At 57.7% G+C, this 56,383-nt stretch carries 54 protein-coding genes and 5 tRNA genes; 26 read left to right on the plus strand and 33 right to left on the minus strand.

Going from position 1 to position 56,383, the window contains the following annotated elements; all coding sequences use genetic code 11:
* Positions 1–276 precede the first annotated feature (276 nt).
* From APU11_RS14525 to leuA, 5 genes are all read left to right on the plus strand, one after another.
* Positions 277–1,461, plus strand: a complete 1,185-nt coding sequence (locus APU11_RS14525; RefSeq protein ID WP_013098426.1) for an MFS transporter — start codon at positions 277–279, stop codon at positions 1,459–1,461.
* A gap of 314 nt (positions 1,462–1,775) precedes the next feature.
* Positions 1,776–2,306: a transcriptional repressor MprA gene (mprA, locus tag APU11_RS14530; protein WP_013098427.1), complete on the plus strand. Its 531-nt coding sequence runs from the start codon at positions 1,776–1,778 to the stop codon at positions 2,304–2,306.
* A gap of 129 nt (positions 2,307–2,435) precedes the next feature.
* Complete coding sequence (gene emrA, locus APU11_RS14535) at positions 2,436–3,608, plus strand: multidrug efflux MFS transporter periplasmic adaptor subunit EmrA (protein WP_013098428.1); 1,173 nt, start codon at positions 2,436–2,438, stop codon at positions 3,606–3,608.
* 16 nt (positions 3,609–3,624) lie between these two features.
* Complete coding sequence (gene emrB / locus APU11_RS14540; RefSeq protein WP_013098429.1) at positions 3,625–5,172, plus strand: multidrug efflux MFS transporter permease subunit EmrB; 1,548 nt, start codon at positions 3,625–3,627, stop codon at positions 5,170–5,172.
* A gap of 166 nt (positions 5,173–5,338) precedes the next feature.
* A complete protein-coding gene (leuA, locus tag APU11_RS14545; RefSeq protein ID WP_058650472.1) occupies positions 5,339–6,994 on the plus strand; it encodes a 2-isopropylmalate synthase in 1,656 nt (551 codons plus the stop codon).
* Here leuA and APU11_RS14550 read toward each other — a convergent pair.
* The 19 genes from APU11_RS14550 to mltB all read right to left on the minus strand — a co-directional run bounded on the left by APU11_RS14550 (position 6,972) and on the right by mltB (position 21,351).
* Positions 6,972–7,745: a helix-turn-helix transcriptional regulator gene (locus APU11_RS14550; protein WP_013098431.1), complete on the minus strand. Its 774-nt coding sequence runs from the start codon at positions 7,743–7,745 to the stop codon at positions 6,972–6,974. The two genes, leuA and APU11_RS14550, sit on opposite strands and share 23 nt — an antisense overlap.
* Positions 7,746–7,798: 53 nt before the next feature.
* Entirely contained in the window at positions 7,799–8,314 is a 516-nt protein-coding gene (gene luxS, locus APU11_RS14555; RefSeq protein ID WP_013098432.1) for an S-ribosylhomocysteine lyase, read from the minus strand.
* A gap of 153 nt (positions 8,315–8,467) precedes the next feature.
* Complete coding sequence (gene gshA / locus APU11_RS14560; protein WP_058650471.1) at positions 8,468–10,012, minus strand: glutamate--cysteine ligase; 1,545 nt, start codon at positions 10,010–10,012, stop codon at positions 8,468–8,470.
* A gap of 83 nt (positions 10,013–10,095) precedes the next feature.
* The gene (locus APU11_RS14565) at positions 10,096–10,524 is read right to left on the minus strand and encodes a YqaA family protein (protein ID WP_014833021.1); all 429 of its coding nucleotides are present in this window, start codon (positions 10,522–10,524) and stop codon (positions 10,096–10,098) included.
* Positions 10,521–11,087, minus strand: coding sequence for a fructose-1-phosphate/6-phosphogluconate phosphatase (gene yqaB, locus APU11_RS14570; protein ID WP_020686219.1), 567 nt, complete (start codon positions 11,085–11,087; stop codon positions 10,521–10,523). Before yqaB ends, APU11_RS14565 begins: the two co-directional genes overlap by 4 nt.
* Before the next feature lie 117 nt (positions 11,088–11,204).
* Positions 11,205–11,281: transfer RNA gene (locus APU11_RS14575), tRNA-Arg, on the minus strand.
* A 29-nt stretch (positions 11,282–11,310) separates the two neighbouring features.
* Positions 11,311–11,387: transfer RNA gene (locus APU11_RS14580), tRNA-Arg, on the minus strand.
* Between the two features lie 29 nt (positions 11,388–11,416).
* Positions 11,417–11,493 (minus strand) — tRNA-Arg (locus APU11_RS14585).
* Positions 11,494–11,557: 64 nt separating this feature from the next.
* Positions 11,558–11,634 (minus strand) — tRNA-Arg (locus APU11_RS14590).
* Positions 11,635–11,638: 4 nt separating this feature from the next.
* Positions 11,639–11,731, minus strand: a tRNA-Ser gene (locus APU11_RS14595).
* Positions 11,732–12,074: 343 nt separating this feature from the next.
* Complete coding sequence (csrA, locus tag APU11_RS14600; RefSeq protein ID WP_000906486.1) at positions 12,075–12,260, minus strand: carbon storage regulator CsrA; 186 nt, start codon at positions 12,258–12,260, stop codon at positions 12,075–12,077.
* A 241-nt stretch (positions 12,261–12,501) separates the two neighbouring features.
* The gene (gene alaS / locus APU11_RS14605) at positions 12,502–15,129 is read right to left on the minus strand and encodes an alanine--tRNA ligase (protein WP_058650470.1); all 2,628 of its coding nucleotides are present in this window, start codon (positions 15,127–15,129) and stop codon (positions 12,502–12,504) included.
* A 131-nt stretch (positions 15,130–15,260) separates the two neighbouring features.
* Entirely contained in the window at positions 15,261–15,761 is a 501-nt protein-coding gene (gene recX, locus APU11_RS14610; protein WP_013098437.1) for a recombination regulator RecX, read from the minus strand.
* 68 nt (positions 15,762–15,829) lie between these two features.
* Positions 15,830–16,888: a recombinase RecA gene (recA, locus tag APU11_RS14615; protein ID WP_013098438.1), complete on the minus strand. Its 1,059-nt coding sequence runs from the start codon at positions 16,886–16,888 to the stop codon at positions 15,830–15,832.
* An 89-nt stretch (positions 16,889–16,977) separates the two neighbouring features.
* The gene (gene pncC / locus APU11_RS14620) at positions 16,978–17,475 is read right to left on the minus strand and encodes a nicotinamide-nucleotide amidase (protein WP_013098439.1); all 498 of its coding nucleotides are present in this window, start codon (positions 17,473–17,475) and stop codon (positions 16,978–16,980) included.
* 129 nt (positions 17,476–17,604) lie between these two features.
* Entirely contained in the window at positions 17,605–18,483 is an 879-nt protein-coding gene (locus tag APU11_RS14625; RefSeq protein ID WP_058650469.1) for a metal ABC transporter substrate-binding protein, read from the minus strand.
* A 14-nt stretch (positions 18,484–18,497) separates the two neighbouring features.
* Positions 18,498–19,358 (minus strand): metal ABC transporter permease, encoded by an 861-nt coding sequence (locus APU11_RS14630; protein WP_013098441.1) that lies wholly within the window; start codon positions 19,356–19,358, stop codon positions 18,498–18,500.
* Positions 19,355–20,008, minus strand: coding sequence for an ATP-binding cassette domain-containing protein (locus APU11_RS14635; RefSeq protein WP_058650468.1), 654 nt, complete (start codon positions 20,006–20,008; stop codon positions 19,355–19,357). The genes APU11_RS14630 and APU11_RS14635 overlap by 4 nt, the downstream gene beginning before the upstream one ends.
* Before the next feature lie 242 nt (positions 20,009–20,250).
* Complete coding sequence (mltB, locus tag APU11_RS14640) at positions 20,251–21,351, minus strand: lytic murein transglycosylase B (protein WP_023620633.1); 1,101 nt, start codon at positions 21,349–21,351, stop codon at positions 20,251–20,253.
* Between the two features lie 274 nt (positions 21,352–21,625).
* On the opposite strand from mltB, the gene srlA reads away from it, so the two are divergent.
* The 7 genes from srlA (at position 21,626) to gutQ (ending at position 26,536) form a co-directional block, all read left to right on the plus strand.
* Positions 21,626–22,189 (plus strand): PTS glucitol/sorbitol transporter subunit IIC, encoded by a 564-nt coding sequence (srlA, locus tag APU11_RS14645; RefSeq protein WP_013098444.1) that lies wholly within the window; start codon positions 21,626–21,628, stop codon positions 22,187–22,189.
* Complete coding sequence (locus APU11_RS14650; RefSeq protein WP_020689263.1) at positions 22,186–23,145, plus strand: PTS glucitol/sorbitol transporter subunit IIB; 960 nt, start codon at positions 22,186–22,188, stop codon at positions 23,143–23,145. Before srlA ends, APU11_RS14650 begins: the two co-directional genes overlap by 4 nt.
* A gap of 12 nt (positions 23,146–23,157) precedes the next feature.
* Positions 23,158–23,520, plus strand: coding sequence for a PTS glucitol/sorbitol transporter subunit IIA (srlB, locus tag APU11_RS14655; RefSeq protein WP_013098446.1), 363 nt, complete (start codon positions 23,158–23,160; stop codon positions 23,518–23,520).
* A gap of 14 nt (positions 23,521–23,534) precedes the next feature.
* Positions 23,535–24,314: a sorbitol-6-phosphate dehydrogenase gene (gene srlD, locus APU11_RS14660; protein ID WP_013098447.1), complete on the plus strand. Its 780-nt coding sequence runs from the start codon at positions 23,535–23,537 to the stop codon at positions 24,312–24,314.
* A gap of 67 nt (positions 24,315–24,381) precedes the next feature.
* Entirely contained in the window at positions 24,382–24,741 is a 360-nt protein-coding gene (gene gutM / locus APU11_RS14665; RefSeq protein ID WP_013098448.1) for a transcriptional regulator GutM, read from the plus strand.
* A gap of 63 nt (positions 24,742–24,804) precedes the next feature.
* Positions 24,805–25,578, plus strand: coding sequence for a DNA-binding transcriptional repressor (locus APU11_RS14670; protein WP_013098449.1), 774 nt, complete (start codon positions 24,805–24,807; stop codon positions 25,576–25,578).
* Positions 25,571–26,536, plus strand: a complete 966-nt coding sequence (gutQ, locus tag APU11_RS14675; protein WP_058650467.1) for an arabinose-5-phosphate isomerase GutQ — start codon at positions 25,571–25,573, stop codon at positions 26,534–26,536. Before APU11_RS14670 ends, gutQ begins: the two co-directional genes overlap by 8 nt.
* Here the strand turns inward: gutQ and norR are convergent.
* A complete protein-coding gene (gene norR, locus APU11_RS14680) occupies positions 26,533–28,047 on the minus strand; it encodes a nitric oxide reductase transcriptional regulator NorR (RefSeq protein WP_058650466.1) in 1,515 nt (504 codons plus the stop codon). The genes gutQ and norR overlap by 4 nt on opposite strands.
* A 184-nt stretch (positions 28,048–28,231) precedes the next feature.
* Here norR and norV point away from each other — a divergent pair, with 184 nt between their 5' ends.
* Together norV and norW are read left to right on the plus strand one after the other, a co-directional pair.
* Positions 28,232–29,674: an anaerobic nitric oxide reductase flavorubredoxin gene (gene norV / locus APU11_RS14685; RefSeq protein ID WP_047024444.1), complete on the plus strand. Its 1,443-nt coding sequence runs from the start codon at positions 28,232–28,234 to the stop codon at positions 29,672–29,674.
* Positions 29,671–30,804, plus strand: coding sequence for an NADH:flavorubredoxin reductase NorW (gene norW, locus APU11_RS14690; RefSeq protein ID WP_029883945.1), 1,134 nt, complete (start codon positions 29,671–29,673; stop codon positions 30,802–30,804). The genes norV and norW overlap by 4 nt, the downstream gene beginning before the upstream one ends.
* Before the next feature lie 286 nt (positions 30,805–31,090).
* Here norW and APU11_RS14695 read toward each other — a convergent pair whose 3' ends face one another.
* The 4 genes from APU11_RS14695 to APU11_RS14710 form a co-directional block, all read right to left on the minus strand.
* Positions 31,091–32,113, minus strand: a complete 1,023-nt coding sequence (locus tag APU11_RS14695) for a HoxN/HupN/NixA family nickel/cobalt transporter (RefSeq protein WP_058650465.1) — start codon at positions 32,111–32,113, stop codon at positions 31,091–31,093.
* 1 nt (position 32,114) lies between these two features.
* Positions 32,115–34,331: a carbamoyltransferase HypF gene (hypF, locus tag APU11_RS14700; RefSeq protein WP_058650464.1), complete on the minus strand. Its 2,217-nt coding sequence runs from the start codon at positions 34,329–34,331 to the stop codon at positions 32,115–32,117.
* Positions 34,332–34,337: 6 nt separating this feature from the next.
* Positions 34,338–34,883 carry an electron transport protein HydN gene (hydN, locus tag APU11_RS14705; RefSeq protein ID WP_014833044.1) on the minus strand — a complete coding sequence of 182 codons (546 nt, stop codon included), beginning with the start codon at positions 34,881–34,883 and terminating at the stop codon, positions 34,338–34,340.
* Positions 34,884–35,017: 134 nt separating this feature from the next.
* Positions 35,018–36,031 (minus strand): LacI family DNA-binding transcriptional regulator, encoded by a 1,014-nt coding sequence (locus tag APU11_RS14710; protein WP_029883949.1) that lies wholly within the window; start codon positions 36,029–36,031, stop codon positions 35,018–35,020.
* A gap of 215 nt (positions 36,032–36,246) precedes the next feature.
* Between APU11_RS14710 and ascF the strand changes: the two genes are divergently transcribed.
* Both ascF and APU11_RS14720 read left to right on the plus strand, forming a co-directional pair.
* Entirely contained in the window at positions 36,247–37,698 is a 1,452-nt protein-coding gene (gene ascF, locus APU11_RS14715) for a PTS cellobiose/arbutin/salicin transporter subunit IIBC (RefSeq protein ID WP_058650463.1), read from the plus strand.
* Between the two features lie 18 nt (positions 37,699–37,716).
* The gene (locus tag APU11_RS14720; protein WP_058650462.1) at positions 37,717–39,141 is read left to right on the plus strand and encodes a 6-phospho-beta-glucosidase; all 1,425 of its coding nucleotides are present in this window, start codon (positions 37,717–37,719) and stop codon (positions 39,139–39,141) included.
* A 60-nt stretch (positions 39,142–39,201) separates the two neighbouring features.
* Here the strand turns inward: APU11_RS14720 and hycI are convergent, their stop codons facing one another.
* The 9 genes from hycI to hycA form a co-directional block, all read right to left on the minus strand.
* Positions 39,202–39,675, minus strand: coding sequence for a hydrogenase maturation peptidase HycI (gene hycI, locus APU11_RS14725; RefSeq protein ID WP_013098461.1), 474 nt, complete (start codon positions 39,673–39,675; stop codon positions 39,202–39,204).
* Positions 39,668–40,078 (minus strand): formate hydrogenlyase maturation HycH family protein, encoded by a 411-nt coding sequence (locus tag APU11_RS14730; protein ID WP_023620171.1) that lies wholly within the window; start codon positions 40,076–40,078, stop codon positions 39,668–39,670. Before APU11_RS14730 ends, hycI begins: the two co-directional genes overlap by 8 nt.
* On the minus strand, positions 40,075–40,842 hold the full coding sequence (locus tag APU11_RS14735) for an NADH-quinone oxidoreductase subunit B family protein (RefSeq protein ID WP_014833050.1): 768 nt from the start codon (positions 40,840–40,842) through the stop codon (positions 40,075–40,077). Before APU11_RS14735 ends, APU11_RS14730 begins: the two co-directional genes overlap by 4 nt.
* Positions 40,842–41,384 (minus strand): formate hydrogenlyase complex iron-sulfur subunit, encoded by a 543-nt coding sequence (locus APU11_RS14740; protein WP_013098464.1) that lies wholly within the window; start codon positions 41,382–41,384, stop codon positions 40,842–40,844. Before APU11_RS14740 ends, APU11_RS14735 begins: the two co-directional genes overlap by 1 nt.
* A gap of 9 nt (positions 41,385–41,393) precedes the next feature.
* Positions 41,394–43,103, minus strand: coding sequence for a formate hydrogenlyase subunit HycE (gene hycE, locus APU11_RS14745; protein WP_029883192.1), 1,710 nt, complete (start codon positions 43,101–43,103; stop codon positions 41,394–41,396).
* A 15-nt stretch (positions 43,104–43,118) separates the two neighbouring features.
* Positions 43,119–44,042 (minus strand): respiratory chain complex I subunit 1 family protein, encoded by a 924-nt coding sequence (locus APU11_RS14750; RefSeq protein ID WP_058650461.1) that lies wholly within the window; start codon positions 44,040–44,042, stop codon positions 43,119–43,121.
* 1 nt (position 44,043) lies between these two features.
* Entirely contained in the window at positions 44,044–45,858 is a 1,815-nt protein-coding gene (gene hycC / locus APU11_RS14755; RefSeq protein WP_058650460.1) for a formate hydrogenlyase subunit 3, read from the minus strand.
* Entirely contained in the window at positions 45,855–46,463 is a 609-nt protein-coding gene (locus APU11_RS14760) for a 4Fe-4S dicluster domain-containing protein (RefSeq protein WP_040023600.1), read from the minus strand. The genes hycC and APU11_RS14760 overlap by 4 nt, the downstream gene beginning before the upstream one ends.
* A gap of 70 nt (positions 46,464–46,533) precedes the next feature.
* Positions 46,534–46,998 carry a formate hydrogenlyase regulator HycA gene (gene hycA, locus APU11_RS14765; protein WP_013098469.1) on the minus strand — a complete coding sequence of 155 codons (465 nt, stop codon included), beginning with the start codon at positions 46,996–46,998 and terminating at the stop codon, positions 46,534–46,536.
* Between the two features lie 210 nt (positions 46,999–47,208).
* Here hycA and hypA point away from each other — a divergent pair, with 210 nt between their 5' ends.
* From hypA to APU11_RS14815, 10 genes are all read left to right on the plus strand, one after another.
* Complete coding sequence (gene hypA, locus APU11_RS14770; protein WP_058650459.1) at positions 47,209–47,559, plus strand: hydrogenase maturation nickel metallochaperone HypA; 351 nt, start codon at positions 47,209–47,211, stop codon at positions 47,557–47,559.
* Positions 47,560–47,562: 3 nt separating this feature from the next.
* Positions 47,563–48,426 carry a hydrogenase nickel incorporation protein HypB gene (gene hypB / locus APU11_RS14775; protein ID WP_020689279.1) on the plus strand — a complete coding sequence of 288 codons (864 nt, stop codon included), beginning with the start codon at positions 47,563–47,565 and terminating at the stop codon, positions 48,424–48,426.
* The gene (locus tag APU11_RS14780) at positions 48,417–48,689 is read left to right on the plus strand and encodes a HypC/HybG/HupF family hydrogenase formation chaperone (protein ID WP_020689280.1); all 273 of its coding nucleotides are present in this window, start codon (positions 48,417–48,419) and stop codon (positions 48,687–48,689) included. Before hypB ends, APU11_RS14780 begins: the two co-directional genes overlap by 10 nt.
* A gap of 2 nt (positions 48,690–48,691) precedes the next feature.
* Complete coding sequence (gene hypD / locus APU11_RS14785) at positions 48,692–49,813, plus strand: hydrogenase formation protein HypD (RefSeq protein WP_058650458.1); 1,122 nt, start codon at positions 48,692–48,694, stop codon at positions 49,811–49,813.
* The gene (gene hypE / locus APU11_RS14790) at positions 49,810–50,820 is read left to right on the plus strand and encodes a hydrogenase expression/formation protein HypE (RefSeq protein WP_058650457.1); all 1,011 of its coding nucleotides are present in this window, start codon (positions 49,810–49,812) and stop codon (positions 50,818–50,820) included. Before hypD ends, hypE begins: the two co-directional genes overlap by 4 nt.
* A 60-nt stretch (positions 50,821–50,880) precedes the next feature.
* Positions 50,881–52,953 carry a formate hydrogenlyase transcriptional activator FlhA gene (flhA, locus tag APU11_RS14795; RefSeq protein WP_058650456.1) on the plus strand — a complete coding sequence of 691 codons (2,073 nt, stop codon included), beginning with the start codon at positions 50,881–50,883 and terminating at the stop codon, positions 52,951–52,953.
* 151 nt (positions 52,954–53,104) lie between these two features.
* Complete coding sequence (locus APU11_RS14800; RefSeq protein WP_013098477.1) at positions 53,105–54,103, plus strand: ABC transporter substrate-binding protein; 999 nt, start codon at positions 53,105–53,107, stop codon at positions 54,101–54,103.
* A complete protein-coding gene (locus APU11_RS14805; protein WP_013098478.1) occupies positions 54,103–55,140 on the plus strand; it encodes an iron ABC transporter permease in 1,038 nt (345 codons plus the stop codon). Before APU11_RS14800 ends, APU11_RS14805 begins: the two co-directional genes overlap by 1 nt.
* The gene (locus tag APU11_RS14810) at positions 55,140–55,901 is read left to right on the plus strand and encodes an ABC transporter ATP-binding protein (protein ID WP_047352297.1); all 762 of its coding nucleotides are present in this window, start codon (positions 55,140–55,142) and stop codon (positions 55,899–55,901) included. The genes APU11_RS14805 and APU11_RS14810 overlap by 1 nt, the downstream gene beginning before the upstream one ends.
* Before the next feature lie 14 nt (positions 55,902–55,915).
* Positions 55,916–56,383, plus strand: a 468-nt coding sequence (locus APU11_RS14815; protein ID WP_114078539.1) for an MFS transporter, incomplete at its 3' end; no start/stop codon positions are given.

Raw genomic sequence — 56,383 nt, forward strand, 5'->3', positions numbered from 1 at the left:
GGTAAAGACGCGGCGAAAAATTTATGGACCACTGTCTGTAAAGGCACGATGAGGTCTCTTCTGATTTGTTAGCGCAACCAGTAGATCACACTTCATCGTGCTTTTCATTTTTCTGGGGAACCCTCAGCCCTGTGGGAGAGGGTTAGGGTGAGGGCACCAGACCGCACCATCCCCTAAACCGCACAATCCATCACCCAACAATCCCCCATCCTTCACAATCATTGGTTATTATTGTTTCCGGAAAAATAATCACTTAACTAATGATTTCTGAAACCCATGACAAAAACATCTCAGGGGCTTAGCCCCGCGCTTATTCTTTTAATGTCCGTGGCAACGGGTCTGGCGGTCGCCAGTAACTACTACGCTCAACCTCTGCTCGATACCATCGCCCGGGCGTTTAACCTTTCTGCCAGCTCGGCAGGCTTTATTGTCACCGCCGCGCAGCTCGGCTATGCCGCCGGGTTGCTGTTCCTGGTGCCGCTCGGCGACATGTTTGAGCGCCGGATGCTGATTGTCTCCATGACCCTGCTGGCCGCAGGCGGCATGCTGATCACCGCCAGCAGCCACTCTTTAACAATGATGATTATCGGCACCGCGCTGACGGGTCTGTTCTCCGTGGTGGCGCAAATTCTGGTTCCACTGGCCGCCACCCTCGCCGCACCGGAAAAGCGCGGCAAAGTGGTGGGCACTATCATGAGCGGCCTGCTGCTGGGGATACTGCTGGCACGTACCGTAGCAGGTCTGCTGGCCAGCCTTGGCGGCTGGCGTACCGTCTACTGGGTGGCAAGCGTGCTGATGGTGGTGATGGCGCTCGCGCTCTGGCGCGGCTTGCCGAAGGTGAAGCAGGAAAATCACCTGAACTATCCTCAGCTTCTGGCCTCCGTGTTCAGCCTCTTTACCCGGGATAAACTCCTGCGCACCCGCGCGCTGCTGGGATGTTTCACCTTCGCCAACTTCAGCATCCTATGGACGTCGATGGCCTTTCTGCTGGCCGCACCGCCATTTAACTATTCCGAAGGGGTGATTGGTCTGTTTGGTCTGGCCGGTGCGGCGGGGGCGCTCGGCGCGCGTCCGGCAGGCGGGCTGGCCGATAAGGGCAAATCTCACATGACCACCAGCGCGGGACTGGTGCTGCTTCTGCTCTCCTGGGCGGCCATCTGGTACGGTCATACCTCCGTGCTGGCGCTGATCGTCGGCATTCTGGTGCTCGACCTCACCGTACAGGGCGTGCATATCACTAACCAGACCGTGATTTACCGCGTGAAGCCAGACGCGCGAAACCGTCTTACTGCCGGGTACATGACCAGCTACTTCATCGGCGGTGCTGCAGGCTCGTTAATTTCCGCCTCGGCGTGGCAGCATGGCGGGTGGACAGGCGTGTGCGCGACAGGGGCCGTTGTCGCCGCGCTAAACCTGGTAGTATGGTGGCGTGGATACCATCGTCAGGAAGCCATTCACTAAGTTTTACATAGCTTTGGGCCTCTTAGGGTGTAAAGGGGCCCCTCACTCTGTTAATGTAAACGTAATCATTTATCCCAGAAATTTTAATGTGGGTGACATATTTTCAAACGGCATGAATAGTTCAGACCCCTGTCCTCACATCCTCTCTTCAGCGGGTTCATCCCTCTCTCTTTCTGTGCTCACCGGGTCACGGACTTACCCGGCGCTTTCTGATAGTGACATTAGTTTGGCGGATTTAACCGCACAAATAATTCATTTACATTATTTGTCACTGTCGTTACTATATCGGCTGTAATTAATGAGGTTATGCCCAAATGGATAGTTCGTTTACGCCCATTGAACAAATGCTTAAATTCCGCGCCAGTCGTCATGAGGACTTCCCGTATCAGGAAATCCTGCTGACCCGCCTGTGCATGCACATGCAGGGGAAACTGCTGGATAATCGTAATAAGATGCTGAAAGCTCAGGGGATTAACGAGACGTTATTTATGGCGTTGATTACGCTGGAGTCTCAGGAAAACCACAGTATTCAGCCGTCTGAGCTGAGCTGCGCGCTGGGTTCGTCCCGTACGAACGCCACCCGTATCGCTGATGAGCTGGAAAAGCGCGGCTGGATTGAACGCCGTGAAAGCGATAACGACCGCCGTTGCCTGCATCTGCAACTGACCGACAAAGGTCACCAATTCCTGCGTGAGGTCCTGCCACCTCAGCACAACTGCCTGCACAAACTCTGGTCTGTCCTCAGCACAAGCGAGCGCGACCAGCTTGAGCACATCACTCGCAAGCTGCTCACCCGTCTGGATCAGATGGATGAAGATGGCGCCATCCTTGAGGCGCTGCGCTAACGCGACGACACGCTCGAACATCCAGATTTAATAAAAGAAAACTGACAGGCCAGCACGTGACACTGCTGGCCTTTCTGACAACAGGTCGGCTCAGCCGATGTGAAAATAAGAAGATCGTGGAGAACAACAATGAGCGCAAATGCGGAGAACACAACCCCGCAGCAACCGGCCAACAAGAAAGGCAAACGTAAGAGCGCCCTTCTTCTGTTGACCTTGCTCTTTATCATTATTGCCGTGGCATATGGGATCTATTGGTTTTTAGTATTGCGTCATGCAGAAGAGACAGACGACGCATACGTGGCAGGGAATCAGGTACAAATTATGGCGCAGGTGTCGGGCAGCGTGACGAAAGTCTGGGCTGACAATACCGACTTTGTGCAAAAAGGGGATGTGCTGGTCACGCTGGATCCGACCGACGCTCAACAGGCGTTTGAAAAAGCACAGACCGCGCTGGCCTCCAGCGTGCGTCAGACCCGTCAGCTGATGATCAACAGTAAGCAGCTGCAGGCCAACATCGACGTGCAGAAAACCGCACTCGCCCAGGCACAGAGCGACCTGAACCGTCGCGTGCCGCTCGGTACCGCCAATCTGATTGGCCGTGAAGAGCTGCAGCACGCCCGCGATGCCGTTGCCAGCGCCCAGGCGCAGCTGGATGTGGCTATTCAGCAGTACAACGCTAACCAGGCGATGATTCTCGGTACCAGCCTTGAAAACCAGCCTGCGGTACAACAGGCGGCGACCGAAGTGCGTAACGCGTGGCTTGCCCTGCAGCGTACCAAAATCGTCAGCCCGATGACCGGCTACGTCTCCCGTCGTTCCGTACAGCCAGGCGCGCAGATCAGCCCAACCACGCCGCTGATGGCGGTCGTGCCGGCGGACAATCTGTGGGTTGATGCGAACTTCAAAGAGACGCAGCTTGCCCATATGCGTATCGGCCAGACCGCAACTGTTATCAGCGACATTTACGGCGACGACGTGAAGTACACCGGTAAAGTGGTGGGTCTGGATATGGGTACCGGCAGCGCCTTCTCGCTGCTGCCTGCGCAAAACGCCACCGGTAACTGGATCAAAGTGGTGCAGCGTCTGCCTGTGCGTATCGAGCTTGATCCTAAGCAGCTGGCAGACCATCCGCTGCGTATTGGCCTCTCCACGCTGGTGACGGTGGATACCGCTAACCGCGACGGCCAGATCCTGGCAAGCCAGGTACGCAGCACTCCGGCTTATGAAAGTAACGCCCGTGAAATTAGCCTCGATCCGGTCAACAAGCTGATCGATGACATCGTGAAGGCAAACGCCGGTTAATCCGAAGGTGAGCGTTATGCAACAGCAAAAGCCGCAAAAACCGCTGGAAGGCGCGCAGCTGGTCATAATGACCATTGCGTTGTCGCTGGCGACATTCATGCAGGTGCTGGACTCCACCATCGCAAACGTGGCGATCCCGACGATCGCCGGGAACCTTGGCTCATCATTGAGCCAGGGAACCTGGGTCATTACCTCGTTCGGGGTGGCAAACGCCATCTCCATTCCGATTACCGGCTGGCTGGCGAAGCGCGTCGGTGAGGTGAAGTTGTTCCTGTGGTCAACAGTGGCGTTTGTGCTGGCCTCCTGGGCGTGCGGGATGTCCAGCAGCCTGACGATGCTGATTTTCTTCCGCGTCATCCAGGGGATTGTCGCCGGGCCGCTGATCCCCCTTTCGCAAAGTTTGCTGCTGAGTAACTACCCGCCTGCAAAACGCTCCGTCGCGCTGGCGCTGTGGTCAATGACCGTGATCGTCGCGCCTATCTGCGGACCGATTCTCGGCGGGTACATCAGCGATAACTACCACTGGGGCTGGATCTTCTTCATCAACGTTCCGATTGGAGCGGTTGTGGTTCTGATGACGCTGCAATCCCTGCGCGGTCGTGAGACCCGTACCGAACAGCGGCGAATCGACAGCATTGGTCTGGCGCTGCTGATCCTCGGTATCGGCAGTCTGCAGATCATGCTCGACCGGGGTAAGGAGCTGGACTGGTTCAACTCGCAGGAGATCATCATCCTGACCATTGTCGCGGTGGTGTCGCTGAGCTTCCTGATTGTCTGGGAGCTGACGGACGACAACCCGATAGTCGATCTCTCGCTGTTTAAGTCGCGAAATTTCACCATCGGCTGTCTGTGTATCAGCCTCGCCTATATGCTCTACTTCGGCGCGATTGTTCTGCTGCCGCAGCTGCTGCAGGAGGTGTATGGCTATACCGCGACCTGGGCGGGTCTGGCCTCTGCGCCTGTTGGGGTGATCCCGGTGCTGCTATCGCCGATCATTGGCCGCTTTGCCCATAAGCTCGACATGCGTCGGCTGGTGACCTTCAGCTTCATTATGTATGCGGTGTGCTTCTACTGGCGTGCGTATACCTTTGAACCGGGGATGGACTTTGGCGCCTCTGCGTGGCCGCAGTTTATTCAGGGCTTCGCGGTAGCGTGCTTCTTTATGCCGCTGACCACCATCACGCTGTCTGGCTTACCGCCTGAGCGTCTGGCGGCCGCGTCGAGCCTGTCGAACTTTACCCGTACATTAGCGGGCTCCATCGGGACATCGATCACCACCACGCTGTGGACAAACCGGGAATCGATGCACCATGCGCAGCTGACCGAAGCGGTAAATCCGTACAACCCGAATGCGCAGCAGATGTATAGCCAGCTTCAGGGGATGGGCATGACGGAACAGCAGGCGTCCGGCTGGATTGCCCAGCAGATCACCAACCAGGGGCTGATTATCTCGGCTAACGAGATTTTCTGGATATCCGCGGGGATCTTCATCGTCCTGCTGGGGCTGGTGTGGTTTGCCAGACCGCCGTTTGGTGCCGGCGGTGGAGGGGGTGGCGCGCACTAGTCCTCTGCGTGAAATGCCCGGTGGCGCTTCGCTTATCGGGCCTACGATATGTGCACATCCGGCAAAACCCGCGCTGTTGTCCAAAACGCGACAGCAATTGTCACATCCGATAAAGCAGCGCTCCTGAAATCGATTCACGATAGTGAAAAGACAACAGGAGCGCATCATGCTGAACACACCCGCCGACAAGTACCAGCCTTATCCCGTTATTTCTCTTCCCGACCGTCGCTGGCCTGAGCAACGCATCACCCATGCCCCGCGCTGGCTCTCAACCGATTTACGCGATGGCAACCAGGCCCTGGCCGAACCCATGGACAGCACGCGCAAGCTGCAGTTCTGGGATCTGCTGTTAAGCTGCGGGTTTAAAGAGATTGAAGTTGCCTTTCCTTCTGCCTCGCAGACGGATTTCAACTTTGTTCGCCAGTTGATTGAAGAGAATCGCATCCCGGATGACGTCACAATTCAGGTGTTAACCCAGGCACGAGAAGACCTGATCGTCCGGACCTTTGAATCGTTACGTGGCGCGAAACAGGCCACCGTCCATCTGTATAACGCCACCGCCCCGCTGTTTCGCCGCCTGGTGTTCGGCCTGGAGAAAGCGCAAATCGTTGAGCTGGCAACACGCTCCACGCGGCTTATCCGCACGCTGTGCGAAGAGAACCCGGAGACGCGCTGGCAGTACGAATACTCCCCGGAGACCTTCTGCTTTACCGAGCCGGAGTTTGCGCTGGAGATTTGTGAAGCGGTGGCGGAGATCTGGCAGCCCTGCGCCGAACGGCCCATGGTGATCAACTTACCGGCCACCGTGGAGGTCAGCACGCCGAACGTGTATGCCGATCAGATTGAGTATTTCTGCCGCCACTTTAGCCGTCGCGCCGATGTTTGCATCAGCGTTCATCCGCATAATGACCGCGGTACCGGCGTGGCCAGCGCGGAGCTGGCGGTGATGGCGGGTGCGGACCGGGTGGAAGGCTGTCTGTTTGGCAACGGCGAACGCACGGGCAACGTCTGCCTGGTAACGCTGGCGATGAATCTCTACAGCCAGGGGATCAGCCCGAATCTCAACTTTAGCGATATGAACCGGGTGGTAGAAGTGGTGGAAGCCTGCAACCAGCTTCCGGTACACCCGCGCCATCCGTGGGCGGGACGGCTGGCCTATACCGCCTTCTCGGGCTCGCATCAGGACGCCATCAAAAAAGGCTTTGATGCCCGCAAACCGGGCGAGCGCTGGGAGATGCCGTACCTGCCCGTCGATCCGCAGGATATCGGCTGCACGTATGAAGCGGTGATCAGGGTTAACAGCCAGTCCGGGAAAAGCGGCAGCGCCTGGCTCATCGAGCAGAATCATGGTCTGAAGTTGCCCCGCGCGTTGCAGCAGGATTTTAGCCAGCATGTGCAGCAGGAGACCGATCGCCACGGTAAAGAGATGACACAGCACGCCCTGTGGCAGCTGTTTCGCAGCCGCTACGGGCTGGTCGCAGACCCACACTTTGCCCTGCAATCTTATCGCAGCGACAGTCAGCAGGACGGTCAGTTACGTTTGACGGCAAGCGTCGTGACGCAGGGCACAACGCGCCAGCTTGAAGGCCAGGGCAACGGGCTGTTATCCGCGGCAGCCAGTGGGTTAAGCCGCTGGCTCAACACCCCGTTTGTGATTAAAGACTACCACGAACATACGCTGGGGGAGCGCAGCGACAGCCGCTCGGTGGCTTACATCCGCTGCCTGTTCCAGGACGGCAGCAGCCGTTGGGGAGTGGGCATTGACAGTGACGTGGCGCGCGCCTCGCTCCAGGCGCTGTTTAATGCGGTGAGCTGTCTTTGAAGTAATCGCTGGGTGATGTCCCCATCACCCGGCGAAACATCGCGGTAAAGGCGCTGTGGCTACCGTAGCCCAGATCCAGCGCTACGCGTAGCACGGGCTGCCCCTGAGCCAGCCGTTGCAACGCCTCCAGCAGGCGCGCCCTTCTCAACCACTCCGCGTAGCGTAAACCGGTCTGCTGTTGAAAATGACGGTTCAGTGTGCGCTCACTCATGCCTGCGCAGCTCGCCGCCTCAGTACTGCTCCAGCTTTCACCGGGTGCCTGGCGGATCCGCTGGCAAAGCTGGCGTAACGGCTCGCTTTCTGGCTCCGGCAGATGAAACGGTAGCACTGGCATCAAACGGATCTCATCCAGAATCAGCTCATACACCCGCTCGTCGCGGCTCCCCGGCGAGTAAGATTCATCAAGCAGCAGGGAAGCGAGGATCAGTTCGCGTAACAGCGACGAGATCTGCACGATCTGGCAGGTTGCAGGGAGATCGGCCCGCGCCAGCGGATCGATAAACAGCGTACGCGCCGCCACGTTGCCGGTGATGCGAAGCGAGTGTTGCGTTCCTGCTGGCAACCAGACGCCACGGCCCGGCGGAACAACCCAACAGCCCGATGCGGTATCCACTCTTACCACCCCGCTCAGGGTGTGCAGCAGCTGGGCACAGTCGTGCTGGTGCCACGGCTCGCTGTCACCATGAACGTAATCATGGGCAAACGGAACGAGGGGACGATGGGTAAAAGAGAAGGTAGACGTTGTGGTCATGGGTTAAACAACCCTCACCCTACCCTCTCCCGGTGGGAGAGGGAAAAGGTGCACTAGATGTGCAGTTCCTGCAGTTTTTCTTTTGGCAGGGCCAGCTCTTCGTTGCTGTTGACGCGAACATCACGCTCGATGATGTGACGCGCGATCTCCTGGGCTTCTTCCAGAGAGTGCATCTGATATGTGCCGCACTGGTATACGTTCAGCTCAGGGATCTGGTTCTGCTCTTTTACCTTCAGCACGTCCTGCATGGCCGCTTTCCACGCATCAGCAACACGCTTCTCTTCAGGCTGGCCGATCAGGCTCATGTAAAAACCGGTACGGCAGCCCATCGGAGAAATATCGATAATCTCCACGCCGTTACCGTTCAGGTGGTCACGCATAAAACCAGCAAACAGGTGTTCCAGCGTATGAATGCCCTTTTCCGGCATCACTTCTTTATTCGGCACGCAGAAGCGCAGATCGAAAACGGTGATCGTGTCGCCGTGCGGGGTGTTCATGGTCTTCGCCACGCGGACTGCAGGTGCTTCCATACGGGTATGGTCGACAGTAAAGCTATCTAATAACGGCATACGTCACCTCCGATAGTGATTTTTTTTAAAATAAACTGAACTCTTCTACAGAATGCACGTCTGAGTATATGAAAGACGCGCATTTGTTATCATCATCCCTGAATTCAGAGATGTATATTTTGGCCACAGCGATGTGGCCTTTTTCTTTTCTGCTTAAGCCTGCTTCGCCAGGAACGCCTCAAACGACTCCGTATCCGCCGCTTCGACCTCTTTCTGACGTACGACAGACGCATCGCGCTCCGCCGCAAAATCCGCTTCGCTCAGGATCTCTAATGGCTCCTGCATCAGCATTTCACGGTACTCCGCGGAGAGGGCACGCCCTGTTCCGCCGATGCCCTGATCAATCATAGAACGCAGAATACGCGCCGAGAATGTCAGCTCCGGGTTATCAAAGCATTCCACTAACTGGTCGCAGACCTGTTGATACGCTTCGCCACCGTAAAGGCTGTCCATTGTCTGGGCAACGCGCTTCAGGTCGCGGAACAGATCTTTACCCACTTTCGGCAGCGGGAACTGCGCCGTTTCACAGCCGATACCCAACGTCAGGCCCGGTTTGCGTCCTTCCAGGATCACGCGGTTCCAGTTAGTGCGGGTACAGAGCAGTTCGTCTGAACTCATTTCCGGCGCATCGGCCAGCACACACCAGACCATAAACAGATCCAGGAAGCGAACCTGCTGCTCATCAACACCGACCGGTGAGAACGGGTTGATATCCAGTGAGCGCACTTCAATGTATTCGATCCCGCCGCGCTGCAGCGCATCCGACGGGGTTTCACCGCTGCGCGTCACGCGCTTCGGACGAATCGGTGCGTACAGTTCGTTTTCAATCTGCAGCACATTGCTGTTGATTTGCAGACGTTTGCCGTCTTTTTCGAGGCCGATTTTCTCGTACTCTTCCGACGGGGTTTTGATCGCCCGCTTCAATCCTGCCACATATTCGTGCAATTCGTTAAACGTAATACCGAGATTGCTTTGCGATTTATTGGTATAGCCAAGGTCGCTCAGACGCAGCGAGGTGGCATACGGCAGGTAGTACATTCCGCACGCGGTCTTCTCGAACGGTAGCGTCGTCGGTTTCCCCTGCAGGAACGAGGAGCATATAGCCGGAGACGCACCAAACAGGTAAGGAATAACCCAGCCAAAACGGTAATAGTTGCGGATCAGGCGGAAGTAACCCACGGAGATCGCGTCCTTATCCGTTTCACCGCATTTCGCCTGCCAGAAAGCCATCGGCAAAGAGAAGTTGTAATGTACGCCTGAGATCGTCTGCATCAACGCGCCGTAGCGGTTTTTCAGACCCTCGCGATACAGCGTTTTCAGTCGTCCGATATTCGACGTGCCGTATTGCGCCAGTTCAATCTCCTGCCCCTGCTCGATATAGCAGGGCATGCTGAGCGGCCACATACGCTCATCGCCCATATTTCGGGCGGTGTAGCGATGGATGTCGCGCAATATCGTCAGCATATGATCAATATCACCGTCCACCGGAGTGATAAATTCCAGCAGTGCTTCAGCGAAATCGGTAGTGATCCATTTATGTGTCAGCGCCGAGCCTAACGTCTTCGGGTGACCCGTCGTCGCTAAGCTGCCATCCGCGTTTACGCGCAGCGTTTCACGCTCAAGGCCACGCTGAATACCCTTCAGTGCCTGAGGGTGGTTTTCCAGCCAGGCCAGCGCCTGTGATACGTCCGGGATCAAATTGACCTCCCGCCTGTCAAAGTAATGTTACTCAGCATAATTGTAATGGTTGACGATTGAAGGTCGCGTATTCATTCCACCAATTAGTGCCACCACGTCATACCCTGTAGTGTTGCCCACGCCACAAGAACATAGCGCAACGCCTTGCCAAGGCACAAAAAAAAGAGCACCGGCCCCCAGGAGATGCGCATCCATCCCGCCAGCAGACACAGTAAATCGCCTATTACAGGCATCCAGCTTAATAACAGCGTGGCAGCGCCATAGCGTTTTAGCCAGCCGACTGCCTTTTCCTGCCAGCGCGATTTTTCACGCAGCGGAAAGAAACGCCCAAGAATAACGTTAGTCAGCCCTCCAAGGCTATTACCCATTGTTGCTATTAACACAAGCAACCAGGGCTGACTCACGCCAGACAACAGCATCGCCACCAGCACCACTTCCGAATTACCCGGTAAAAGCGTAGCACTTAAAAAACTGCTGGCGAATAATGATAAAAGTGACAGCGCGTCACTCACAGTAAGCGAACATCCACCGCATCCATTCCGGCAGCACGCGCGGCCTGAATGCCAAAGTCGGCATCTTCAAAGACAACGCATTTTGCCGCCGGCACACCCATTCGTTCTGCGCAAAGCAGGAAGGTGTCCGGTGCGGGTTTGTGATTTTTAACATGGTCGGCGGCAACCACCGCAGAAAAATAGTGGCGCAGGCCAAGATGGTTGAGCAGCGCTTCGGCGATAGCGCTTTCGCTGCCCGTGCCGACCGACATCGGGCGACGTCCGTGCCACTCTTTTACCACGTCAATAAGCGGCAGAGGACGCACGGTATCCAGCAGGATAGCTTTGACTGCATCGGTTTTTTCACGCGCGAGCTGGTGCGGATCAAGATCGGCCTGATTAAGTTCAATCACGGCCTGTGCGATACGCCAGGTAGGTGATCCGTTGAGGGCTATCATCGCCTGGAGATCGAAGCGCATACCGTAACGTCCAAGAACGTCCGTCCAGGCCTGGCGATGCGTGGGTTCGGTATCCAGAAGCGTGCCATCCATATCGAAGATCAAACCGTCATACTGTGCGTACATCGTGCTCTCGCTAACCGATTAACAAAGGGTTACTTTATCGTAAACGGGCGTTTTTGTCGCTGACAGAGAGTGTGATTGCTGACGGAACGTCGAAGGAATAAACAAACCAGGAGAAGATGGTGCATCCGGGAGGATTCGAACCTCCGACCGCTCGGTTCGTAGCCGAGTACTCTATCCAGCTGAGCTACGGATGCATCGGGGAAATGCTTTTAGAAACAGTAAATGGTGCATCCGGGAGGATTCGAACCTCCGACCGCTCGGTTCGTAGCCGAGTACTCTATCCAGCTGAGCTACGGATGCATCAGGGTACTGCTTTCAGAAATAGTAAATGGTGCATCCGGGAGGATTCGAACCTCCGACCGCTCGGTTCGTAGCCGAGTACTCTATCCAGCTGAGCTACGGATGCATCGGGATTTACTACTGTACTGCTCGATGTTCATATCACTTCTAAAGCAATATGAAGTAATAGATGGTGCATCCGGGAGGATTCGAACCTCCGACCGCTCGGTTCGTAGCCGAGTACTCTATCCAGCTGAGCTACGGATGCAAAATGGCGGTGAGGCGGGGATTCGAACCCCGGATGCAGCTTTTGACCGCATACTCCCTTAGCAGGGGAGCGCCTTCAGCCTCTCGGCCACCTCACCACACAACGCCTCTTTCGAGTGCTTCGAGCCACTCGTTAAGAGCTTCTCGTCGCTGCGTGGCGCATATATTACTTTCTGGGACTTATAAGTCAAACAATTTTCCAAAAGCTTTTATCGTTTGCACAAATCACAGGCAATTCGCATGTAAAAGCCGCAAAGAGAGTGTTTTATAAGCGGATTTTGCAGGCATCCTCCCAGAAATCTATGAAGAGAAGCGTGTGGTTTGGACGAGATAAGCTGGCGAGAGTGGTTAAAAACAGAGCGATTGAAATCGAACGGTAACTTTAAGCAGGAAAAATAACAGGAGGGGTTGCGTCTCGCCCGACAGCGAGACGCGACAATATCAGTAACTGGACTGCTGGGATTTTTCAGCCTGGATACGCTGGTAGATCTCTTCACGGTGGACAGATACTTCTTTAGGAGCGTTAACACCAATACGTACCTGGTTACCCTTTACCCCTAAAACTGTCACGGTGACCTCATCCCCAATCATGAGGGTCTCACCAACTCGACGAGTCAGAATCAGCATTCTTTGCTCCTTGAAAGATTAAAAGAGTCGGGTCTCTTGTATCCCGGCATTATCCATCATATAACGCCAAAAAGTAAGCGATGACAAACACGTAAAGTGTAAGCAGTCACGGCATCACATTCTGTTAAACGTAAGTTTAGCCGATATACACAAACTCAACCTGACTTTATCGTTATCGATAGTGCAGTGAACAAGACGCCATAACGTTACCGCTATGGCGTCTGTTTGTGCTTTGTAGTTATTACAGTTTCGCGCTTACCCAGCTTTCAACGCTGGCCAATGCCGCAGGAAGTGCCGCCGCATCCGTACCACCGGCTTGCGCCATGTCCGGACGACCGCCACCTTTGCCACCCACCTGCTGGGCAACCATGCCAATCAGTTCCCCTGCTTTAACGCGGTCGGTCACATCCTTAGAGACGCCCGCAATCAGAGAAACCTTACCTTCTGCTACCGTCGCCAGTACGATAACCGTCGAACCAAGCTGGTTCTTGAGATCGTCGACCATGGTACGCAGCATCTTAGGCTCTACACCTGCCAGATCGCTGACAAGCAGTTTGACGCCCTTAATGTCTACAGCTTTGCTGGAGAGGTTTGCACTCTCCTGCGCCGCAGCCTGCTCTTTCAGCTGCTGCAGCTCTTTTTCCAACTGGCGAGTACGATCCAGCGCAACACGCACTTTCTCGCCCAGATTCTGGGTATCGCCTTTCAACAGCTGCGCGATATCGTGCAGCTGGTCACTCTGCGCATGCAGGCTGGCAATCGCGCCTTCACCGGTCACCGCTTCAATACGACGCACACCTGCCGCCGTACCGGATTCAGAAATGATGCGGAACAGACCGATATCACCGGTACGCGATGCGTGTGTACCACCGCACAGCTCGGTAGAGAAGTCGCCCATGCTCAATACGCGAACACGGTCGTCATATTTCTCACCAAACAGGGCCATCGCACCTTTTTTCTTCGCCGCGTCGAGATCCATAATGTGGGTTTCGATTGGCAGGTTACGACGGATTTGCGCGTTCACCAGATCTTCCACCGCACGGATTTCAGACGGTTTCATCGCTTCAAAATGCGAGAAGTCGAAACGCAGCACTTTGTCGTTAACCAGAGAACCTTTCTGTGCAACATGCGTTCCCAGAACCTCACGCAGTGCAGCGTGCATCAGGTGCGTTGCCGAGTGGTTCAGACGGATGCGTGCGCGGCGCGCTTCGTCAACATTAGCCTGAACGCCCTCGCCCACTTTCAGGGAGCCTGAAACCAGTTTACCCAGATGACCAATCGCCTGGCCGTATTTCTGAGTGTCGTTCACACTGAAGCTGAAACCGTTGCCTTTCAGTTCGCCTTTATCGCCAACCTGACCACCGGATTCCGCATAGAACGGGGTTTTATCCAGAATGACAACTGCATCCTGACCTGCGCTGATGCTGTCTACGGCTTTGCCGTCAACAAACAGGGCGGTCACTTTGCCAGTCAGTTCCAGCGCTTCATAACCTTTAAATTCAGACGCGCTATCCACGCGGATCATCGCGTTGTAGTCTGCGCCAAAACCGCTGGACTCACGCGCACGACGACGCTGCTCTTCCATCGCCGCTTCGAAGCCCGCTTCGTCCACTTTGATGTTGCGCTCACGGCAAACGTCCGCCGTCAGGTCAACCGGGAAGCCGTAAGTGTCGTACAGGCGGAAGGCGGTTTCGCCATCCAGCGTGTCGCCCTTAAGCTTAGCGAGTTCTTCATCCAGCAGCGCCAGACCACGCTCCAGCGTACGTGCAAACTGCTCTTCTTCAGTTTTCAGTACTTGCTCAACCTGCGCCTGCTGGCGTTTCAGCTCGTCACCTGCAGAACCCATTACGCCAACCAGTGGCCCAACGAGCTTATAGAAGAAGGTGTCCTTCGCGCCCAGCATGTTGCCGTGACGGATAGCACGACGAATGATACGACGCAGCACATAGCCACGGTTTTCATTCGACGGAATAACACCGTCAGCAATCAGGAACGCACAGGAACGGATATGGTCTGCGATTACGCGCAGTGATTTGTTGTTCAGATCGGTCGCGCCGGTCACTTCTGCAACGGCTTTGATCAGGGTGCTGAACAGATCAATTTCGTAGTTGGAGTTAACGTGCTGCAGAACAGCCGCGATACGCTCCAGGCCCATACCGGTATCAACGGACGGCTTCGGCAGCGGCTCCATGGTGCCGTCGGCCTGACGGTTGAACTGCATGAAGACGATGTTCCAGATCTCAATGTAGCGATCGCCGTCTTCTTCAGGGCTGCCTGGAGGACCACCCCAGATGTGGTCGCCGTGATCGTAGAAGATCTCGGTGCACGGACCGCAAGGGCCGGTGTCACCCATCTGCCAGAAGTTGTCAGACGCGTACGGTGCGCCTTTGTTGTCACCGATGCGAATAATACGTTCGCGCGGGATACCGACTTCTTTTTCCCAGATTTCGTAGGCTTCGTCATCGGTTTCATAGACGGTAACCCACAGACGCTCTTTCGGCAGGTTGAACCAGTTTTCACCGGTCAGCAGTTCCCACGCGTATTGAATAGCATCATGTTTGAAATAGTCGCCGAAGCTGAAGTTACCCAGCATTTCGAAGAAGGTATGGTGGCGCGCGGTGTAACCGACGTTTTCCAGATCGTTGTGTTTACCGCCCGCACGCACGCAACGCTGTGAGGTTGTGGCGCGGGAATAATTACGCTTGTCGAGACCAAGGAACACATCCTTGAACTGGTTCATCCCGGCGTTGGTAAACAGCAGAGTTGGGTCGTTGTTCGGCACCAGGGAGCTGCTGGCAACAACCTGGTGTCCCTTACTATGGAAAAAATCGAGAAACGCCTGACGGATCTCAGCGGTGCTCTTGCTCATAATTATCCTGAAATCAAGCTAACGAAATGTCGTAGCAAGCCGGTATCGGTAAACCCCTGGACAGACCTGCTACTGGAAAAAGTGGGAATAAGATAAGTTTTCTTTGGTGGGAAGTAAAATCCCGCATGCGTTCAATCGGCAAAATTACGCCAGATATCCTGAATATCTTCCATCAGAAAGCCGCGGTAGAGCAAAAAGCGCTGGATTTTGACTTTTTCTGAAAATTCACGCGGCAGCGGTTCACCGTATTTACGAATCGCCTGCTCTTTTGCCAGCGCACACCAGTCGGTGTCACAGTCGCGCATTGCTTTTTCGATGGACTCACGGGCAACGCCCTTCTGGTTCAGCTCCTGACGAATACGCGCCGGACCGTATCCCTTGCGGCCACGGCTGGCCAGGAACCGGGAAGCAAAACGGTCGTCATCCAGATAGTGATGCTCATAGCACCAGGCAATCACCCGGTCATAATCTTCCGCGGTGGCATCAATCTCTTCCGGTCCATTTTTACTCATCACCGGGGCCGACAATTTACGCCGCAGCTCTTGTTCACTGTGGTCACGCACGGCAAGGATCCGCACCGCGCGGTCCAGTAATCGCGCATAAGCGGGTCGACGCGTTGTGGATTCGCTCATAAAAAACCTGCTGGTTCAGAAATGCAAAAAGGGCCGCATCAGCAGCCCTTCATTTTTAAACGAAAGCCTTAAAAGTCTTCGTTAGTTTCTTCAGCATCCGCACCATCAACCACAAAATCAGGTTTAGAGTCCTGGTTGTTCAGCAGAAGCTCACGCACTTTCTTCTCGATCTCTTTCGCTGCAGCCGGGTTCTCTTTCAGCCAGGAGATCGCATTCGCTTTACCCTGACCAATTTTATCGCCGTTGTAGCTGTACCATGCGCCCGCTTTTTCGATCAGCTTCTCTTTCACGCCCAGGTCAACCAGTTCGCCGAAGAAGTTGATACCTTCACCGTAGAGAATCTGGAATTCAGCCTGTTTGAACGGCGCGGCGATCTTGTTCTTCACGACCTTCACGCGGGTTTCACTCCCCACCACGTTCTCACCCTCTTTCACCGCACCGATACGGCGGATATCCAGACGGACAGAAGCATAGAATTTCAGCGCGTTACCACCAGTAGTGGTTTCCGGGTTACCGAACATTACGCCAATTTTCATACGGATCTGGTTGATGAAGATCAGCAGCGTGTTGGACTGCTTCAGGTTACCGGCCAGCTTACGCATTGCCTGGCTCATCATACGTGCCGCGAGGCCCATGTGAGAGTCGCCGATTTCGCCTTCGATTTCCGCTTTTGGCGTCAGCGCAGCAACGGAGTCGACCACGATAACGTCAACCGCACCGGAACGCGCCAGCGCGTCACAAATCTCCAGCGCCTGTTCACCTGTATCTGGCTGCGAACACAGCAGGTTATCGATATCCACGCCCAGCTTACGAGCATAAACAGGGTCCAGCGCGTGCTCGGCATCGATAAAGGCACAGGTTTTACCTTCGCGCTGCGCCGCGGCAATCACCTGCAGCGTCAGGGTGGTTTTACCGGAGGATTCTGGCCCGTAGATCTCTACGATACGGCCCATTGGCAGGCCGCCCGCGCCCAGCGCGATATCCAGAGAAAGCGAACCGGTGGAGATCGTTTCCACATCCATGGTACGGTCTTCACCCAGGCGCATGATGGAGCCTTTACCGAATTGCTTTTCGATCTGGCCCAGTGCTGCCGCCAACGCTTTCTGTTTGTTTTCGTCGATAGCCATTATTACTCCTGTCATGCCGGGAGAAGCGACTGTGCTTCACCGTGGATTTCTGTTCTGTTGGTGCAATTATACTGTATAGTCATACAGTATCAAGTGTTTTGTAGAAATTGTTGCCAGAGCGTTTTTAACGCATAAACGGTGGCCTGACGACGCACGCTTTCACGATCGCCGCTAAAGCACTCGCGACGCGTGATCCCTTCACCTTTAGAGGTGGCAAAACCAAACCAGACGGTGCCAACAGGCTTCACGTCACTGCCGCCGTCCGGGCCGGCGATACCGCTAATAGAGATGGCATAATCTGCACGCGCCGCTTTTAGCGCACCAATTGCCATCTCAATCACCACCGGTTCGCTGACCGCGCCATGCTGTTCAAGCGTGGATTCGTGCACGCCAATCATTTGCGCTTTAGCTTCGTTACTGTAGGTCACAAAGCCGCGTTCAAACCAGGCGGAACTGCCTGCAATATCGGTAATGGCTTTAGCAACCCAGCCGCCGGTACAGGATTCGGCAGTCGTAATAGTCGCGCCACGTTGCTTAAGCGCCAGTCCTACGACTTCGCTAAGCTGCATCAATTCATGGTCAGTCATTCTCGCTCCGGGCATCAGAAAAACGTGCAGCACAAGATAGCACTTTCTCGTCAGATATGGAGATGAGGATCATGTTTTACGAGGGGGGTTCAGAAAAAAGCCGATGCGAATGCACCGGCTAAGAAAAGGTTACTTCATGCTCCTGGCGAGGGTATTTACGTTATGGCGAAACGCCTTAACGTAGGTATCCGCCACGCCGCCTTTGGCCGACAGCGCCTCCGGGTAAAGTTCGCCCCCCGGCTGCGCACCGGTGGCCGTGGCAATTTGTTTAACCAGGCGCGGGTCGAGCTGGTTTTCCATAAACCAGGTTTTCACCCCGTCCGCTTTAATCTGATTGATAATCTCAGCCACCTGCGCTGCGCTGGCTTCGCTCTCTGACGACAAGCCCTGCGGCGCAATAAAGGTTACGCCATAGGCGCGGCTGAAGTAGCCGAAGGCGTCATGGCTGGTGAGGACTTTACGTTTTACCTGCGGGATCTGGCTGAACTGCGTTTTGGCCCAGCTGTCCAGTTGCATAAGCTGCGCGATATAGGGTTGACCGGTGGCCTCCAGCGCCGACTTATCTTCAGGATCGGCTTTTACCAGACCGGCAAGGATATTTTGCGCATACAGTGCCCCGTTCGCCGCGCTGTTCCAGGCATGCGGATCGGTCACGGTTTTCCCGTCCTCTTCAAGCGTGTGGGTTTTCACCCCGGTCGAAGCCACTACCAGCTGGCCCTTAAATCCGGAGGCCTTCACCAGACGGTCGAGCCAGCCCTCCAGCCCCAGACCGTTCACCACCACTACATCGGCCTTGCTGAGCGCCGCACTGTCTTTCGGCGACGGTTCAAAGGTATGCGGATCGCCGTCCGGCCCCACCAGCGTGGTCACATTGACCCGGTCGCCCCCTACCTCACGCGTAATGTCTCCCAGAATGGAAAAACTGGTGACCACATTAAGCGTTTTCGCCATCACGCCCTGTGACAACATCCCGAGCGCGAGCGCCATTATTAACCCTGTACGTTTCATCATTTCCCCTTGCGTTAAAAAAGCGCACGCAGGCTGCCAGCCAGGTGGCTTCGTGTGCCAAATAAAACAGAAATAAAGAACAGCGCGCTGGCGGTCAGCACGATGGACGGCCCGGCGGGTAAACTCACCGCCCAGGAGAGGCTTAACCCCAGCCATGCGCAAAAAACGCCGCTGATGCCCGCCAGGCAGAGCAACCCCGGCAGGGTGCGCACCCAGCAGCGTGCAGCCACCGCCGGCAACATCATCAGCCCGACGGCCATCAGCGTGCCGAGAACCTGAAATCCGGCCACCAGGTTAAGCACCAGTAGCGCCAGAAACAGCCCGTGCAACAGGCCGGGCAGCCAGCGGGCGTTAACCTGTAGCCAGGCGGTATCGAACGCCTCAGTCACCAGCCCACGATAGAAAACTGCCAGCGTCACCAGCGTGAAGATGCACACGCCAGCCACAAACAGCGCGGCGTCGTTATCCACCGCCAGAATGGAGCCAAACAGCAGGTGCAGCAGATCGACGTTCGAACCACGTAGCGACACCAGCGTCACGCCCAGCGCCAGCGAGCCGAGATAGAACCCGGCAAAACTGGCGTCCTCTTTGAGCGGCGTACGTCGACTGACCAGCCCGGCCACCAGCGCCACGGCGATCCCGGCGATAAACCCGCCGATGCTCATCGCCAGCAGTGACATACCGCTCAGCAGATAGCCCACCGCAACGCCGGGTAAAATGGCGTGTGAAAGGGCATCGCCCATCAGGCTCATCCGGCGCAGCTGAAGAAATACGCCCAGTGCCGTGGTGCTGACGGACAGCGCCAGGCACACCACCAGCGCGCGACGCATAAAGCCGTATTCGATAAACGGCTGAAAGAAGAGATGCCAGATCATGCCACCCTCACCCGCTCGGTTTTCCAGTGCGGAATAGTCGTATCCAGCCGTAGTGTTTGCGGAAAATGACGCGATACGCGCTCGCTGTCATGCAATACCGCAAGCAGGGTCTGGCCCTGCATGTACATCTCGAGCATCAGGTCCATCAGCACGTTACAGGTAGCTTCATCGACGCCGGTAAAAGGTTCATCCAGCATCACCAGCGGCGCCTGTTGCACCAGGATCCGCGCAAATAGCATGCGCTGAAACTGGCCGCCGGAGAGTGCATCGATGGTAGATAACGCCATGGCGTCCAGCCCGACACGCTCCAGCGCGCTGGCAATGCGCGAGCGTGTTTCCCGACGAAAGCCGGAAAAGAGCGACACACGCGGCCAGCAGCCCATACTCACCACATCCTGCACCGTCAGCGGAAACTGCGCCTCCAGAGCGTGACGCTGTGCCAGCCAGCCAATCACCGGGCGTTTCTCCTGCCAGCGAAAACGGCCGCTCACCGGCGGAATAAACCCGGCGAGTGTTTTGAGCAGCGTGGATTTTCCACATCCATTGGCCCCGATAATGGCGGTCATACTTCCGCGTTCAATCACGCCCGACAAGGCGCGCGTAACGGGCATGCGGTCGTAACCCGCAATCAGTTCATCCATGACAATCATGGCAATGCCACCGCCCAGCGCACGGCCAGCCCGATAAACACGACAATCACCAGCGCCAGCAGAAACCTAACTGCCGCAGACAAAGAGAAAAGGGACGTTGACATGTTGACACCACATTTAATGTTATAACGTAACAATAATGAAAGGCGATTGAGATGTAAATGGCGCGTTTGCAAAGGGAGTGTGGCGAAATGTTTCTGCAAAATTCCCCTCTCCCGTGGGAGAGGGAGGAATAAAGCGACTTACTGACTAAACGGCGATGCCGCAGGGACACGCGCCTGCGATACCGCCAGGCCCAGCTGCCACACGGCCATCGCATAGTGCGTGCTGTGGTTATAGCGGGTGATGGTGTAGAAGTTTGGCATACCGTACCAGTACTGATACCCGGTTCCTACATCCAGACGCAGCAGGCTCACCTGATCGACATTACCCAGCGGCTGCGTTGGCGTTAAACCTGCCGCCGTCAGCTGCGCAACGCTGTATTTGGTTTTGAAGCCGTTTTCCAGACCAAACGCTTCGCCGTTAGCCTGCACGGCAACCTGCCCACCCGGCGTCCAGCCGTGTGCCTTGAAGTAGTTCGCCACGCTGCCGATGGCATCCACCGGATCCCACAGGTTGATGTGACCATCTCCGTTAAAGTCGACGGCATACTGTTTGTAGGAAGAGGGCATAAACTGGCCGTAGCCCATCGCTCCGGCAAACGACCCTTTCAGATCGAGCGGGTCATCCTGTTCGTTACGCGCCATCAGCAGGAAGGTTTCCAGCTCGGAAGAGAAGTACTCGGCACGACGCGGATAGTTAAACGAGAGCGTGGCCAGCGCATCAAGAATGCGTGTTTTGCCCATCACGCGGCCCCAGCGCGTTTCCACGCCAATAATGCCGACGATGATTTCAGGCGGCACGCCGTAGACCTGCCACGCGCGATTGAGGGCATCTTCATACTGATTCCAGAACACCACGCCATTTTGCACGTTGTCCGGGGTAATAAACTGTTTGCGATAGCGCAACCACGCACCGTTTGGCCCGGTTGGCACCTGCGCTGACGGTGCCTGCCTGTCCATCAGGCGCAGCACGTAGTCCAGACGTTTCGCCTGCGATAAGATTTCATGCAGTTGCTGTCTGTCAAAGCCGTGTTTGCTCACCATTTTATCGATGAACTGTTCGGCCGCCGGGTTATTCGCGAAGTCGCCCCCCATCTGCATCATATTGTGCTGCGGCTCCAGCAGGAATCCTCCTGAAGGCGCGCCAGCCGTCTGCACAGCGGCTTCAGTCTTGGGTTTACTACTACAGGCGGACAGCAGAATAAGCGCAGGTAACAACGCTGCATAACGACGCTTGAACATGGGACATCCATTTAACGGGTTCGATAAGAACCCAGTATGGTAAAGCATCCGCAACACCTCAAGGAAGCGGTACGCGCCTTACCCACCAAATCTTTACGCTCCTCAACGCAAATCTGCGCTTTTTTCAACCAAAATGCGTCTCCCCCGCCCATTAACTTTCAAAACAATCCATTTTTCTTTCATTGTGAGATCTGATTAACACTTTAAAACCTTTCAAAGTGATTATTATTAGTCCCAGTAATACAAAACAAGAAAAGCCTCACAGGAGAGAAGAATGATAGAAACCATCACCCACGGCGCCGAGTGGTTCATCGGGCTGTTTCAGAAAGGCGGAGAAGTCTTCACCGGCATGGTGACCGGGATCCTGCCCCTGCTGATCAGCCTGCTGGTGATCATGAACGCGCTGATTAATTTTATCGGCCAGCAACGCATTGAACGCTTCGCCCAACGCTGTGCCGGGAACCCGTTATCCCGTTACCTGCTGTTGCCCTGCATTGGAACCTTCGTTTTCTGCAACCCCATGACCTTAAGCCTCGGCCGCTTTATGCCAGAAAAATACAAGCCGAGTTATTACGCCGCCGCCTCATATAGCTGTCACTCCATGAACGGCCTGTTCCCGCATATCAACCCGGGGGAATTGTTTGTTTATCTCGGCATTGCCAGCGGCCTGACAACGCTTGGCCTGCCGCTCGGCCCACTGGCGGTAAGCTATCTGCTGGTCGGCCTGGTCACCAACTTCTTCCGTGGCTGGGTGACCGATCTCACCACCACCATTTTTGAGAAAAAAATGGGCATCCAGCTTGAGCAACGCGTTCATTTGTCAGGAGCCACAGCATGAGCCGGATCCGCATTGAGAAAGGTACGGGTGGCTGGGGCGGCCCGCTGGAGTTCGACGCCACCGAAGGCAAAAAAATCGTCTATATCACCGCAGGCACACGCCCGGCGATTGTCGACAAACTACGCGAGCTGACCGGCTGGGAAGCGGTCGACGGTTTCAAAGAAGGCGAACCACCGGAGGCGGAAATCGGCGTGGCGGTTATCGACTGCGGTGGCACCCTGCGCTGCGGCCTCTATCCGAAGCGTCGCATTCCGACGGTGAATATTCACTCCACTGGAAAATCGGGCCCGCTGGCGCAGTACATCCTCGAAGACATTTATGTCTCAGGCGTGAAGGAGGACAACATCACGCTGGTGAATGGCACTTCCGCGCCGCAAAAAGCCGCACCGCGTGATTACGACACCAGTAAGAAGATCACCGAGCAGAGCGACGGCCTGCTGGCGAAGGTCGGCATGGGAATGGGATCCGCCGTGGCGGTACTGTTCCAGTCCGGGCGCGACACCATCGACACGGTGCTAAAAACCATTCTGCCGTTTATGGCCTTCGTCTCCGCGTTAATCGGCATCATCATGGCCTCCGGTCTGGGAGACTGGATCGCCCACGGCCTCGCCCCGCTTGCCAGCCACCCGCTCGGTCTGGTGACGCTGGCGCTGATCTGCTCCTTCCCGCTGCTGTCGCCGTTCCTCGGCCCGGGGGCGGTGATTGCTCAGGTCATCGGCGTCCTGATTGGCGTGCAGATTGGTCTGGGCAACATTCCTCCGCACCTGGCTCTGCCTGCGCTGTTTGCCATTAACGCTCAGGCAGCCTGCGACTTCATTCCCGTTGGCCTGTCGCTGGCCGAAGCGCGCCAGGACACCGTACGCGTGGGCGTGCCGTCTGTGCTGGTCAGTCGTTTCCTGACGGGCGCACCGACGGTGCTGATTGCCTGGTTCGTTTCCGGCTTTATTTATCAATAAGAGGTTCCTGCGATGACCGTGATTTATCAGACCACCATCACCCGCATCGGCCAGAGCGCGGCCGATGCGCTCAGCGACCAGATGCTGATCACTTTCCGTGAAGGTGCACCGGCAGATATCGAAGAGTTTTGTTTTATCCACTGCCACGGCGAGCTGCACGGAGCGTTAAAGGCAGGAAGCCAGCTGGAGCTGGGTGACACCCGCTATGCCGTCACCGCCGTGGGCGACGTGGCCGAGCAAAACCTGCGCGAGCTGGGCCACATCACCCTGCGGTTCGATGGCCAGCCGCAGGCAGAGTATCCCGGCACGGTTCACGTGGAGGGGCCGGTTCCGCAGGCTGTTACCCCAGGCTGCACATTAAAATTTGTTGCGTAATTAAGGAGAGCGTTATGAGTCAGGTTGCCGTTGTCATTGGTGGAGGACAAACCTTAGGAGAGTTTCTCTGCCGTGGGCTTGCCGCAGAAGGTTACCGCGTGGCGGTAGTGGATATTCAGAGTGAGAAAGCCGCCCGCGTGGCGGATACCATCAACACCGAGTTTGGTGAGGGGATGGCGTACGGGTTTGGTGCCGATGCCACCAGCGAGCAGAGCGTCATGGCGCTGGCTCGCGGGGTAGACGAGATTTTTGGCCGTACCGACCTGCTGGTCTACAGCGCAGGGATCGCGAAAGCGGCGTTTATCAGCGATTTCGAACTGGGGGACTTTGACCGCTCGCTGCAGGTGAATCTGGTGGGTTACTTCCTCTGCGCCCGCGAATTTTCCCGTCTGATGATCCGCGACGGCATTCAGGGGCGCATCATTCAGATCAACTCCAAATCGGGCAAAGTGGGCAGCAAGCATAACTCCGGCTACAGCGCGGCGAAATTTGGCGGCGTAGGGCTGACCCAGTCTCTGGCGCTGGATCTGGCCGAATACGGGATTACCGTTCACTCGCTGATGCTGGGCAACCTGCTGAAGTCGCCAATGTTCCAGTCGCTGCTACCTCAATACGCCACCAAGCTTGGCATCAAAGAAGACGAAGTGGAGCAGTATTACATCGACAAAGTGCCGCTGAAGCGCGGGTGCGACTATCAGGACGTGCTGAACATGCTGCTGTTTTACGCCAGCCCGAAAGCCTCGTACTGCACCGGCCAGTCGATTAACGTCACCGGTGGGCAGGTGATGTTCTGATCGAGCAGGCTGATGTCCTCACCCTCACCCTCTCCCTGTGGGAGAGGGAATATAACAAGGAGCCGATATGGTAACCGCACTCATCACCGTCGCCGCCCTCGCCTGGATCTGCCAGATGGCATTCGGCGGCTGGCAGATCCATCAGTTTAACCGCGCGTTTGACGCCCTGTGCCAGAAGGGCCGCGTGGGCGTCGGGCGCTCCGGGGGGCGCTTTAAACCGCGCGTCGTGGTTGCAATTGCGCTGGATGAACAGAACCGGGTATGCGACTCCCTCATCATGCGCGGGATGACGGTGTTTGCCCGCCCGGTGAAAATTCAGGCAATTAACGGCATATCGTTGCAGGAATTACAGCCTGATGTGATCTTCCCCCACGATCCACTCTGTCAGAATGCACTATCATTAGCGCTTAAATTGAAACATGGATAATTTCGTTGTGAACGCGATAAGCTTGCGAAATTATCATTTCGCAACGTAAGGAACGAAGCGCCTATGAAACCTCGTCAGCGGCAGGCGGCCATTCTTGAGCATCTGCAAAAGCAGGGAAAATGCTCGGTAGAAGAGCTGGCCCACTACTTTGACACCACCGGCACAACGATACGCAAGGACCTGGTATTGCTCGAAAACGCAGGCGCGGTCATTCGAACCTACGGTGGAGTAATGCTCAACAAAGATGAAGCCGACCCTCCTATCGATCACAAAACGCTGATCAACACCCACCAGAAAGCGCTGATTGCCGAAGCCGCCGTGAAATTTATCCATGATGGTGACTCCATTATTCTTGATGCGGGCAGCACCGTCCTGCAGATGATCCCGCTGCTCAATCGCTTTAACAACATCACGGTGATGACCAACAGTCTGCACATCGTCAACGCCCTGGCAGAGTTCGACAGCGAACAAACCATTCTGATGCCCGGCGGTACCTTCCGTAAAAAATCGGCGTCCTTTCACGGCCAGCTGGCGGAAAATGCCTTCGAGCACTTCAGCTTTGACAAATTGTTTATGGGCACCGACGGCATCGACCTGAACGCCGGTGTCACCACGTTCAACGAGGTGTTCAGCGTCAGTAAAGCCATGTGTAACGCCGCCCGGGAAGTCATTTTGATGGCGGACTCCTCGAAGTTTGGCCGTAAAAGCCCCAACATTGTCTGTAGCCTTGAAAGCGTCGATACGCTGATTACCGACGCAGGGATCGATCCGGCGTTCAAAAAAGCGCTGGAAGAGAAAGGCATCGATGTGATCGTAACGGGAGAAAAAGATGAGTGATTTTCTGTTAAACGCAGGCCGTCAGACCCTGATGCTGGAGCTACAGGAGGCCAGCCGCCTGCCGGAACGGCTGGGCGACGATTTTGTCCGCGCCGCCAACACCATCATCCAGTGTAAAGGCAAAGTGATTGTCTCCGGGATCGGCAAGTCCGGCCACATCGGCAAAAAAATTGCCGCAACGCTGGCGAGCACCGGGACACCGGCGTTCTTCGTGCACCCGGCTGAAGCCCTGCACGGCGATCTGGGGATGATTGAAAGCCGTGACGTGATGCTGTTTATCTCCTACTCCGGCTCGGCCAAAGAGCTGGACCTCATCATCCCGCGCCTGCAGGAAAAATCGATCGCCCTGCTGGCCATGACCGGTAAATCCCGTTCGCCGCTGGCGCTGGCGGCCAAAGCGGTGCTGGATATTGCCGTGGAGCGCGAAGCCTGCCCGATGCACCTCGCCCCCACCTCCAGTACCGTCAACACCCTGATGATGGGCGATGCGCTGGCAATGGCGGTGATGCAGGCGCGCGGTTTCAATGAAGAAGATTTCGCCCGTTCACACCCTGCCGGGGCGCTCGGCGCACGGCTGCTGAATAATGTTCATCACCTGATGCGCTCTGGCGATGCCATCCCGCAGGTCAAACTCGATACCAGCGTGATGGACGCGATGCTGGAGCTGAGCCGCACCGGGCTGGGGCTGGTCGCCGTCTGCGACGATACGCGCCAGGTGAAAGGCGTCTTTACCGACGGCGACCTGCGCCGCTGGCTGGTGGGCGGCGGCAAGCTGGAGGCTCGCGTCTCAGAAGCGATGACCTCTGGCGGGTTAACGCTGAATGCCAACAGCCGCGCCATTGAAGCCAAAGAGGTGCTGATGAAACGTAAAATCACCGCCGCGCCGGTGGTGGATGACGCTGGCCGCCTGTGCGGCGCCATCAACCTGCAGGATTTCTACCAGGCAGGCATTATTTAACCCTTCAGTCCCAGACGCTTCGCCAGCCGGTGCAGGTTGGCGACGTCCATTTCCAGCGCCCGCGCGCACGCCGCCCAACTGCGGTTGTTCTGTTCCAGCGCGCGGGTAATCATCTGACGCTGAAATTCTTCCGTCGCTTCACGCAGATTCTCGTTCACGCTTTCAGGCGCAGCGGGCTTCACGGACGGTATATTTTCATCATGCAGGGCAAAATGGCGCGCATGAATCACGATGTCATCCCCCGAGCGCGTCGCCCGCGCCAGCACCACCGCGCGATGGATGGCGTGCTCCAGCTCACGTACGTTACCCGGCCAGCCGTAGGTCAGCAGATGGCCTCGCGCTCCCGGGCTTAATACCACGCGCGACAAGCCCATTTTGAGCCGACACTGTTCGCAGAAAAAACCCGCCAGCAGCACCACATCGTCCCCACGCTCGCGCAGCGGCGGCACGGTAAGCGGAAAAACACTCAGACGATGGAACAGATCGGCGCGGAAATTGCCGTTCAGCACCGCTTCGCGCAGGTCGCGGTTGGTTGCCGCCAGCACGCGCACGTTGACCCGTAAGCTGCGGTCGTCTCCCACGCGCTGAATATCACCGTACTGTAATACGCGCAGCAGCTTGGCCTGCAGCGACAGCGAAAGCTCGCCTATTTCATCGAGGAATAGCGTGCCGTTATCGGCCATTTCAAACTTGCCGCTGCGGTTGCTGATGGCCCCGGTAAATGCCCCTTTGACGTGACCAAACAGCTCGCTTTCCGCCACGCTTTCCGGCAGTGCGGCGCAGTTAAGGTAGACCAGCGGGTTGGCCGCACGCGGTGAAGCTTCGTGAATGGATTTCGCCACCAGCTCTTTACCGGTGCCGGTCTCACCGAAGATCAGCACGTTCAAATCGGATGCCGCGACGATCTCAATCTCTTTTTTGAGTTGTACCATGCCTGGCGAGAGGCCAATCATCTCCGTATGCGCGACCTGTTCAAACGCCGCCGGGCTGCCGGGAAGAATATTCTGGCTCTCCAGCTGTTCAATCAGCAGAGCATTGTTCAGCGCCCCGGCCGCCAGGGCCGCAATCAGGCGCAGTTCTTCGTCGCTGAAGGTATCGAACTGGTCCGGCGACATGCCGTCGAGGGTCAGCGCCCCAATCAGGTTTTGTCCGGCAAACAGCGGCAGGCCGATACAGGCGTGCACCTTCAGGCTCTCCTGCCCGGGTATAAGGCCGTCGTACGGGTCGGGCAGATCGCTGTCTGCCGGAAAACGCACTACGTCACCCGCCCGGGCGATGGTCTCCAGCCGCGGGTGGCCTTCCAGCGTAAAGCGTCGCCCGAGCACGTCCTGCGCCAGCCCGTCGATGGCCAACGGAATAAACTGCCGTCCCTCGTAGCGCAGCAGCGCCGAAGCATCGCATTCCAGCACGTGGCGCAGCGTGGAGATCAGCCGCTGAAAACGATCCTGATGCCCGATGCCGGTTTGCAGTTCAATGGCGATTTTCGCCAGCACGTCTACGGAAAAGCTCATGTCTGCCTCGCTGTCATTTTGACAATACATAGTGTCATATTGACATCTTTAACGATAGTCATAATGACTACCCATTCGGGGGCATAAAAAATTTAATCCATAAAAATCAACAAAATAAAAGTTGGCACGCAAGTTGATATAGACAAAACAACTTATTCAACACGCCGTATTATTTGAGGTTGCTATGTCTATTCTGGTTAAAAATAACATTCATTGGGTTGGTCAACGTGACTGGGAAGTGCGTGATTTTCACGGAACGGAATATAAAACGCTGCGCGGCAGCAGCTATAACAGCTATCTCATTCGTGAAGGTAAAAACGTACTGATCGATACCGTCGATCATAAATTCAGCCGCGAGTTCGTGCAGAACCTGCGCAGTGAAATCGATCTGAACGACATCGACTACATCATCATCAACCACGCGGAAGAGGATCACGCCGGGGCGCTGACCGAGTTGATGTCCCACATTCCGGATACCCCGATCTACTGCACCACCAACGCCATCGACTCCATCAACGGTCACCATCACCATCCGGAGTGGAACTTCCACACCGTGAAAACCGGCGACACGCTGGATATTGGTAACGGTAAACAGCTGATCTTCGTAGAAACCCCGATGCTGCACTGGCCGGACAGCATGATGACCTACCTGACCGGCGATGCGGTGCTGTTCAGCAACGACGCCTTTGGTCAGCACTACTGCGACGAACGCCTGTTTAACGATGAAGTGGATCAGACCGAGCTGTTCGAACAGTGCCAGCGCTACTACGCCAACATCCTGACTCCGTTCAGCCGTCTGGTGACGCCCAAAATCACCGAGATCCTCGGCTTCAACCTGCCGGTGGATATGATTGCCACCTCCCACGGCGTGGTGTGGCGTGAAAACCCCACCCAGATCGTTGAGCTATACCTGAAATGGGCGGCGGATTATCAGGAAGACCGCATCACGATTTTCTACGACACCATGTCCAACAACACCCGCATGATGGCAGACGCCATCGCCCAGGGTATCAACGAGGTGGACCCGAACGTGGCGGTGAAAATCTTCAACGTGGCGCGCAGCGATAAAAACGAGATCCTCACCAACGTCTTCCGCTCTAAGGGCGTGCTGGTGGGCACCTCCACCATGAACAACGTGATGATGCCGAAAATTGCTGGCCTGGTGGAAGAGATGACCGGTCTGCGCTTCCGTAACAAACGTGCCAGCGCCTTTGGCTCCCACGGCTGGAGCGGCGGCGCGGTAGATCGTCTCTCCACCCGCCTGCAGGATGCCGGTTTTGAGATGTCCATGAGCCTGAAGGCCAAATGGCGTCCGGATCTTGACGCGCTGGAAGTCTGTCGTCAGCACGGCCGCGATATTGCTCGTCAGTGGGCGCTTGCACCGCTTCCTGAGGTCGCAGCACTCCCCGCCGAACAGCCGCAAACCTGTGCCGGGGCAGCCAGCGCCGATCTCGGTCCACGCATGCAGTGCAGCGTCTGCCAGTGGATCTACGACCCGGAACTGGGCGAGCCGTTGCAGGACGTGGCTCCAGGTACGCCGTGGAGTGAGGTGCCGGACAACTTCCTCTGCCCGGAATGTTCCCTCGGAAAAGACGTCTTTGACGAACTGGCAACGGAGGCAAAATGAGCAACGGTATCGTCATCATCGGCTCGGGCTTTGCCGCCCGCCAGCTGGTGAAAAATATCCGCAAACAGGACGCTAACGTGCCGCTGACGATGATCGCGGCCGACAGCATGGACGAGTACAACAAGCCCGATTTAAGCCATGTGATTAGCCTGAACCAGCGCGCCGACGATCTCACCCGCCAGACGGCGGGGGAGTTCGCGGAGCAGTTCAACCTGCGTCTGTTTCCGTACACCTGGGTCACCGATATTGACGCCGATGCCCACGTGGTAAAAGCGAAAGATAAAACCTGGCAGTACGACAAGCTGGTGCTGGCGACGGGGGCCTCTGCGTTCGTGCCGCCGGTTACCGGCCGCGAGCTGATGATGACGCTCAACAGCCAGCAGGAGTATCGGGCCAGCGAAACGAAGCTTCGTGATGCAAAACGGGTAATGATTGTTGGCGGCGGTTTGATTGGCACCGAGCTGGCGATGGATTTTTGTCGGGCGGGTAAAGCCGTCACCCTGGTCGACCACGCAGCAAGCATTCTGTCGGCCTTGATGCCTGCAGAAGTAAGCAGTCGCTTACAGCACCGTCTGACCGACATGGGCGTGCATCTGCTGTTGAAATCGCAACTGCAACATCTGAGCGAAACCGAAGGCGGCATTCGCGCGACGCTTGACCGCAATCGCAGCCTGGAAGTCGATGTGGTGGTTGCCGCGACGGGGTTGCGCCCGGAAACGGCGCTGGCGCACCGCGCAGGCGCTGAAACAGGCCGTGGCGTGAAGGTGAATAGCTACCTGCAAACCACGCAACCCGACATTTACGCCCTGGGGGACTGCGCGGAAATCAACGGCCAGGTACTGCCTTTCCTGCAGCCGATCCAGCTTAGCGCCATGTATCTGGCAAAAAACCTGCTCGGCAACAGCGCGCCGCTGAAATTACCGGCCATGCTGGTGAAGGTGAAAACGCCGGCGTTGCCGCTGCATCTGGCAGGTGAAACCCAGCGCCAGGATCTGAACTGGCAGATCGCTGTGGAAGCTCAGGGAATGGTCGCGCGCGGCTCTGACGCCGATGGCCAGCTCCGCGCCTTCGTGGTTAGCGAAGATCGGATGAAGGAGGCTTTCGCGCTACTGAAATCGCTGCCCGCTTAACCCTTAACCTTTTACCACGCTTACTTAACCCTGGGATTTTATTATCCGCAGCCCCGATGTCCCGGGGCTTTTTTTTACGTAATCTATTAGCAAGATAAATACAAAAGAGGTAAATCATCGCCATCTGTCCTTAACTTATTATTTGACTGAATATAAAAGTGTAAAAACCTTCATAAACAGCAAGATATTCATTCCATTTTTCCAGCAAAACGGCACCCTGCTTCGCTTTACCGGAACGACATCATGGCGATTTTACCCCTCAAACACAATGGTTTTAGCGCAGCGCTCAGGAATGTATGACCAGCGCGTCGTAGCCGCGCCAGCGGTAGTTGATCATGGAGATCAGCCAGCAGGCGACAAACAGCCCAACCACCACAAAACCGGCGTTGCCGAGGTTATCGTTGACGGCACCAATGCGATCCCAGATGCCGCCGCTGAGGGCAAATTTATCCATCAGCAGCCCCAGCGCTTCCAGCCCGCCGATAAACACCGCCACCACCACAGAGGTACCGGTAATGGTCATGTTGTAGTAGAGCTTGCGCTGCGGTTTGTTGAATGCCCAGCCGTAAGCCCCCACCATCAACAGGTTGTCGAGGGTATCCACCAGCGCCATGCCGCTGGCGAAAAGCGCCGGGAAGATCATGATTGACCACTCCGACATACCGTTTGAGGCGCTGGCGGCAGAGATCCCGAGCACGCCGATTTCAGTGGCGGTATCAAAACCAAGCCCGAACAGAAAACCGACCAGATACATCTGCCAGCTTTTGTTGACCAGGCGGAAAGTCGCGCCAAACAGCCAGTTCATTATTCCGCCCTGCGCCGGGAGGGAGATGTCTCCCTGCACCGCCTGCCCGTTTTTCAGCGCCTGAAAATTGCGCCAGACACCGCGTAAAATCACCATATTAACTAACGCCATCGCCAGCAGGAACGTCGCGGAGACGGCCGTGCCAATCAGGCTGCCGGTTTCATGAAACCAGGCCATATTTTTCTGAAACGCGGTCGCCGTCGCGGCTATGGCGATGGAGGCCAGCACCACAATGGTGGAGTGCCCCAGTGAGAACCACGCCCCGACACCAGAGGGGCGCTTGCCCTGCTGCATCATCTTGCGTGTCACGGTATCAATGGCCGCGATGTGGTCAGCATCCACCGCGTGACGCAACCCATAGCACCAGGCAAGCAGGCTTGCGGCCAATAACGCAGAACTACTGCTAAAGGCGTTCCACGCCCAGCCCCACGCCAGAAGATTAGCCATTACCAGCGCCAGCAGCAGGAGCGCGGCGCGAGGTTCATTGCGTAAGCGTCGTAACATTTTACATCCTTTTTGAACATGACCGGGCTGCGGCAACCACCGCCTGCCCGAAGGAGATAGCCCCGTCACCCGCAGGCAGATGATGGGGAAAAAGAAGCGTGAAATCAGAGAGGTGTGCCCGCAGACGCGCCCGCAGCAGGCGGTTATGCAACACGCCGCCGCTGAAACAGACGGTAGAGAGCGAAAGGCGTCGGGCATGGTGTCGGGCTAACGCCGCCAGCCCTTTTGCCAGCGCATCGTGAAAGGCCCACGCGCGCTCACAGGGTTGCGCCTGCCAGGCCAGCCACTGCCGCCAGAAGAGCGCAAGGTTTTCAACCTGAAGCGTCACCGGGTGTTCAACACCCGGGCACTGCGCGGCCAGCGCCTCCAGCCTGCAGGCGGCTTCGCCTTCATAGCGTTGTGTTTCAATACCCAGAGCACAGGCCACCGCATCAAACAACCGCCCGCAGGACGACGCCAGCGGCGCGTTAAGGCCGCGCTGAACGGCGGTCGCTAAAAGCGGCCAGTTTTGCGAACGTACGGCACGGGTTTCCGGGTAGCGTTGCCAGTCAGGAACAAACGCCAGGCAGTGTGCCAGCAGATTTCGCCAGGGCTGCATGGCCGCGAGATCGCCGCCCGGCATCGCCACGGCGGGCAGGCCGCCCAAATGCTCGCACTCAAGGTAGTTCACCCGCAGACACTCCCCGCCCCACAGCGCGCCGTGCTCGCCCATGCCGATCCCGTCCAGCGTCAGAGCGATGGCGTCGCCACCGTCGAGCGGCCAGCCGTTTTCGGCAAGGCAGGCCGCGGCATGCGCGTGATGATGCAGTACGGTATCGACCGGCAGCGCCTGCTCCTGTGCCCAGTGCCGGGCGTGATAGCCAGGATGGACATCGCACACCAGCCGCTCTGGCTGAAAGGCGTAGATCTGCTGCATCAACGACAGTGCTGAACGCCACTGGGCCTCGACACCGTCGTCACTGAGATCGCCAAAATGCTGGCTCAGCACCGCCTGGTTACCGCGCACCAGACAGAAGGTATTCTTCATGTCGGCACCGGTCGCCAGAATAGAGGGAACAGGGCTAAAACCGGCGGGTAACGTGATGGCATCCGGCACGAAACCGCGCGCCCGACGCAGCATGGCCCCGTCCTGATCAATCACGGAATCGTCCATCCGCTGCAGGATGTCGCGGTTATGGAGCAGAAAACCGTCAGCAATCTCTGCGAGCTGTTCCAGCGCCTGTGGATTACTGATGGCAGGCGGTCTGCCGCTGAGGTTGCCGGAGGTCATCACCAGCGGGCGTTGCGTCTCCTGCATCAGCAAATGGTGCAGCGGATTGGCCGGGAGCATCACACCGAGGCTATCCAGGCCCGGCGCGATGTCGTCCGGAAAGGTCGGCAGCCAGGCTTTAGGGATCAGCACGATGGGCGCGGCAGGCGAGCGCAGCCGTGTTTGCACCGGCTGCGGAAGGTCGTCGGCGCTGGGGATCATCACCGCCAGCGGTTTCCCCGGACGCTGCTTACGTGCCCGCAGCATTGCCACCGCCTGCGGGTTAAGCGCGTCGCAGGCCAGATGAAATCCGCCCAGCCCTTTGATAGCCACAATGCCACCGTTTTTCAGCATCTGCACCGCCGCGTTCAGCGCCAGCTCGCGGGTGACAACCCGATCGGCCGCACGCCACTCAAGCTCAGGCCCGCAGTCCGGGCAAGCCACGGGCTGGGCGTGAAAACGTCGGTCCGCAGGGTTGCGGTATTCCGTTTCGCACGGCGAGCAGAGCGGGAATGGCGCCATGGCTGTGGCCGGGCGGTCATACGGCATGGCGCGGATAATGGTAAAACGCGGGCCGCAGTGGGTGCAGTTAATAAACGGGTAACGATAGCGGCGCTCGTGGGGGTCGTTCATCTCCGAAAGGCACGCGGGACAGGTGGCGGCATCCGGTACAATCTGGGTGTCCATTGCCCCGCCCGCGCTGTGGCGAATGGTGAATGTCTCTGGCATCGTTGACCAGTGGAACGGCTGCGTGTCGATACTCTCGATGCGCGCCAGCGGCGGGCAGTCCTGGCGCAGCCTCGCGGTGAAATGCCCCCCATTACCCGCGAGGCGCACCAGCACGCCCTCTCCGTCGTTGCAGACATCGCCGGTCAACTGCAGCGCCTGAGCCAGTTGCCAGACGAAGGGCCGAAAGCCCACGCCCTGCACCTTGCCACGCACCCGCAACTGTACGCCGTTACCGCCCATGACGGATCAGAACAGCAGAGATGAGGTGGTATCGAACGCTGCGCGACGGCGCTTCTCGGCGCTCATCTGCTCGAGCTTATCGCGATCCACGCAAACCAGCGCGTGTGTCGGGCAGGCTTCCATACAGGCCGGACCGGCGTCACGGTGATAGCAAAGATCGCATTTGTTGGCTTCGGCTTTTTCCGCCCGCACATTCAGCCCCATGCCGCTGTTGCGGACCACCGGACGAACCACCACCTCCATCGCGCCGTACGGGCAGGCGACCACGCAGGTTTTACAGCCGATACAGCGCGCCTGCATCACATGCACAAAGCCTTTTTCACGTTTGATTGCACCGTTAGGGCAGACGTTGGCGCACGGCGCGTCTTCGCACTGACGGCAGATAGCGGCGGTGGAAATATTCACGCCTTTGATGACGTGGATCCGCGGCAAAAAGGTCTCTGGCGTAAGCGAAGCGCAATCCTGCTCCGCCTGATGAGACACCACGCACGCCACTTCACAGGTACGGCAGCCAATGCATTTACTGGCATCAGCCATAATAAAACGGTTCATCTGCTTCTCCAGCATTACAGTCATGCGCGGAGATATTCATAAACCGTGCCAGTTTTTAACTCGTTGATTTATAGTGATTTAGAAAATGTCGCGGGGGCTGTCATCGTCACTTCTGACGATGACAGCTGTCGACATCAGCGGTGCGGGCCGTCGATGACAGAGTCGCGCAGGATAAGCTCACCCGAGAAGGTTTGCTGATATTTAAACTCGCCGCCGTCGAGCATAAAAATCAGGCGGCTGATGGTCTCTTTAATCATCTCCGTAACCGGAATACGCACGCTGGAGAGCGAGGGCACGATGTAGGGCGCAATCGCCACATCGTCGAAGCCTACCACCGACACCGCATCAGGCGTGGCGACGCCGCTGTCGTGAAGCTGTTTCATGGCGCCAATCGCCATATCGTCGTTACTCGCCACCAGCGCGGTAAAGGTTTCGCCGCGCGAGAGCAGCTCAGACACGGCCGCCGCGCCGCTGGCCGGGTTCCATTTGCCGTGGGCGATCAGCGTCGGACGCAGCGGGATCTGGTGTTGCGCCAGGGCGTCTTTGTAGCCAGAAAGACGCTCCACGCCCGTGGGCGAATCCAGCGAGCCGGTGATAAACGCAATGTCACGGTGCCCTTTCTCAATCAGCTGTGACACCGCTTCCTGACAGGAGGCTTTATGATCTGACCAGACGCTGTGGCTGCTGTTTTTACGCAGGCGACGGTTCAGTACCATGATCGGCTGCTCGTATTTCTCGACGATCTCGTCCATCTCTTCCACGCTCAGAAAACGCGGATAGATAATGACCGCGTCACAGCGCATATCAAGCAGGTACTGGATGGCTTCGCGCTCTTCATCGGCGCTGTGCTTGCCGTCCGCCAGGATCAGCTGCCGCCCCTTCTCTTCCGTCATGCGGGCGGCGTGAAACAGCAACTCACTAAAATAGACGCCGTGATACAGGGTGTTGGTCACCACCAGTCCCAGCGTCTGGGTGCGTTTGGTCGCCAGGTTGCGCGCCAGCAAATTGGGGCGATAGCCGCTCTCTTCGATGGCCTGAAACACCCGGTCTTTGGTCTCCTGGCTGACATAGCCATTCCCCGACAGCACCCGGGAAACCGTCGCTTTCGAAACGCCTGCCCGCTTCGCCACTTCAAGCATCGTGGTCATGTTGTTATTCCCTTTCATACTGATGGCACGCAGTGTACTGCACTGCAAAACAATTGTCGCAACGACGCGCTCACGCTTTTTGAACCGTCTGGTGATCGCCATCACGAAATGAAAAAATGGTCAAAATGCGATCTTGTTTCATTCAAAGAAACTCATGATGATTATGTGGAACCGGTTTCCTACATACTCTCACAACGACAACAGGATCACATCCGATGGCCAAAAATTATGCCGCGCTGGCGCAAGACGTTGTCAGCGCGCTTGGCGGCAAAGACAACATCGTCGCCGTCACCCATTGCATGACGCGACTGCGTTTCGTCCTGAAAGACGAAACCGCTACCGATACCGCACGCCTGAAAAATATCAGCGGCGTACTGGGCGTGGTACGTAACGACAACCAGTGCCAGGTGATTATCGGCAATACCGTTTCTCAGGCTTACCGTGAGGTGGTGAGCCTGCTGCCAACCGACCTGCAGCCTGCCGTACCGGAAGGCCCACAGAAATTGACCCTGCGCCGCATCGGTGCCGGGATCCTCGACGCGCTGATTGGCACCATGTCGCCGCTGATCCCGGCGATCATCGGCGGCTCGATGGTCAAGCTGCTGGCGATGATCCTTGAGATGACCGGCGTGCTGGTGAAAGGCGCGCCGACGCTCACCATTTTGACCGTCATCGGCGACGGGGCGTTCTTCTTCCTGCCACTGATGGTGGCAGCATCTGCCGCCGTGAAATTCAAAACCAACATGTCGCTGGCGATCGCCATTGCAGGCGTGCTGGTGCATCCGAGCTTTATCGAGCTGATGGCGAAAGCCGCGCAGGGTGAGCACGTCGAATTCGCGTTTATCCCGGTGACGGCGGTGAAATACACCTACACCGTGATCCCGGCGCTGGTGATGACCTGGTGCCTGTCGTATATCGAACGCTGGGTGGATCGCATTACGCCTGCGGTGACGAAAAACTTCCTCAAGCCGATGCTGATCGTGCTGATTGCCGCCCCGCTCGCCATCGTGCTGATTGGGCCGCTGGGGATCTGGATCGGCAGCGCCATCTCCGCGCTGGTCTACACCATTCACGGCTATCTGGGCTGGCTCTCCGTGGCGATCATGGGCGCGCTCTGGCCGCTGCTGGTCATGACCGGGATGCACCGCGTCTTTACCCCGACTATCATTCAGACCATTGCCGAAACGGGTAAAGAGGGGATGGTGATGCCGTCGGAAATCGGTGCCAACCTGTCGCTCGGCGGTTCATCCCTGGCGGTGGCGTGGAAAACGAAAAACCCGGAGCTGCGCCAGACGGCGCTGGCCGCGGCGGCTTCCGCCATCATGGCGGGCATCTCTGAACCGGCGCTGTATGGCGTGGCGGTTCGCCTGAAACGCCCGCTGATTGCCAGCCTGATTAGCGGCTTTATCTGTGGCGCGGTGGCCGGTATTGCGGGGCTTGCCAGCCACTCAATGGCGGCGCCGGGGCTGTTTACCAGTGTGCAGTTCTTCGATCCGGCCAACCCGATGACCATTGTCTGGGTATTCGGCGTCATGGCGCTGGCGGTCGTGCTCTCCTTCGTGCTGACCCTGATATTAGGCTTTGAAGATATCCCGGTCGAAGACGAGGCTGAAAAAGCCCGCGCCCTGCAGAGCGCGCTGGTGCAGGCCAAAACCGCACAAGTTTAACCGTATAACGAGGTAGAAATGTCTGTTTTTCCACAAAGATTTTTATGGGGCGGCGCGCTTGCCGCCAACCAGAGCGAAGGCGCTTACCGTGAAGGCGGCAAAGGGCTGACCACGGTCGACATGATCCCTCACGGCGCAAACCGCCTGGCGGTGAAGCTTGGTAAGGAAAAGCGTTTTTCGCTGCGTGACGACGAGTTTTACCCAAGCCACGAGGCGATCGATTTTTACCATCGCTACAAAGAGGACATCGCCCTGATGGCGGAGATGGGCTTTACGGTGTTCCGCACCTCGATTGCCTGGAGCCGCCTCTATCCGAACGGCGACGAACCGCTGCCGAATAAAGAGGGCATTGCCTTCTATCGCGCGGTGTTTGAAGAGTGCAAAAAGTACAACATTGAGCCGCTGGTCACCCTGTGCCACTTCGACGTGCCGATGCATCTGGTGACGGAGTATGGCTCCTGGCGCAACCGCAAGATGGTCGATTTCTTTGCCCGCTACGCCCGCACCTGTTTCGAAGAATTTAACGGTCTGGTGAAATACTGGCTCACCTTCAACGAGATCAACATCATGCTGCACAGCCCGTTCTCCGGCGCGGGGCTGGTGTTCGAAGAAGGTGAAAACGAAGATCAGGTGAAATACCAGGCCGCGCACCACGAGCTGGTCGCAAGCGCGCTGGCGACCAAAATCGCCCACGAGGTAAACCCGGAAAACCAGGTTGGCTGCATGCTGGCGGGCGGGAATTTCTACCCTTACTCCTGCAAGCCGGAAGACGTATGGATGGCGCTGGAGAAGGACCGCGAGAACCTGTTCTTTATCGACGTGCAGGCGCGCGGCAGCTATCCGGCCTACTCCGCCCGCGTGTTCCGCGAAAAAGGGGTGGTGATTGTGAAAGATCCGGGCGACGACGAAATGCTGAAAAACACCGTCGATTTTGTGTCGTTCAGCTATTACGCCTCGCGCTGCGCGTCGGCCGATATGAACGCGAACAATACCAATGCGGCGAACATCGTCAAATCCCTGCGCAACCCGCATATTCAGGTGAGCGAATGGGGCTGGGGCATCGATCCGCTCGGCCTGCGCATCACCATGAACATGATGTACGACCGTTATCAGAAACCGCTGTTCCTGGTGGAAAACGGCCTCGGCGCAAAAGATGTCATTGATGAAAACGGCGAAATTAACGATGACTACCGCATCAGCTATCTGCGCGAGCATATCCGCGCGATGGGCGATGCCATTGAGGACGGCGTGCCGCTGATGGGCTATACCACCTGGGGCTGCATTGACCTGGTGGCGGCCTCAACGGGCGAAATGAGCAAGCGCTACGGGTTTGTCTACGTTGACCGCGACGATGCCGGAAACGGCACGCTGGAGCGCAAACGCAAGAAATCGTTCTGGTGGTATAAGAAGGTGATTGCGAGTAACGGGGGGGATCTGGCGTAGCCTGTTGCTTCCCCCTCACCCCGGCCCTCTCCCCACAGGGGAGAGGGTGTATTTTGTCCCCTATGGGGAGAGGGTTAGGGTGAGGGGCTGGAACCCACCCTTTCCAACCCACCCCGCAAGCCGTGAATAGACCACTTCCACTGCGGCTTTCACCGGCGGTGTCATCGGGTAATAAAATCCGACGATGTCCGGCTGAATGCCCAGAAACAGCACCTCGCCCACGTCCTCTTTGATCTGATCCACCAGATAGTTAAGCGGCATATTATGCGTGGTCATCATGAACATGTCGGCAATGTCGTCCGGGTCGATCAGGCGGATGTCCCCCGGGTTCAGCCCCATATCCGTAGCATCGACAATCAACAGCCGATCAGGGTGAAGCTCGCGGATGGCCACCACGTCGTTTTCCGGCGCGCTGCCGCCGTCAATCACCACCCAGTTGCCCTGCGGGTTCGCGGCACACATCTCTGCCAGCAGCGGGCCTGCGCCGTCGTCGCCCATCATGCTGTTGCCGACACACAGTAAAACGTCAGTCACGTAATCTCCTCACCATCAGGTAGATGGCATTTTCCTGATGAATATCATGCAACATGCTGAGCAGCGTTTTGCTCCACGCCTGCTGTTCGGGGGTTTGCCGTTTCAGCGCCGCGTCAAACGCATTCGCCAGCATCGCAATATGGTTGGCGTCGATAACGATCTCACCGTACTTCGGTACTCCTTCCATTTTGCGCCGCGCCGTACTGCCCTCCTCCAGCGTGGCGATCCACGCCAGATAGTCGGACCACGGGCAGCTCAGCGCCGCCTCCAGGCAGTCGATCACCCCGAGGTGATGCCCAATCGCCAGGCTGTAATAGACCACCTGCTGCGCCGCGTCCGGCGTGGCATCGTTCTCATCAATAAATTTACGGCTCAGCTGACTGAACACCACCGTCTCACTCATCGGATACGCGCCTCATCCACAATGCTGTTCAGGTTCGCAACAATCTCATTAAGACGCGGATCGTTTTCCGCCTCCAGCCAGCGCGCCACCTGGTGCTCGCCCTGGCTCAGCAGGCGCAGGTAATCGTCGGCAATCTGACGGCCATAGCGATAGCCCGCCAGCCTGCGCGCCGTGCGGTCTACCTTCACCCGCAGCGGCTGCACCATGTCCGGATGCAGGATCATCGCAGGCTGATTGTCGGGTTCACCCGGTTCACGGGCATGGATTTTCTGCTCCAGCAGGCCGAGCGCCATGGCAAAGCCGTACAGCGTGGCGGCAGGCGTCGGCGGACAGCCCGGAATGTAGACGTCCACCGGCACGATTTTGTCGGTGCCGCCCCACACGCAGTAGAGGTCGTGGAAGATGCCGCCGCTGTTACCGCACGCCCCATAGGAGATACAGATTTTCGGATCGGGCGCAGACTGCCAGGCGCGCAGCGCGGGCGAGCGCATGGCGCGGGTGACGGCCCCGGTGAACAGCAGGATGTCGGCATGACGCGGAGACGGCACCACTTTGATGCCGAAGCGTTCGGCGTCAAACAGCGGTGACAGCGTGGCGAAGATCTCAATCTCGCAGCCGTTGCAGCCGCCGCAGTCCACGCGGTAAACGTAGGCCGAGCGTTTGATTTTTTTCAACAGCGACGCCTTCATGCTGGCGATGGACTCCTCCACCGTCATTGGCACCGGAATGCCCCGCTCGTCGCGCGGACCGAGTAAGTTTTCCATCAGCTGGCCTCTCTCATATGACGGGTGATATCGATGCGGTCGGACGGCAGCAGACATTTCTGCCGTTTGCATTCCGGGCAGGTTTCAAAGCTTTCGCGATGATGCTCCGCGCGGGCATCGCCGTTGTGCTTAAGCAGCGCGATGGCATAGTCGATCTCTTTTTGCACGGCGAACGGACGTTTGCAGACGCGGCAGTTACACAGGGCAAAACGCGACTGCTGCAAAAAGTCCTCTTTCTTCCACACCGCCAGCTCGTACTCCTGAGACAGACGAATGGCGACCGTCGGGCAAACCTCTTCGCAGCGGCCGCAGAAGATGCAGCGACCGAGGTTAAACTGCCAGGCCAGTTCGCCGGTTTTCAGATCCGTTTCCACCGTCAGGGCATTCGACGGACAGGCGTTGACGCAGGCCGCACAGCCGATGCACTGCTGCGGGTTGTGCTCCGGCTTGCCGCGGAAGTTTTTATCCACCGGCATCGGCTCCAGCGGATAGCGGCTGGTGGGCGTGCCGGTTTTGATCACTTTTTTGATAAAGGTAAACATGACGAGTCCTTATTTCAGCGGCGAGTTCTTACGCTCGATGCTGTAGCGCTCAAGCTCTTTGTACGGCACCACCTGGCTTTTCTTCTTGCGCACGTCCACCACGGTCATGCGGTCGGTGCAGGAGTAGCACGGGTCGAGGCTGCCGATGATCAGCGGCGCGTCGGAGACCGTGTTGCCGCGCAGCATATAGCGCAGGGTTGGCCAGTTGGCGTAGGTGGCCGCACGGCAGCGCCAGCGGTAAAGCTTCTGGTTATCGCCGGTCATGCTCCAGTGGATGTCGTCCCCGCGCGGCGCTTCGGCAAAGCCGAGGGCAAAGCGGTTCGGGATGTAGGTGAAGCCCTCCACCATCAGCGGGCCGCCCGGCAGGTTATCGAGCCCAAAGTCGATCATATTCAGCGCGGTGAAGACCTCGTTGATACGCACCTTCAGGCGGGAGATGACGTCGCAGCCCTGTTCGCTGTGTACGGTCATTGGCAGCAGGCCGTAACCGACAAACGGGTGATCGGCGCGGGTGTCGCGGGCGTGGCCGCTGGCGCGCACCATCGGGCCAACGTTGCTGAAGTCACGGGCGATCTCCGGATCAAGGCGGCCGATCCCCACGGTACGCTGCTCGATGTTGGGCGTGCTGAGCAGCATATCCACCAGCTCCTGCACGTCGCGACGCATCTGCTGTGCCAGCTGTCGGGTCTGGATCATGTCGTTTTTAAGCAGGTCACGGCGGATCCCACCGATCAGGTTCAGACCGTAGGTTTTACGCGCCCCGGTGAGGATCTCCGCCATCTTCATCGACGCCTCGCGCACGCGGAAGAACTGCATAAACCCGGAGTCGAAACCGACAAAGTGACAGGCCAGACCGAGATTCAGCAGGTGCGAGTGCAGACGTTCCACTTCCAGCAAAATGGCGCGGATCATCTGCGCGCGCTCCGGCACCACGATCCCCATGCCGTTCTCCACCGAGGTGGTATAGGCGGTGCTGTGGGCGAAGCCGCAGATGCCGCACACGCGGTCCGAGAGGAATGTCACCTCGTTATAGCCCATCCGGGTTTCCGCCAGCTTCTCCATGCCGCGATGGACGTAGAACAGGCGGTAGTCGGCGTCGATAATGTTTTCGCCATCAACAAACAGACGGAAGTGGCCTGGTTCATCAGAGGTGACGTGCAGCGGGCCAATCGGCACCACGTTGTTCTTTTTGTTGCCGAGTTCGTTAATGAACTCGTAGGTTTCGCTGTCGGTGGTTGGGGCCGGACGCTGGCGGTAATCCATGCTGTCCTTGCGCAGCGGATACAGTTCGTCCGGCCAGTCGTCCGGCAGCACCAGGCGGCGTTCATCCGGCAGCCCCACCGGCACCAGGCCATACATGTCACGCACTTCGCGCTCGCCCCAGACGGCGGCAGGCACGCGGGGCGTGACGGACGGGTACTCCGGCTTGTTCGGGTCGACTTCCACGCGTACGGTAAGCCAGCACTTCTCGCCCTGCTCCATCGACATCACGTAGTACACCGCGTAATTGCCGCACAGCTGACGCTCGTCATTGCCGAACAGCACCGACAGCCAGCCGCCCTGCTGGTAGTAAAGAAACTCCACCACTTCCGGCAGATAATTCACCTTAATGGTGACGGTTACCTGGTCTTTGGTCTGCCAACCTTCATCCAGCACAACACCCGGAAAAGCCTGATGCAACGCGGCGAGATACTGCTGACCTTTCTTTTCTTCAGACATAAATACTCTCTTTAATCACGCCACCAGCAAGGAGACGAACGCTAAAAATGCAAAACCAAAACCGGCCCAGGTGATGCGCGAGGTCGCGACAAAGCGCAGACGCGCCATGCTGTTTTCAAACAGGGCAATCACCAGCACGCCGACCAGCAGCTTGAGCGCGGCAACCACCACGGCCAATAACAGTCCCCCAGCGGAGAAGTGCGTCATCTGCCCCCACGGGAAGAAGACGCCAACAAACATCTGCAGGACCACCAGCTGCTTAAGGCTGATGCCCCACTTAAGCACCGCAAAGCCGTAGCCGCTGTATTCGGTGAGCGGCCCTTCCTGCAACTCCTGCTCGGCTTCTGCGAGGTCAAACGGCAGTTTGCCCATCTCAATAAAGGTGGCGAACGCGCAGGCGCAAAGGGCCAGCACTAGCGGGAGGGTACGTGACACCGGCCAGTGGTAAACGGTGTGGGTGATAAAGCTGATATGGGTGGAACCCGCGACCTGCGCGGCCACCCATAGCCCCAGCAGCAGGATCGGTTCGACCAGCACGCCCAGCATCGCCTCGCGGCTGGCGCCGATACCGGTAAACGGGCTGCCGGTATCCAGGCCCGCAATAGCAAAGAAGAAGCGGGCAATGGCAAAGAGGTAAATCAGCGTAATCAGATCCCCAAGTGCAGGCAGCGGCGAGCCCACCGTCACCACCGGCAGCGCGGTGGCGATGGTCAGCATCACGCCGACCATCACGAACGGCGTCAGGCGGAAGACCCAGCCTGCGGCATCCGGCGCCACGCTCTGGCGGGAGAGCAGCTTGAAGAGATCGCGGTACTCCTGGAGCACGCCAGGCCCGCGACGGTTGTGCATCCGGGCGCGCGCCACGCGCGTGATGCCCGACAGCAGTGGCGCAACGGCGAACAGCACCAGCGCCTGAAGTATTGCCAGTAACAGACTCATGTCAGGCTCCTCGTGAAATCACAATGACCACCAGCACCGCCAGCTCGATCAGCGCCAGACGGCGGAACAGCGCAGGAACGGCGGCGCTCTGCCAGCCCGGCATCCATCCCACCGGGTTCAGCCAGTGGCGCAGCTTCAGCACGGCAGCGAAGTTCTCTTTCACCGGCATGGCAAAACCGTGGGCGGTGATGACCATCGATTGTTCGTGTTCGTAGCCGCAGGCCCAGGCCGCGCCGCGCGAGCGGGAGGGGAGTCGGTCGCGCCTGAAGAACAGCATCAGCACAAACGGCAGCAGCGGTGCGGCAACCAGCAGCAGCGCCATCATCGGCTGGGAGACGGTGGTATGGGCGGTGGTCAGCGGCAGTGGAATGGCGTTATCCAGCAGCGGCAGCAGCCATGGGGCGGCGACCCCGCCCGCGATGCAGCACAGCGCCAGCGCGACCACGCTGGCACACATCAGTACCGGGGCGCAGCAGGCGTTTTCCGCTTCGCGGGTGCGCGGTGCGCCGAGGAAGGTGACGCCGTAGACTTTTGCCATACACATCACCGCCAGCGCCCCGGTTATCGCCAGCCCAACCGCCAGCAGCGGGCCGAGCAGTCGGGCGATAAAGGCATCGCTCTGACCGAGCGCGAAGAAGGACTGGTAGATCACCCACTCTCCCGCAAAGCCGTTCAGCGGCGGCAACGCGGCCATCGCCATCAGCCCGACCAGCATGGCGAGAGAAATCACCGGCATCTTTTTGCCGATGCCGCCGAGTTTTTCGATATCTCGATGACCGGTACGGAACCAGACGCTGCCCGCGCCCAGGAACAGGGTGCTTTTAAACAGGCTGTGGTTAACGAGGTGATACAGCCCCCCGATAAACCCGGCGGCAATCAGCGCCGGTTGATTAAGTGCCAGCCCGGTCACGCCTGCGCCGATGCCGAGCAGGATAATGCCGATATTTTCCAGGGTGTGGTACGCCAGCAGACGCTGAATGTTGTGCTCCATCAGCGCATACAGCCCGCCGACAAAGGCGGTAACCATACCTGCGATAAGCAGCGCGACACCCCACCACAGCGGCGGCTGGCCGCCAGTCAGGGTGATCGTCAGAATGCCGAACAGACCGACTTTCATCACCACGGTGGAAAACAGCGCGGCAGCGGGTGCAGAGGCATTCGCGTGCGCCTGCGGCACCCAGCCGTGCAGAGGGATGATCCCGGCCAGCAGGCCAAAGCCCACCACGCCCAGCAGCCAGACGTCATTTCCCAGCGGCTGACCGTTAAGCGCTGCGAAGTCGAGCGTGCCGAAACGTTGCCACACTAGCCAGCAGGCCAGCGCCAGCAGCAGCGTGCCGAGGCGACCGAGCGCAAACCACAGCTTGCTGGAGGCGCTACATCCCGTCAGGAATACGCCGCAGAGCGCCATGATCTCCGCCATCACCACCAGCGCGCCGAGGTTGCTGGCAATGACGGTGCAGACCGCCGACGCCAGCAGCAGGTTAACCAGCAGACCATTCGCGCGGGTGTGCTGATGGCGGTGCCAGTCAATATTGAACAGGCTGATAAACACCCCGCACAGGCCAAAGGTCACCAGCCAGATGGCGTTCAGCGGCGTGAGCTGAACGGTATGACGGACGATCGGAATCATTGCTTCGGCGGTCTGGCCGCTGAGTAACACTGCCGTACCTGCTGCCAGCGTCATCAGGCTGCCCACCGCCCCGCCGATACCGGCGATCCAGCCGCTCAGGGTTTTATGGAATGACAGGAGCCACGCCAGCACAGCAGCGGCGGCAAAGTACGCCACGGCGCTGTTAATCATAGATATCGCGTTCATTTCGCCCCCTCGTTAAGCGCCTGAAGCAGAGAAAGATCGCCGACGTCGGTATTAATGGTCAGCTCGCGCTTGCGTTTGCTGGTGCGGGCAATATCGCTAATGTTGACCAGAATCAGCGCTTTGGTCGGGCAGGTGCGCACGCAGGCCGGGCCCTGCTCATCGAAGCTGCACAGGTCGCACTTCACCGCCACCGCACGCACGCCGGGCACCCAGTCAAGCAGCGTACTGACACGTGCCGGAGCCGGGGGAGCAGGTGGCGCTTTTGGGGTGTTGGCATTCGCCGGAATATGCAGCGGACGGCTGCCGGAAAATTCAATCGCACCGAACGGGCAGGCTATGCCGCACAGCTTGCAGCTCACGCACAGGCTTTCGTTCAGCTGTACCGCGCCGTCAACGCGGGTGATGGCATTCACCGGGCAGACACCTGCGCACGGCGCATCTTCACAGTGGTGGCAGAGCTGCGGGGCAGACTCTTTTTCATTACGCATGACGCGCAGGCGCGGCATGGACTGGAGCCCGTGCAGGCGGTGCGTTTCCGAACAGGCCGCCTCACAGGTTCGACAGCCAATACAGACCGTCGAGTCAGCAATTACAAAACGGTTCACCGGGTCATCCTCTGGTGATAGTCATTTTTGACGAAAAACTGTCATGTCGACACTTCTCGACACGTGATGATCAGGCCACGTCCGCTGAGGCGTGTTCATCCATCAGCTGCTTCAGGTTGACCGGGAGATCGTGTTCAACGGCGGTGTACAGACCGTTATAAACCGGCGCGATTTTTTCCAGATAGTGCTCCAGCACCTGCTGGCGATCGCGGTTGCTGACGTGACCGTCAACCATGCCGTCGGCCATCAGTTGCGCCTTCGCAATACACTGTTTTTCACCCTCTTTTGTCTCGACGTAGTACTCAATGGTGTGGCTGTTGAAGGTGTCGGCCAGGGTGACGTAAATCGTGAAATGGCCGAACAAAACAAAGCGCATATCCCCCTGCGCCGCACAGCTCATGGCGTGGTGAAGACGGGCTTTGGAGAGGGTGATCCCCTGGACCAGTGAGTTGCAGTAAAGGTGCCACTGGTCCTGTAACTGCTGGTGACGCTGCGCGATGTAATCCGCTTTTTCGCTAATTTCCCAAATAGTCATAGAAGGTATCCGGTTAATGGAGATAGCGGCTGTTAAGCAGATTCCATGCCAGTTTTTAATGCTTTGATATTTAATGGATTTAATTCAAAACAGGCTGTCAACGTGAGGGTGTCGACGTGTCATTTCGACAGCGTTGACATCGTCACCCCCTAACCAAAACCAGGCTGGCATTGTTATTGCATTAACGGGGCAATTCATTAAGGAGGCGTCATGCACGAAATCACCCTCTGCCAGCGGGCACTGGAACTCATCGAACAGCAGGCAGCGCAAAACCACGCGACGCGCGTGACCGGCGTCTGGCTGAAGGTCGGGGCCTTTTCCTGCGTCGAAACCAGCGCCCTCACCTTCTGTTTTGAGCTGGTGTGCCGCGGCACGCTGGCGGAAGGCTGCGAACTTCATATTGAAGAGCAACAGGCGGAGTGCTGGTGCGAGCAGTGTCAGCAGTACGTCACCCTGCTGTCGTCGAAGGTCCAGCGCTGCCCACAGTGTCAGCACACCGGCCTTCGCATCGTGGCGGATGACGGGATGCAGATCCAACGCCTTGCAATCGAGAAGGAGTAAAGTATGTGTAGTACCTGCGGTTGCGCCGAAGGCAACCTGTATATCGAAGGGGATGAACACCGTCCTCACTCCGCGTTTCGCTCCGCCCCTTTTACCCCCGCACCGCGTCCGGCAGCGGCACTCACCGGGATTCGCTTTGCGCCTCAACGCTCCGATATGGGCGATCTTCATTACGGCCACGGCGAGGCGGGTACCCATGCGCCGGGCATGAGCCAGCGCCAGATGCTGAACGTAGAAATCAACGTACTCGATAAAAACAACCAGATCGCCGCCCGCAACCGCGCCCGGTTTGCCGCACGTCAACAGCTGGTGCTCAACCTCGTCTCCAGCCCCGGCTCCGGCAAAACCACGCTGCTGACAGAAACGCTCAAACGCCTGAACGAACGCGTCTCCTGCGCGGTGATCGAAGGCGATCAGCAAACGGTCAACGATGCCGCCCGTATTCGTGAAACCGGCACCCCGGCGATTCAGGTCAATACCGGTAAAGGCTGCCATCTGGATGCGCAGATGATTGCCGATGCCGCGCCGCGTCTGCCACTGGCAGATAACGGCATTCTGTTTATCGAAAACGTCGGCAATCTGGTCTGCCCGGCCAGCTTCGATCTCGGGGAGCGGCATAAAGTGGCGGTCCTCTCGGTGACCGAAGGAGAAGACAAGCCGCTCAAATATCCGCATATGTTTGCCGCCGCGTCGCTGATGCTGCTGAACAAAGTGGACCTGCTGCCGTACCTGAATTTCGACGTGGATAAATGCCTGGCTTATGCCCGTGAAGTGAACCCGGACATTGCGATCCTGCTGGTCTCCGCCACGCGCGGCGACGGCATGGCGCACTGGCTAAACTGGCTGGAGAGTGAACGATGTGCATAGGCGTACCCGGACAAATCCATTCCATTGACGGAAACCAGGCCAAAGTGGAGGTCTGCGGCATATTGCGTGACGTCGATTTAACGCTGGTGGGCAGCACCGATGAGACGGGGGTCTCGCGCCTTGGTCAGTGGGTGCTGGTACACGTGGGGTTTGCCATGAGCGTGATTAATGAAGCGGAAGCGCGCGACACGCTGGATGCCCTGCAGAACATGTTCGATGTGGAGCCGGACGTCGGCGCGCTGCTGTACGGCGAGGAACGGTAATTATGCGTTACGTTGATGAATACCGCGCACCTGAGCAGGTAATGCAGCTTATCGGTCATCTGAAAACGCGGGCCGCCCTGATGAAACACACGGCGGAAAAGCCGCTGCGGATCATGGAAGTCTGCGGCGGGCACACCCATGCCATTTTCAAATTTGGCCTCGATCAACTGCTGCCGGACAACATAGAGTTTATCCACGGCCCGGGCTGCCCGGTTTGCGTGCTGCCCATGGGGCGCATCGACAGCTGTATTGAGATCGCCAGCCAGCCTGACGTCATTTTCTGTACCTTTGGCGACGCGATGCGCGTGCCGGGGAAAAAGGGCTCGCTGCTGCAGGCCAAAGCGCGCGGCGCGGATGTGCGCATCGTGTACTCGCCGATGGATGCCCTGAAGCTTGCAACCGATAACCCTAGCCGAAAGGTGGTATTTTTCGGGCTGGGTTTTGAGACCACCATGCCCGCTACGGCGATCACGCTGCAGCAGGCAAAACGCAGCGATGTCACCAATTTTTTCTTTTTTTGTCAGCACATTACGCTTATTCCGACGCTGCGCAGCCTGCTTGACGCCCCGGACAACGGCATTGACGCGTTCCTGGCACCGGGCCATGTCAGCATGGTGATCGGTACCCGGGCCTACGGCTTTATCGCTGACGATTACCATCGCCCGTTAGTCGTCGCTGGTTTCGAACCTCTTGATCTACTGCAAGGCGTCACCATGCTGGTTGAGCAGAAAATAGCAGCCCTGAGCGCGGTGGAAAATCAGTACCGCCGCGTGGTGCCGGATGCCGGAAATGAACGGGCGCAGCAGGCGATAGCTGACGTATTTAGCGTTGAGGGCGACAGCGAGTGGCGCGGGCTGGGGTTGATTGCTGAATCCGGCGTACGCCTGACCCCAGCCTACCGGTCGTTTGATGCAGAAACGCATTTCCGCCCACAGCCACAACAGGTTTGCGACGATCCCCAGGCCCGCTGCGGCGAGGTCCTTACCGGAAGATGTAAACCCCACCACTGCCCGTTGTTTGGCAACACCTGTAACCCGCAAACGGCATTTGGCGCGCTGATGGTCTCTTCCGAAGGGGCATGTGCCGCGTGGTATCAGTACCGCAACCAGGAGAGTGAAGCATGAACACGGTTGAAATGGCACACGGCAGCGGCGGTCTGGCGATGCAGCAGCTGATAAACCGGCTGTTTATGGAGGCCTTTGATAACCCCTGGCTCGCCGAGCAGGAAGACCAGGCCCGCATTGACCTCGCTTCCCTCACCGCCCAGGGCGACAGGCTGGCCTTCTCCACCGACAGCTATGTGATCGACCCGCTGTTCTTCCCCGGCGGCGATATCGGCAAGCTGGCCGTCTGCGGTACCGCGAACGATGTCGCCGTCAGTGGTGCCATTCCGCGCTACCTCTCCTGCGGATTTATCCTTGAAGAAGGTTTGCCGATGGAGACGCTCGCGGCGGTGGTCAGCAGCATGGCGCACACCGCGCGCGAGGCAGGGATTGCTATCGTCACCGGCGATACCAAGGTGGTGCAGCGCGGCGCGGCGGATAAGCTCTTTATCAACACCGCCGGGATGGGGGCGATCCCTGCTGATATTCACTGGGGCGCGCAGCAACTGGCCGTGGGCGACGTGCTGCTGGTCAGCGGCACGCTGGGCTGTCACGGGGCGACCATCCTTAACCTGCGCGAAGGGCTGGGGCTGGACGGGGAACTGCGCAGCGACTGCGCGGTGCTCACCCCGCTTATCCAGACGCTGCGGGCGATCCCCGGCGTGAAAGCCCTGCGGGATGCCACCCGTGGCGGCGTCAATGCCGTGGTGCATGAGTTCGCGGCCTGCTGCGGCTGCGGTATTGAACTTATTGAGCGCAGCCTGCCCGTCAAGCCTGCGGTTCGCGGGCTGTGCGAGCTGCTGGGGTTGGATCCACTCAATTTTGCTAATGAAGGCAAGCTGGTGATAGGCGTTGAGCGCGCCGCGGCCGAAACCGTACTTGAACAGTTGCGGGCGCATCCGTCAGGAAAAGAGGCCGCGATAATTGGTGAGGTGGTTGAGCGCAAAGGGGTGCGCCTGGCCGGACTGTATGGCGTGAAGCGCACGCTGGATCTGCCGCACGCGGAACCGTTACCCCGCATTTGCTAGAACCGCGTGAAAAGCGGTCGGCACGGAATTTTTTTTTGCCCGTTTCTACTGGAAAGCACTATGCCGTATACACCGATGAGCGATCTCGGACAGCAGGGTCTGTTCGACATTACGCGAACACTTTTACAGCAGCCCGACCAGGGTGCGCTGAGCGATGCCCTGACGCGCCTGGTCAGGCAATCTGCACTGGCAGACAGCGCCGCCATTGTGCTCTGGCATAGCGGGAGCCATCGTGCGAGCTACTTCTCCACACGAGAAAACGGAAAAGCGTTTGAATACGAAGACGAAACGTATCTCGCTCACGGGCCGATACGCCGTATTCTTTCCCGGCCGGAAGCGCTGCACTGCAATTTTGAGGAGTTCCGTCAGGCGTGGCCCATGCTGGCCCGGAGCGCCTTATATCAGCCGTTTGGTCATTACAGCCTGCTGCCGCTGGCGGTTGAAGGCCACATTTTTGGTGGCTGCGAGTTTATCCGTAATACCGACCAGCCATGGAGCGAGGCGGAATATGAGCGTCTGCACACCTTCACCCAGATAGTGGCCGTCGTCGCCGAGCAGATCCAAAGCCGCGTCAGCAATAATGTGGATTACGACCTGCTGAGCCGTGAGCGTGACAACTTCCGCATTCTGGTGGCAATCACCAACGCCGTGCTCTCCCGTCTCGACATGGATGAGCTGGTCAGCGAAGTGTCGAAGGAGATCCATCACTACTTCAAAATTGACGCCATCAGCATTGCCTTGCGCGGCCATCGCAAGGGCAAGCTCAACATCTACTCCACGCACTATCTCGACGAAGCGAACCCGGCCCATGAGCAGAGCGAGGTGGATGAAGCGGGAACCCTTTCTGAACGGGTGTTTAAAAGCAAGGAGATCCTGCTGCTCAATCTCAGCGAGCAGGATGTGATGGCGCCTTACGAGCGAATGCTGTTTAACATCTGGGGCAACAAAATCCAGACTCTGTGCCTGCTGCCGTTGATGTCCGGTAACACCATGCTGGGCGTTCTGAAGCTGGCGCAGTGTGAGGAAGGGGTGTTCACCACCGCCAACCTGAAGCTGCTGCGTCAGATTGCCGAGCGTATCTCCATCGCGCTGGATAACGCGCTGGCGTATCAGGAGATCCACCGTCTGAAAGAACGGCTGGTGGATGAAAACCTGGCGCTGACGGAACAGCTTAACAATGTCGACAGCGAGTTTGGCGAAATCATTGGACGCAGCGACGCCATGTACAGCGTGCTCAAACAGGTGGAGATGGTCGCGCAAAGCGACAGCACAGTGCTGATCCTGGGCGAAACCGGTACGGGTAAGGAGTTGATTGCCCGCGCGATCCACAATCTCAGCAACCGCAACAGCCGCCGGATGGTGAAAATGAATTGTGCCGCCATGCCTGCGGGTCTGCTGGAAAGCGATCTCTTTGGCCATGAGCGCGGCGCGTTTACCGGTGCCAGCAGCCAGCGACTGGGCCGTTTTGAACTGGCAGATAAAAGCTCGCTGTTCCTCGACGAAGTGGGCGATATGCCGCTGGAGCTACAGCCTAAACTGCTGCGTGTGCTGCAGGAACAGGAGTTCGAACGTCTTGGCAGCAATAAGCTGATTCAGACCGACGTGCGGCTGATTGCCGCCACCAACCGCGATCTGAAAAAAATGGTCGCCGACCGCGAGTTTCGCAGCGACCTCTACTATCGCCTGAACGTGTTCCCGATTTGCCTGCCGCCCCTGCGCGAGCGTCCGGAAGATATCCCGCTGCTGGTCAAAGCGTTTACCGCCAAAATTGCCCGCCGCATGGGACGCAACATCGACAGCATTCCCGCCGAGACGTTACGCACCCTTTCCTCGATGGAGTGGCCCGGCAACGTGCGCGAGCTGGAAAACGTCATTGAGCGTGCGGTGCTGCTGACGCGCGGTAATGTGCTGCAACTCTCCCTGCCGGAGGTTTCTCTGCCGGACTCTCCCGCTTCCGCGACCGACGTGGCCCAGGACGGGGAAGATGAATATCAATTGATCGTCCGCGTACTGAAAGAGACCAACGGCGTGGTGGCCGGGCCGAAAGGGGCAGCCCAGCGTCTGGGGTTAAAACGCACCACCCTGCTGTCGCGCATGAAGCGCCTTGGAATAGATAAAGAGAGCCTGATTTAAGGCGCATTCCGGCGGTGCTTTCTGGCACCGCCTTTTGTCACCCTGCGTTATTGTCCCTCATTGACACACAATATTTTCCTCTGTATAAAATTCCGCCTTAATAATGAGTTTCATTTGCATCAAAAATAACTTTAATGAAGGGTAGCGTTTAATGAAGAAGGTCATCTGCGCGTTAGGCCTGGCGGTTGCGTCGGTCAGTTCTGCTCTGGCAACCACTTATCCTCTGACCATTGAAAACTGCGGTTATAAAGAGACCTTCACCAAAGCGCCGGAACGCGTCGTGGCCCTTGGTCAAAATACCGTTGAGATTTTGCTTCTGCTGGGCCTGGAAGATAAGGTGAAGGCCAGCGCCTTCTGGCCGACCAAAGTGCTGCCGCAGCTGGCGGAACAGAATGCCAAAATCAAAACGCTCACCGTCGAAATTCCTACGCTGGAATCTATCCTTGCGCAAAACCCCGATTTTGTTCCTGCACAATTGCCGCTGCTGCTCGGGCCAGAAAGTAAGGTCGCAAAACGTGAGGATCTGGCTACCGTCGGCGTGAACAGCTATTTATCACCGGGCATGTGCGCCACTAAAAAAGCCTCGGGCGATATGTACGGCAGCCGCCAGAAGCTGTGGGACATGACATACCTTTATAAAGAGATTGAAGATTTCGCCAAAATTTTCAACGTTGAAGACCGTGGTCAGGCCGTTATCGCCAGCTTCAAAAAACGTGAGGCAGACCTGCGCAAAGAATTTGGCAAAAGCAAAAAAGACCTCTCCTTTGTGTTCTGGTTCTCAAGCGCCTCTCCTTCTGCTGATGCCTACGTGGGCGGTAAAAACAGCGCCTCAGGCTTTATCGCTGACGTACTGGGTGGCCATAACGCCATCACCGCCGAGGCCGAATGGCCAACCGTGGGCTGGGAAAGCATCATTGCCGCTAACCCGGACGTGATTGTGGTCTCAAGCCTCGACCGTAACCGCTGGGCGCTGGATAACGCGGAAGAGAAAATCAAATTCCTGAAAAGCGATCCGGCCGTCAGCCAGCTTGATGCCGTCAAAAAAGGCCATATCGTGGTGATGGACGGCCAGGCAATGAACCCGACGATCCGTACCATTTATGGCGCTGAACAGGTGGGCGAACAGCTCAGAAAACTGGGGCTGAACTGATGACGGCAGCTGTACTTCAGGCCCGACAGGGCCTGTTCCTGACCACTTCCGCTCTGCTGGCTATTGTCCTGTTGTTTCTGGTGATCGCCCTTGGCGTAAGCGTCGGAGAGTTGTCGATTCCGCTGTCCAATGTCTTTTATGCTATCGGTAATAAGCTGGGGCTGACCGCGGTTCCGCTCAACCGCATCTATGAGAGCGTGATCTGGGACTTTCGCCTGAGCCGCGCACTGGTGGCGGCCTGCTGCGGTGCGGGGCTGGCTATCTGCGGCGCGGTTTTGCAGAGCCTGCTGAAAAACGCGCTGGCTGAACCTTACGTGCTCGGCGTCTCTGCGGGGGCGTCCACCGGCGCGGTTTCCGTCGTGGTGCTGGGGATGGGGACCGGCGCGGTGTCGCTCTCTGCGGGCGCGTTTGCTGGCGCATTCGCCGCCTTTGCGTTTGTCGCCTTTCTGACCAACGGCGCGCGCGGCGGCAACGAGCGCACCATTCTGGCGGGCGTAGCTGCCTCTCAGCTCTTCAACGCCATCACCGCCTATACCATCAGCACCTCTGCCAGCGCGCAGCAGGCGCGTGATGTGATGTTCTGGCTGCTGGGCAGCTTTAGCGGTGTACGCTGGCCTGAATTCCAGCTGGCACTGGTTGTGGTGCTGATTGGGTTAGCCATTTGCCTCTACTATTCCCGGGCGCTGGATGCCTTTACCTTTGGTGACGACGCCGCGGCCTCGCTGGGGATTGCCGTCCCCTGGGTGCGCCTGGCGCTCTTTACCACCACCGCATTGATCACCGCAACCATCGTCAGCATGGCGGGCTCAATCGGCTTTGTCGGGCTGGTGGTTCCGCACGTCATGCGTTTCTTGTTCGGTCCTCTGCATCGAACCCTGCTGATTGCCAGCGCACTGGCGGGGGCGATCCTGATGGTGCTGGCAGATATCGCCTCGCGCATGCTGATTGCCCCGCAAAGTCTGCCCGTCGGGGTGGTAACCGCCCTGGTTGGCGTGCCGTTCTTTGCCGTGATCATCTACCGCTCAAGGAATAAGTAATGAGTATCTGCGCTGAAAATATTACCTGGAAGGTAGGCAAAAAGGTCATCGTCAATAACGTGTCGCTCAAGGTGGCGCGCGGTGAAACGGTAGGACTGCTTGGCCCTAATGGTTGCGGTAAATCATCGCTTCTGCGCATTCTGGCTGGCCTGCGCCGCCCGGATGCGGGCTGTGTGACGCTGGACGGTCAGGACATTTCCCGCATCGCCAAAAAGCAGCTTGCGCGCCGGGTGGCCTTCGTTGAACAGCACGGCATGACCGATGCCAATATGCGCGTTCGCGATGTCGTCAAACTTGGTCGCATCCCGCATCACTCCCCGTTCTCGAACTGGAGCAAGCAGGATGACGAGACCGTTACCGCCGCCCTGCAGCGCGTGGATATGCTGGAAAAAAGCGATCAGGGCTGGCTGAGCCTCTCCGGCGGGGAGCGCCAGCGCGTGCATATCGCCAGGGCGCTGGCGCAGACGCCTACAGAAGTTTTGCTGGATGAACCGACCAACCACCTGGACATTCACCATCAGATGCAGCTGATGCACCTGATAAGCGACCTGCCGGTGACCAGCATTGTGGCTATTCACGATCTCAACCATGCATCGATGTTCTGCGATTCGCTGATTGTGATGCAGCAGGGGCAAATCGTGGCCACCGGAACGCCGCAGGAGATCCTCTCTGAGGCGTTGCTCTGGGACGTTTTTCGGGTCAAAACCAAAATCGAGATCTCGCCGTTCCATGGCAAAAAGCACATTCACTTTATCGTTTAAGCGCCCGTAACATGATGCCCCTGCGCCCTGCCACAACGCTCTGGCCGCCCGTCTTACTGGGCAGCCAGTTTGTGTTTAACATCGGTTTTTACGCGGTCGTCCCCTTCCTGGCGATCTTTTTGCGCGACGACATGCTGCTTTCCGGCGGCCTTATCGGGCTGATTCTGGGGCTGCGTACCTTTTCGCAGCAGGGGATGTTCATCGTCGGCGGTGCGCTCTCAGACCGCTTTGGTGCCAAAATCATTATCCTCTGCGGCTGCGTCATCCGCGTTGCGGGTTATCTGCTGCTGGCATTTGGACACGCGCTCTGGCCCATCATCCTTGGCGCCTGTCTGACCGGCATTGGCGGTGCGTTGTTCTCTCCCTCCATCGAAGCGCTGCTGGCCAGGGCGGGTACGCATAGCGAGACTAAAGGTCAACGCAGCCGTGCAGAGTGGTTTGCGCTGTTTGCCGTCTGCGGTGAACTCGGCGCGGTGCTGGGC

Origin of the sequence: Enterobacter sp. 50793107 (assembly GCF_001463365.1) — a bacterium.
GTDB lineage: Bacteria > Pseudomonadota > Gammaproteobacteria > Enterobacterales > Enterobacteriaceae > Enterobacter > Enterobacter cloacae.

What these genes read in the sequence shown, in the direction of transcription:
- emrB (WP_013098429.1), top strand. Translation starts at nt 3,625, where the DNA reads ATGCAACAGCAAAAGCCGCAAAAACCGCTGGAAGGCGCGCAGCTGGTC.
- APU11_RS14525 (WP_013098426.1), top strand. Translation starts at nt 277, where the DNA reads ATGACAAAAACATCTCAGGGGCTTAGCCCCGCGCTTATTCTTTTAATG.
- APU11_RS14810 (WP_047352297.1), top strand. Translation starts at nt 55,140, where the DNA reads ATGAGTATCTGCGCTGAAAATATTACCTGGAAGGTAGGCAAAAAGGTC.
- hypA (WP_058650459.1), top strand. Translation starts at nt 47,209, where the DNA reads ATGCACGAAATCACCCTCTGCCAGCGGGCACTGGAACTCATCGAACAG.
- APU11_RS14800 (WP_013098477.1), top strand. Translation starts at nt 53,105, where the DNA reads ATGAAGAAGGTCATCTGCGCGTTAGGCCTGGCGGTTGCGTCGGTCAGT.
- gutM (WP_013098448.1), top strand. Translation starts at nt 24,382, where the DNA reads ATGGTAACCGCACTCATCACCGTCGCCGCCCTCGCCTGGATCTGCCAG.
- hypE (WP_058650457.1), top strand. Translation starts at nt 49,810, where the DNA reads ATGAACACGGTTGAAATGGCACACGGCAGCGGCGGTCTGGCGATGCAG.
- mltB (WP_023620633.1), bottom strand. Translation starts at nt 21,351, where the DNA reads ATGTTCAAGCGTCGTTATGCAGCGTTGTTACCTGCGCTTATTCTGCTG.
- luxS (WP_013098432.1), bottom strand. Translation starts at nt 8,314, where the DNA reads ATGCCGTTATTAGATAGCTTTACTGTCGACCATACCCGTATGGAAGCA.
- hypB (WP_020689279.1), top strand. Translation starts at nt 47,563, where the DNA reads ATGTGTAGTACCTGCGGTTGCGCCGAAGGCAACCTGTATATCGAAGGG.
- APU11_RS14635 (WP_058650468.1), bottom strand. Translation starts at nt 20,008, where the DNA reads ATGATTGTCATGGATGAACTGATTGCGGGTTACGACCGCATGCCCGTT.
- APU11_RS14550 (WP_013098431.1), bottom strand. Translation starts at nt 7,745, where the DNA reads ATGACCACAACGTCTACCTTCTCTTTTACCCATCGTCCCCTCGTTCCG.
- APU11_RS14735 (WP_014833050.1), bottom strand. Translation starts at nt 40,842, where the DNA reads ATGGAAAACTTACTCGGTCCGCGCGACGAGCGGGGCATTCCGGTGCCA.
- recX (WP_013098437.1), bottom strand. Translation starts at nt 15,761, where the DNA reads ATGAGCGAATCCACAACGCGTCGACCCGCTTATGCGCGATTACTGGAC.
- srlD (WP_013098447.1), top strand. Translation starts at nt 23,535, where the DNA reads ATGAGTCAGGTTGCCGTTGTCATTGGTGGAGGACAAACCTTAGGAGAG.
- pncC (WP_013098439.1), bottom strand. Translation starts at nt 17,475, where the DNA reads ATGACTGACCATGAATTGATGCAGCTTAGCGAAGTCGTAGGACTGGCG.
- norW (WP_029883945.1), top strand. Translation starts at nt 29,671, where the DNA reads ATGAGCAACGGTATCGTCATCATCGGCTCGGGCTTTGCCGCCCGCCAG.
- emrA (WP_013098428.1), top strand. Translation starts at nt 2,436, where the DNA reads ATGAGCGCAAATGCGGAGAACACAACCCCGCAGCAACCGGCCAACAAG.
- hypF (WP_058650464.1), bottom strand. Translation starts at nt 34,331, where the DNA reads ATGGGCGGTAACGGCGTACAGTTGCGGGTGCGTGGCAAGGTGCAGGGC.
- APU11_RS14730 (WP_023620171.1), bottom strand. Translation starts at nt 40,078, where the DNA reads ATGAGTGAGACGGTGGTGTTCAGTCAGCTGAGCCGTAAATTTATTGAT.
- APU11_RS14750 (WP_058650461.1), bottom strand. Translation starts at nt 44,042, where the DNA reads ATGAGTCTGTTACTGGCAATACTTCAGGCGCTGGTGCTGTTCGCCGTT.
- APU11_RS14805 (WP_013098478.1), top strand. Translation starts at nt 54,103, where the DNA reads ATGACGGCAGCTGTACTTCAGGCCCGACAGGGCCTGTTCCTGACCACT.
- yqaB (WP_020686219.1), bottom strand. Translation starts at nt 11,087, where the DNA reads ATGTACGCACAGTATGACGGTTTGATCTTCGATATGGATGGCACGCTT.
- srlA (WP_013098444.1), top strand. Translation starts at nt 21,626, where the DNA reads ATGATAGAAACCATCACCCACGGCGCCGAGTGGTTCATCGGGCTGTTT.
- APU11_RS14720 (WP_058650462.1), top strand. Translation starts at nt 37,717, where the DNA reads ATGTCTGTTTTTCCACAAAGATTTTTATGGGGCGGCGCGCTTGCCGCC.
- gutQ (WP_058650467.1), top strand. Translation starts at nt 25,571, where the DNA reads ATGAGTGATTTTCTGTTAAACGCAGGCCGTCAGACCCTGATGCTGGAG.
- hypD (WP_058650458.1), top strand. Translation starts at nt 48,692, where the DNA reads ATGCGTTACGTTGATGAATACCGCGCACCTGAGCAGGTAATGCAGCTT.
- APU11_RS14695 (WP_058650465.1), bottom strand. Translation starts at nt 32,113, where the DNA reads ATGTTACGACGCTTACGCAATGAACCTCGCGCCGCGCTCCTGCTGCTG.
- leuA (WP_058650472.1), top strand. Translation starts at nt 5,339, where the DNA reads ATGCTGAACACACCCGCCGACAAGTACCAGCCTTATCCCGTTATTTCT.
- APU11_RS14670 (WP_013098449.1), top strand. Translation starts at nt 24,805, where the DNA reads ATGAAACCTCGTCAGCGGCAGGCGGCCATTCTTGAGCATCTGCAAAAG.
- APU11_RS14710 (WP_029883949.1), bottom strand. Translation starts at nt 36,031, where the DNA reads ATGACCACGATGCTTGAAGTGGCGAAGCGGGCAGGCGTTTCGAAAGCG.
- ascF (WP_058650463.1), top strand. Translation starts at nt 36,247, where the DNA reads ATGGCCAAAAATTATGCCGCGCTGGCGCAAGACGTTGTCAGCGCGCTT.
- APU11_RS14650 (WP_020689263.1), top strand. Translation starts at nt 22,186, where the DNA reads ATGAGCCGGATCCGCATTGAGAAAGGTACGGGTGGCTGGGGCGGCCCG.
- hycA (WP_013098469.1), bottom strand. Translation starts at nt 46,998, where the DNA reads ATGACTATTTGGGAAATTAGCGAAAAAGCGGATTACATCGCGCAGCGT.
- hycC (WP_058650460.1), bottom strand. Translation starts at nt 45,858, where the DNA reads ATGAACGCGATATCTATGATTAACAGCGCCGTGGCGTACTTTGCCGCC.
- APU11_RS14740 (WP_013098464.1), bottom strand. Translation starts at nt 41,384, where the DNA reads ATGTTTACCTTTATCAAAAAAGTGATCAAAACCGGCACGCCCACCAGC.
- APU11_RS14780 (WP_020689280.1), top strand. Translation starts at nt 48,417, where the DNA reads ATGTGCATAGGCGTACCCGGACAAATCCATTCCATTGACGGAAACCAG.
- norV (WP_047024444.1), top strand. Translation starts at nt 28,232, where the DNA reads ATGTCTATTCTGGTTAAAAATAACATTCATTGGGTTGGTCAACGTGAC.
- flhA (WP_058650456.1), top strand. Translation starts at nt 50,881, where the DNA reads ATGCCGTATACACCGATGAGCGATCTCGGACAGCAGGGTCTGTTCGAC.
- hycE (WP_029883192.1), bottom strand. Translation starts at nt 43,103, where the DNA reads ATGTCTGAAGAAAAGAAAGGTCAGCAGTATCTCGCCGCGTTGCATCAG.
- APU11_RS14625 (WP_058650469.1), bottom strand. Translation starts at nt 18,483, where the DNA reads ATGAAACGTACAGGGTTAATAATGGCGCTCGCGCTCGGGATGTTGTCA.
- hydN (WP_014833044.1), bottom strand. Translation starts at nt 34,883, where the DNA reads ATGAACCGTTTTATTATGGCTGATGCCAGTAAATGCATTGGCTGCCGT.
- alaS (WP_058650470.1), bottom strand. Translation starts at nt 15,129, where the DNA reads ATGAGCAAGAGCACCGCTGAGATCCGTCAGGCGTTTCTCGATTTTTTC.
- APU11_RS14630 (WP_013098441.1), bottom strand. Translation starts at nt 19,358, where the DNA reads ATGATCTGGCATCTCTTCTTTCAGCCGTTTATCGAATACGGCTTTATG.
- srlB (WP_013098446.1), top strand. Translation starts at nt 23,158, where the DNA reads ATGACCGTGATTTATCAGACCACCATCACCCGCATCGGCCAGAGCGCG.
- csrA (WP_000906486.1), bottom strand. Translation starts at nt 12,260, where the DNA reads ATGCTGATTCTGACTCGTCGAGTTGGTGAGACCCTCATGATTGGGGAT.
- norR (WP_058650466.1), bottom strand. Translation starts at nt 28,047, where the DNA reads ATGAGCTTTTCCGTAGACGTGCTGGCGAAAATCGCCATTGAACTGCAA.
- mprA (WP_013098427.1), top strand. Translation starts at nt 1,776, where the DNA reads ATGGATAGTTCGTTTACGCCCATTGAACAAATGCTTAAATTCCGCGCC.
- recA (WP_013098438.1), bottom strand. Translation starts at nt 16,888, where the DNA reads ATGGCTATCGACGAAAACAAACAGAAAGCGTTGGCGGCAGCACTGGGC.